Source organism: Neorhizobium phenanthreniclasticum (genome assembly GCF_040066075.1).
Taxonomy (GTDB): domain Bacteria; phylum Pseudomonadota; class Alphaproteobacteria; order Rhizobiales; family Rhizobiaceae; genus Neorhizobium; species Neorhizobium petrolearium.
Genome location: NZ_JBEAAL010000037.1, coordinates 1 through 49,792 on the forward strand (window position 1 = coordinate 1; position 49,792 = coordinate 49,792).

At 60.9% G+C, this 49,792-nt stretch carries 50 protein-coding genes and 1 tRNA gene; 14 read left to right on the forward strand and 37 right to left on the reverse strand.

Annotation, left to right across the window (positions count from 1 at the left end; all coding sequences use genetic code 11):
- Window positions 1–160: 160 nt before the first annotated feature.
- The 5 genes from ABK249_RS30075 to ABK249_RS30095 all read right to left on the reverse strand — a co-directional run bounded on the left by ABK249_RS30075 (window position 161) and on the right by ABK249_RS30095 (window position 3,502).
- On the reverse strand, window positions 161–604 hold the full coding sequence (locus tag ABK249_RS30075; protein WP_037154809.1) for a GNAT family N-acetyltransferase: 444 nt from the start codon (window positions 602–604) through the stop codon (window positions 161–163).
- 61 nt (window positions 605–665) lie between these two features.
- Window positions 666–902 carry a DUF1127 domain-containing protein gene (locus ABK249_RS30080; RefSeq protein WP_037154807.1) on the reverse strand — a complete coding sequence of 79 codons (237 nt, stop codon included), beginning with the start codon at window positions 900–902 and terminating at the stop codon, window positions 666–668.
- A 369-nt stretch (window positions 903–1,271) separates the two neighbouring features.
- Entirely contained in the window at window positions 1,272–2,072 is an 801-nt protein-coding gene (gene murI / locus ABK249_RS30085) for a glutamate racemase (RefSeq protein WP_227702687.1), read from the reverse strand.
- Window positions 2,053–2,883 (reverse strand): RNA methyltransferase, encoded by an 831-nt coding sequence (locus ABK249_RS30090; protein WP_348864729.1) that lies wholly within the window; start codon window positions 2,881–2,883, stop codon window positions 2,053–2,055. The genes murI and ABK249_RS30090 overlap by 20 nt, the downstream gene beginning before the upstream one ends.
- 88 nt (window positions 2,884–2,971) lie before the next feature.
- Window positions 2,972–3,502 (reverse strand): hypothetical protein, encoded by a 531-nt coding sequence (locus ABK249_RS30095; protein ID WP_037154797.1) that lies wholly within the window; start codon window positions 3,500–3,502, stop codon window positions 2,972–2,974.
- A 227-nt stretch (window positions 3,503–3,729) separates the two neighbouring features.
- On the opposite strand from ABK249_RS30095, the gene ABK249_RS30100 reads away from it, so the two are divergent.
- The 3 genes from ABK249_RS30100 (at window position 3,730) to ABK249_RS30110 (ending at window position 6,154) form a co-directional block, all read left to right on the forward strand.
- Window positions 3,730–4,944 (forward strand): NADP-dependent isocitrate dehydrogenase, encoded by a 1,215-nt coding sequence (locus tag ABK249_RS30100; RefSeq protein WP_227702685.1) that lies wholly within the window; start codon window positions 3,730–3,732, stop codon window positions 4,942–4,944.
- Between the two features lie 69 nt (window positions 4,945–5,013).
- Window positions 5,014–5,457, forward strand: a complete 444-nt coding sequence (locus ABK249_RS30105) for a GNAT family N-acetyltransferase (RefSeq protein WP_348864730.1) — start codon at window positions 5,014–5,016, stop codon at window positions 5,455–5,457.
- Between the two features lie 67 nt (window positions 5,458–5,524).
- Window positions 5,525–6,154, forward strand: coding sequence for a glutathione S-transferase family protein (locus ABK249_RS30110; protein ID WP_348864731.1), 630 nt, complete (start codon window positions 5,525–5,527; stop codon window positions 6,152–6,154).
- A 62-nt stretch (window positions 6,155–6,216) separates the two neighbouring features.
- On the opposite strand, the gene ABK249_RS30115 is transcribed toward ABK249_RS30110, so the two are convergent.
- Window positions 6,217–6,615 (reverse strand): hypothetical protein, encoded by a 399-nt coding sequence (locus tag ABK249_RS30115; RefSeq protein ID WP_348864732.1) that lies wholly within the window; start codon window positions 6,613–6,615, stop codon window positions 6,217–6,219.
- 374 nt (window positions 6,616–6,989) lie between these two features.
- On the opposite strand from ABK249_RS30115, the gene ABK249_RS30120 reads away from it, so the two are divergent.
- Window positions 6,990–7,331: a hypothetical protein gene (locus ABK249_RS30120; protein WP_037154783.1), complete on the forward strand. Its 342-nt coding sequence runs from the start codon at window positions 6,990–6,992 to the stop codon at window positions 7,329–7,331.
- A 78-nt stretch (window positions 7,332–7,409) separates the two neighbouring features.
- Here the strand turns inward: ABK249_RS30120 and ABK249_RS30125 are convergent, their stop codons facing one another.
- The 7 genes from ABK249_RS30125 to ABK249_RS30155 all read right to left on the reverse strand — a co-directional run bounded on the left by ABK249_RS30125 (window position 7,410) and on the right by ABK249_RS30155 (window position 14,412).
- Window positions 7,410–7,619, reverse strand: coding sequence for a hypothetical protein (locus ABK249_RS30125; protein WP_037154781.1), 210 nt, complete (start codon window positions 7,617–7,619; stop codon window positions 7,410–7,412).
- A gap of 259 nt (window positions 7,620–7,878) precedes the next feature.
- The gene (locus ABK249_RS30130) at window positions 7,879–8,040 is read right to left on the reverse strand and encodes a hypothetical protein (protein ID WP_200883984.1); all 162 of its coding nucleotides are present in this window, start codon (window positions 8,038–8,040) and stop codon (window positions 7,879–7,881) included.
- 258 nt (window positions 8,041–8,298) lie between these two features.
- A complete protein-coding gene (locus ABK249_RS30135; protein WP_037154776.1) occupies window positions 8,299–8,484 on the reverse strand; it encodes a hypothetical protein in 186 nt (61 codons plus the stop codon).
- A gap of 56 nt (window positions 8,485–8,540) precedes the next feature.
- A complete protein-coding gene (locus ABK249_RS30140; RefSeq protein ID WP_348864733.1) occupies window positions 8,541–10,040 on the reverse strand; it encodes an FAD-dependent oxidoreductase in 1,500 nt (499 codons plus the stop codon).
- Between the two features lie 932 nt (window positions 10,041–10,972).
- Window positions 10,973–12,595 carry an ABC-F family ATP-binding cassette domain-containing protein gene (locus tag ABK249_RS30145; protein ID WP_348864734.1) on the reverse strand — a complete coding sequence of 541 codons (1,623 nt, stop codon included), beginning with the start codon at window positions 12,593–12,595 and terminating at the stop codon, window positions 10,973–10,975.
- Between the two features lie 79 nt (window positions 12,596–12,674).
- Window positions 12,675–14,168 (reverse strand): trigger factor, encoded by a 1,494-nt coding sequence (gene tig / locus ABK249_RS30150; RefSeq protein ID WP_227702678.1) that lies wholly within the window; start codon window positions 14,166–14,168, stop codon window positions 12,675–12,677.
- A gap of 159 nt (window positions 14,169–14,327) precedes the next feature.
- Window positions 14,328–14,412, reverse strand: a tRNA-Leu gene (locus ABK249_RS30155).
- Window positions 14,413–15,132: 720 nt separating this feature from the next.
- Between ABK249_RS30155 and ABK249_RS30160 the strand changes: the two genes are divergently transcribed.
- The 3 genes from ABK249_RS30160 to trmFO all read left to right on the forward strand — a co-directional run bounded on the left by ABK249_RS30160 (window position 15,133) and on the right by trmFO (window position 17,257).
- Window positions 15,133–15,279, forward strand: a complete 147-nt coding sequence (locus ABK249_RS30160; RefSeq protein ID WP_081952842.1) for a DUF1127 domain-containing protein — start codon at window positions 15,133–15,135, stop codon at window positions 15,277–15,279.
- A 260-nt stretch (window positions 15,280–15,539) separates the two neighbouring features.
- Window positions 15,540–15,683 (forward strand): DUF1127 domain-containing protein, encoded by a 144-nt coding sequence (locus ABK249_RS30165; RefSeq protein ID WP_081952840.1) that lies wholly within the window; start codon window positions 15,540–15,542, stop codon window positions 15,681–15,683.
- 164 nt (window positions 15,684–15,847) lie between these two features.
- Complete coding sequence (gene trmFO / locus ABK249_RS30170) at window positions 15,848–17,257, forward strand: methylenetetrahydrofolate--tRNA-(uracil(54)-C(5))-methyltransferase (FADH(2)-oxidizing) TrmFO (protein WP_348864735.1); 1,410 nt, start codon at window positions 15,848–15,850, stop codon at window positions 17,255–17,257.
- Here trmFO and ABK249_RS30175 read toward each other — a convergent pair.
- From ABK249_RS30175 to yajC, 4 genes are all read right to left on the reverse strand, one after another.
- The gene (locus ABK249_RS30175; RefSeq protein WP_348864756.1) at window positions 17,235–17,702 is read right to left on the reverse strand and encodes a hypothetical protein; all 468 of its coding nucleotides are present in this window, start codon (window positions 17,700–17,702) and stop codon (window positions 17,235–17,237) included. The genes trmFO and ABK249_RS30175 overlap by 23 nt on opposite strands.
- A gap of 118 nt (window positions 17,703–17,820) precedes the next feature.
- Entirely contained in the window at window positions 17,821–18,675 is an 855-nt protein-coding gene (locus ABK249_RS30180) for a phytoene/squalene synthase family protein (protein ID WP_348864736.1), read from the reverse strand.
- Between the two features lies 1 nt (window position 18,676).
- Complete coding sequence (locus ABK249_RS30185) at window positions 18,677–19,063, reverse strand: Mth938-like domain-containing protein (RefSeq protein ID WP_037151364.1); 387 nt, start codon at window positions 19,061–19,063, stop codon at window positions 18,677–18,679.
- 92 nt (window positions 19,064–19,155) lie between these two features.
- Entirely contained in the window at window positions 19,156–19,503 is a 348-nt protein-coding gene (gene yajC, locus ABK249_RS30190) for a preprotein translocase subunit YajC (RefSeq protein ID WP_037151367.1), read from the reverse strand.
- A gap of 197 nt (window positions 19,504–19,700) precedes the next feature.
- Between yajC and ABK249_RS30195 the strand changes: the two genes are divergently transcribed.
- From ABK249_RS30195 to ABK249_RS30205, 3 genes are all read left to right on the forward strand, one after another.
- Window positions 19,701–20,573, forward strand: coding sequence for an ATP-binding protein (locus tag ABK249_RS30195; RefSeq protein ID WP_227702673.1), 873 nt, complete (start codon window positions 19,701–19,703; stop codon window positions 20,571–20,573).
- A 250-nt stretch (window positions 20,574–20,823) separates the two neighbouring features.
- On the forward strand, window positions 20,824–21,408 hold the full coding sequence (locus ABK249_RS30200) for a TetR/AcrR family transcriptional regulator (protein ID WP_348864737.1): 585 nt from the start codon (window positions 20,824–20,826) through the stop codon (window positions 21,406–21,408).
- A 36-nt stretch (window positions 21,409–21,444) separates the two neighbouring features.
- On the forward strand, window positions 21,445–21,732 hold the full coding sequence (locus tag ABK249_RS30205; RefSeq protein WP_348864738.1) for a YciI family protein: 288 nt from the start codon (window positions 21,445–21,447) through the stop codon (window positions 21,730–21,732).
- A gap of 86 nt (window positions 21,733–21,818) precedes the next feature.
- On the opposite strand, the gene ABK249_RS30210 is transcribed toward ABK249_RS30205, so the two are convergent.
- The 14 genes from ABK249_RS30210 to ABK249_RS30275 form a co-directional block, all read right to left on the reverse strand.
- Window positions 21,819–23,396 (reverse strand): peptidoglycan DD-metalloendopeptidase family protein, encoded by a 1,578-nt coding sequence (locus tag ABK249_RS30210; protein ID WP_348864739.1) that lies wholly within the window; start codon window positions 23,394–23,396, stop codon window positions 21,819–21,821.
- Window positions 23,397–23,555: 159 nt separating this feature from the next.
- Window positions 23,556–24,197, reverse strand: coding sequence for a protein-L-isoaspartate(D-aspartate) O-methyltransferase (locus ABK249_RS30215; RefSeq protein ID WP_407721040.1), 642 nt, complete (start codon window positions 24,195–24,197; stop codon window positions 23,556–23,558).
- An 8-nt stretch (window positions 24,198–24,205) separates the two neighbouring features.
- Window positions 24,206–24,976 (reverse strand): 5'/3'-nucleotidase SurE, encoded by a 771-nt coding sequence (gene surE, locus ABK249_RS30220; protein WP_037151380.1) that lies wholly within the window; start codon window positions 24,974–24,976, stop codon window positions 24,206–24,208.
- On the reverse strand, window positions 24,976–26,256 hold the full coding sequence (gene serS / locus ABK249_RS30225; RefSeq protein WP_348864740.1) for a serine--tRNA ligase: 1,281 nt from the start codon (window positions 26,254–26,256) through the stop codon (window positions 24,976–24,978). Before serS ends, surE begins: the two co-directional genes overlap by 1 nt.
- A 51-nt stretch (window positions 26,257–26,307) precedes the next feature.
- Window positions 26,308–27,132 carry a twin-arginine translocase subunit TatC gene (tatC, locus tag ABK249_RS30230; protein ID WP_037151386.1) on the reverse strand — a complete coding sequence of 275 codons (825 nt, stop codon included), beginning with the start codon at window positions 27,130–27,132 and terminating at the stop codon, window positions 26,308–26,310.
- On the reverse strand, window positions 27,129–27,848 hold the full coding sequence (gene tatB, locus ABK249_RS30235) for a Sec-independent protein translocase protein TatB (RefSeq protein ID WP_348864741.1): 720 nt from the start codon (window positions 27,846–27,848) through the stop codon (window positions 27,129–27,131). Before tatB ends, tatC begins: the two co-directional genes overlap by 4 nt.
- Window positions 27,849–27,881: 33 nt before the next feature.
- Window positions 27,882–28,094 (reverse strand): twin-arginine translocase TatA/TatE family subunit, encoded by a 213-nt coding sequence (locus tag ABK249_RS30240; protein ID WP_348864742.1) that lies wholly within the window; start codon window positions 28,092–28,094, stop codon window positions 27,882–27,884.
- 40 nt (window positions 28,095–28,134) lie between these two features.
- A complete protein-coding gene (locus tag ABK249_RS30245; RefSeq protein ID WP_348864743.1) occupies window positions 28,135–29,235 on the reverse strand; it encodes an ABC transporter ATP-binding protein in 1,101 nt (366 codons plus the stop codon).
- Between the two features lie 50 nt (window positions 29,236–29,285).
- The gene (scpB, locus tag ABK249_RS30250; RefSeq protein WP_348864744.1) at window positions 29,286–29,999 is read right to left on the reverse strand and encodes an SMC-Scp complex subunit ScpB; all 714 of its coding nucleotides are present in this window, start codon (window positions 29,997–29,999) and stop codon (window positions 29,286–29,288) included.
- Window positions 29,999–30,844 carry a segregation and condensation protein A gene (locus ABK249_RS30255; protein WP_348864745.1) on the reverse strand — a complete coding sequence of 282 codons (846 nt, stop codon included), beginning with the start codon at window positions 30,842–30,844 and terminating at the stop codon, window positions 29,999–30,001. Before ABK249_RS30255 ends, scpB begins: the two co-directional genes overlap by 1 nt.
- A gap of 18 nt (window positions 30,845–30,862) precedes the next feature.
- The gene (nagZ, locus tag ABK249_RS30260; RefSeq protein WP_348864746.1) at window positions 30,863–31,879 is read right to left on the reverse strand and encodes a beta-N-acetylhexosaminidase; all 1,017 of its coding nucleotides are present in this window, start codon (window positions 31,877–31,879) and stop codon (window positions 30,863–30,865) included.
- A gap of 79 nt (window positions 31,880–31,958) precedes the next feature.
- Entirely contained in the window at window positions 31,959–34,955 is a 2,997-nt protein-coding gene (locus ABK249_RS30265) for an SPOR domain-containing protein (protein WP_348864747.1), read from the reverse strand.
- 66 nt (window positions 34,956–35,021) lie between these two features.
- Complete coding sequence (argS, locus tag ABK249_RS30270; RefSeq protein ID WP_037151403.1) at window positions 35,022–36,779, reverse strand: arginine--tRNA ligase; 1,758 nt, start codon at window positions 36,777–36,779, stop codon at window positions 35,022–35,024.
- 63 nt (window positions 36,780–36,842) lie between these two features.
- Window positions 36,843–38,060 carry a deoxyguanosinetriphosphate triphosphohydrolase gene (locus ABK249_RS30275; RefSeq protein ID WP_348864748.1) on the reverse strand — a complete coding sequence of 406 codons (1,218 nt, stop codon included), beginning with the start codon at window positions 38,058–38,060 and terminating at the stop codon, window positions 36,843–36,845.
- Window positions 38,061–38,192: 132 nt separating this feature from the next.
- Here ABK249_RS30275 and erpA point away from each other — a divergent pair, with 132 nt between their 5' ends.
- Together erpA and xth are read left to right on the forward strand one after the other, a co-directional pair.
- On the forward strand, window positions 38,193–38,522 hold the full coding sequence (gene erpA / locus ABK249_RS30280; RefSeq protein WP_227702663.1) for an iron-sulfur cluster insertion protein ErpA: 330 nt from the start codon (window positions 38,193–38,195) through the stop codon (window positions 38,520–38,522).
- Window positions 38,523–38,593: 71 nt separating this feature from the next.
- Window positions 38,594–39,382, forward strand: coding sequence for an exodeoxyribonuclease III (xth, locus tag ABK249_RS30285; RefSeq protein ID WP_348864749.1), 789 nt, complete (start codon window positions 38,594–38,596; stop codon window positions 39,380–39,382).
- Between the two features lie 39 nt (window positions 39,383–39,421).
- Here the strand turns inward: xth and exoR are convergent, their stop codons facing one another.
- The 6 genes from exoR to ABK249_RS30315 form a co-directional block, all read right to left on the reverse strand.
- Window positions 39,422–40,192, reverse strand: coding sequence for an exopolysaccharide production regulator ExoR (gene exoR / locus ABK249_RS30290; RefSeq protein WP_415926495.1), 771 nt, complete (start codon window positions 40,190–40,192; stop codon window positions 39,422–39,424).
- 477 nt (window positions 40,193–40,669) lie between these two features.
- Window positions 40,670–41,899 carry an OmpP1/FadL family transporter gene (locus tag ABK249_RS30295; protein ID WP_037151416.1) on the reverse strand — a complete coding sequence of 410 codons (1,230 nt, stop codon included), beginning with the start codon at window positions 41,897–41,899 and terminating at the stop codon, window positions 40,670–40,672.
- 358 nt (window positions 41,900–42,257) lie between these two features.
- Window positions 42,258–45,089, reverse strand: coding sequence for a valine--tRNA ligase (locus tag ABK249_RS30300; RefSeq protein ID WP_348864751.1), 2,832 nt, complete (start codon window positions 45,087–45,089; stop codon window positions 42,258–42,260).
- A 121-nt stretch (window positions 45,090–45,210) separates the two neighbouring features.
- The gene (locus ABK249_RS30305; protein ID WP_348864752.1) at window positions 45,211–46,080 is read right to left on the reverse strand and encodes a PopZ family protein; all 870 of its coding nucleotides are present in this window, start codon (window positions 46,078–46,080) and stop codon (window positions 45,211–45,213) included.
- Between the two features lie 253 nt (window positions 46,081–46,333).
- A complete protein-coding gene (locus ABK249_RS30310; RefSeq protein ID WP_348864753.1) occupies window positions 46,334–46,987 on the reverse strand; it encodes a protein-L-isoaspartate O-methyltransferase family protein in 654 nt (217 codons plus the stop codon).
- A 178-nt stretch (window positions 46,988–47,165) separates the two neighbouring features.
- Window positions 47,166–47,363: a hypothetical protein gene (locus ABK249_RS30315; protein ID WP_210058355.1), complete on the reverse strand. Its 198-nt coding sequence runs from the start codon at window positions 47,361–47,363 to the stop codon at window positions 47,166–47,168.
- A 248-nt stretch (window positions 47,364–47,611) separates the two neighbouring features.
- Here ABK249_RS30315 and ABK249_RS30320 point away from each other — a divergent pair, with 248 nt between their 5' ends.
- Window positions 47,612–48,016 carry a hypothetical protein gene (locus tag ABK249_RS30320; RefSeq protein ID WP_348864754.1) on the forward strand — a complete coding sequence of 135 codons (405 nt, stop codon included), beginning with the start codon at window positions 47,612–47,614 and terminating at the stop codon, window positions 48,014–48,016.
- 1,098 nt (window positions 48,017–49,114) lie between these two features.
- Window positions 49,115–49,669: a hypothetical protein gene (locus ABK249_RS30325; protein WP_348864755.1), complete on the forward strand. Its 555-nt coding sequence runs from the start codon at window positions 49,115–49,117 to the stop codon at window positions 49,667–49,669.
- Window positions 49,670–49,792: the final 123 nt, after the last annotated feature.

Sequence of the window (49,792 nt, forward strand, 5' to 3'; positions counted from 1 at the left end):
AACGTAAAGTGCGATATCATCGACCACGGCTCGTCTCCTATGTTTGAGGCTCTGGCTCTGCAGCTAACCCTCGTTCTGAACATAATGCGAGACGAGCCACCCTGTCGGCCAAGGACATGGGGTCTCAATGTATCGTGTATCTTAACGCGATACAAGCCTTCTAGCGTACCCACCGATAGAGCACGTCCGGCTCCTTCTCCTCGTTCGCCGCACCGTCGGTTTCCTTCACGGCCACAAAGCCGTGCCGCTCATAGAAGCGGCGGGCAAGCGTGTTGCGCTGAAAAGTCCAGAGGAAAAGCTCGGGACAGGCTCCCTTGGCGATCTCCAGAAGCGCCGAGCCGATCCCCTGCCCCTGCGCTTCCGGCAGAATATAAAGCTGGTCGATCCAATCCTCGCGAAAAGCGTTGACGCCGAGCAAGGTTCCGTCCCGCTCGGCGCCCCATATTTCGCAGGCCGGAAGAAGATGGCCAGTCCAATAGTCGCGATCTTCCTCGGGCGTATGCAGGCCGGCGAGCCAGGGCAGCCGCTCGTCGAAGGCGGCACGATGCACACGCGCGGCGGCCGGCATGTCGGCAAGGGTGAGCTTGCGAATGATTAGCGTCATTGTACCTCCAGCCGAAAGCAGCTTCGGCGGGCACACCGCCGAAGCTGAACGACAGTTTCTCTCAAAGCCGGACATCCCAGAAGGAACGCCTGGCTTCCCCGGGCGCGTCTTCGCTTTCAGGCACGCCGATATCGCGGCGCATGCGGTTCGACAGATCGGAGATATGATTCTTCATCCGGCGACGCCTCCAGGCGGCCATCACCAGCGCATGCGCCGTCTTCCAGACGCCATGTTCCCGGTACAGTTCATCGACCGTCGCCGACAGCGCATCAGCAACTAAAGATTGTGATTTATACATAGGTTTTCCGTCCCGGCGCAGTCACGCAGCCAGGTCCTCTCGAAGGGAAAGACGCAGTCGGGCAGACGCGGAAACCCCGTCGGCCGGTCACGTCAGTTCATTTGGGAAACGCCGAAAGGCGGATTACGGGCGTATTATCAGGCCCGGAAGCAGATTCCGGCCGGCATGGACACGCCAAGGCTCGACCCCGCGAGGGTCGCTCCGCCGAACAGGCGTACAAACACGGTAATCGATTTCATTGCACGCCTCCTAGTTCGAATTGCGGATGGCGTCCATGATACACGAGCGCCGGCGCTCGGCAAGCATACAATCGCGAATTGCAAAAATCTCGCAAATTTGTTGCGAGAAAGCAACACCAACCGGGCACGTTTACGCCCGCAAGCCGAACCCCTGCATCAGCCGCCGGGTCGCGAAATCCGGATTGCCGGAAGTGAAGACGGCGAAGTCGGAATTGTCCGGATGCTCGGCGCCATCAATGAGCGGTACTTTCCGTCGCGCCTGTCTTGCGATCGCCTCTGCCGGATCGAGCCAGTCGACCGGCCAGGGAGCCAGCCGCCGGAAGACATTGGCCATGAAGGGATAGTGGGTGCAGGCGAGCACGACGATATCGGTCTTCCTGCCGTCCTTTTCGATGAAGCAGGGAGCGATTTCCGCCATCACCGCTTCGTCGGAGATCGTCTCGCCGCGGATATAGGCTTCCGCCATGCGGGCCAGGTTTTCAGAACCCACGAGCCGGACGTGGCATTGCGTCGCGAAGGACTGGATGAGGTCGCGCGTATAGGCGCGCTTGACCGTACCCGGCGTGGCGAGCACCGAGACAAGCCCGGAACGGGTACGTTCCGCCGCCGGCTTGATCGCCGGCACCGTGCCGACGAACGTCATGTCCGGGAATTTTTCGCGAAGGTCCGCGCCGGCCAGCGTAAACGCCGTGTTGCAGGCGATGACGCAGACTTCGGGATCATAGTCCTTCAGGAGCTTTTCGAAGAGGGTGAGAATGCGCTCCTTCAGCGCCGGCTCCTCCCAGCCCCCATAGGGAAAGCCCGCATCGTCGGCCACGTAGATGAAGCCGCGCTCCGGCATCAGCACACGCGCCTCACGCAGCACGGTCAGCCCGCCGATGCCCGAATCGAACATCAGCACCGGCTTCAATTCATTCCGCGTCCCCGTCATTCCCCGTCTGCTCCCCCGGCGCGTCGGCCTTCGTCTGCTGTTTCGGCCATCTGCGCGGAAAGCGGTCGAGCGAATTGATGACGCCCCGGAACACGCTGATCTCCTGTTCCGTGAAATCCCGCCGCGAGATGACGGCGCGGAGATTGTCGATCATTTTGGGCTTTTTCGCGGGCGGATGAAAATAGTTGCGGGCGTCGAGCGCCTCTTCCAGATGTTCGAACAGGCCGAAGATCTGTTCCTTTGTGGAAGGCCGCTGTTCGACCGGCTGGAAGAGAGTTTCGGACAGGTCCTCCATGCCCGACTTCATCCACTCATAGGACATCAGCAGCACGGCCTGCGCGATGTTGAGCGACGCAAAGGCTGGATTGACCGGAAAGGTGACGATCTCGTCGGCCAGCGCCACCTCCTCGTTGGTAAGGCCCCAGCGCTCGCGGCCGAAAAGGATGCCGGTCTTTTCGCCGGCCCGGAATTTCGCCCGCAATGTCTCGGCCGCGACCACCGGCGAGCGTACCGGCTTGAAGCCGTAGCGCTCCCGCGCGGTCGTGGCATAGACGAAATTCAGGTCGCCGATCGCCTCCTCAAGCGTCTCATAGACCTTGGTTCCGTCGATGACATGGTCGGCCTTCGATGCGGCGGAACGGGCCTTCTCGTTCGGCCAGCCGTCGCGCGGGTTGACAAGGCGCAGTTCGGCGAGCCCGAAATTGGCCATGGCGCGCGCCACCATGCCGATATTTTCGCCAAGCTGTGGCTCCACCAGGACAACCGCCGGCCCCTCGGCAATCAGTTCGCGCTCGCTGTTCGTGCCTGACATGGTCCCTTTCCGATGATTGTCCGCGCGGAAATAACCAGCGCAGCCCGGATCGGCAAGGGGTTGAAAGCTGTTAGCCGCTGTCGAAGCCTCATTCGCCCTTGGCGATCGACTGCATTTCCTCGATGAGAGAATCCCGCTCGCCGTCAGCGACGCGATGGATATCGTCGATGACCGGCTTGCCATCCTCCTCGACCACGTCGAAATGCACTTCGCTGACGCTGTCCTTCACCTCCGGTTCGTCGACACAGGTCCACATCTTGAAGGTGACCGTCACGTCCGTTGATCCGTTGGCGCCCGGCGCGGAGTTCATGGTGATATCCTTGAGCGGACAGCCGTCCTGCGAACTGGTGATGACGTCGTAGCCGAAGGGATCGCCCGGCTGGTTGTTCTCGGTCTCATAGGCCGGATGCTTGGCGGCTTCCGCATAGGCGCCCTGAAATTTCCTGCTGAACAGCCGCGCCAGCGGGTCCGGATCGAAGATGTATTTCCATTCGCTGTCGACGGTGTTCCAGTTGTCCTCGGTGACCTTCATCACCTCCTTGATCGGATCGGCGGCGTCGGTCGCCATGGCGAAGGTGGAGGTCAGCGAAAAGACGATGGCGAGCGGCAAGGTCCGCATGGCGATGATCCGATTTGTTCGAGAGGGATTCGGGCGGACATTAAACCGGGTTTGTGGTTTGGCAAGGGCAATCCTTCGCGAACGCGAAGACACGGCGATTTCTCGCGCGAAAAGCCGCGCGCGGCGAGCCGAATGCCTTTGCGTTCCGGCCCGGCGATGCTATAGCGCACCCCACTGGTGTCCACCCGTCGGGATCAACGGTCCCCCTTAGTCTCAAGAGGAATTCCATGCAAAAGATCAAGGTAGCAAACCCTGTCGTCGATCTCGACGGCGACGAGATGACCCGCATCATCTGGCAGCTCATCAAGGACAAGCTGATCCTGCCCTATCTCGATCTCGACATCGAATATTACGACCTCTCGGTTGAGAACCGCGACGCTACCAACGACCAGGTCACGATCGACGCCGCCAACGCCATCAAGAAGCACGGCGTCGGCATCAAGTGCGCCACGATCACGCCCGACGAAGCCCGCGTGAAGGAATTCAACCTCAAGGAAATGTGGAAGAGCCCGAACGGCACGATCCGCAACATTCTCGGCGGCGTCATCTTCCGCGAGCCGATCATCTGCAAGAACGTGCCGCGCCTCGTTCCGGGCTGGACCAAGCCGATCGTCGTCGGCCGCCACGCCTTCGGCGACCAGTATCGCGCCACCGACTTCAAGTTCCCCGGCAAGGGCAAGCTGACCATCAAGTTCGTCGGCGAGGACGGCCAGGTCATCGAGAAGGAAGTCTTCAACGCGCCGGGTGCCGGCGTGGCCATGGCCATGTACAACCTCGACGAATCGATCCGCGAATTCGCCCGCGCCTCTATGATGTACGGCCTGATGCGCAAGTGGCCGGTCTATCTCTCCACAAAGAACACCATCCTGAAAGCCTATGACGGCCGCTTCAAGGATATTTTCGAAGAAGTCTACCAGACCGAGTTCAAGGCTGAGTTCGACAAGGTCGGCATCACCTACGAGCACCGCCTGATCGATGACATGGTCGCCTCGGCGCTCAAGTGGTCCGGCGGCTATGTCTGGGCCTGCAAGAACTATGACGGCGACGTCCAGTCCGACACGGTCGCGCAGGGCTTCGGCTCGCTTGGCCTGATGACCTCGGTGCTGCTCACCCCGGACGGCAAGACGGTCGAAGCCGAAGCCGCCCACGGCACGGTCACCCGCCACTACCGCCAGCACCAGAAGGGCCAGGAAACCTCGACGAACTCGATCGCCTCGATCTTCGCCTGGACCCGCGGCCTCGCACACCGCGCCAAGCTGGACGACAATGCCGAACTCGCCAGGTTCGCCCAGACGCTCGAAGAAGTCTGCGTCGCAACCGTCGAGTCGGGCTTCATGACCAAGGATCTCGCGCTCCTCATCGGGCCGGACCAGCCGTGGCTCTCCACCACCGCCTTCCTCGACAAGATCGACGAGAACCTCCAGAAAGCCATGGCTGCGTAAGCCCAAAAAATCGGCTAGACATCGAACGGCAGGACGCAAGTTCTGCCGTTTTCTTTTGGGGAATCAGCCATGACAACCGTCCGCCCGCTTGAACCCTCCGACCGCGCCCAATGGGAGCCGCTCTGGGAGGCTTACCTTCGCTTCTACGAAACCGTGCTGCCGAAGCAACAATACGACCTCACCTGGAGCCGGCTGCTTGACCCCGCCGAGCCGATGCATGGTTTCGGCGCCTTCGACGAGAGCGGAAAAATGGTCGGCATCGCGCACGTGATCTTCCACCGCTCCTGCTGGCTGCCGGACTGGACGTGTTATCTGCAGGACCTCTATGTTGCGATGAGCGAGCGCGGCAAAGGCACCGGCGAAGCGCTGATCGACGCTGCTGCCGAGCTGGCGCGGCAGAACAAGGCCGGCCGGCTTTACTGGCTGACCCATGAGAGCAACGCCACCGCCCGCAGGCTTTACGACCGCGTCGCGCAGAATTCCGGTTTCATCCAGTATCGCAAGCCGCTGTGAGCGCATCTGTCTTGATTCCGCAACATCCGGATTTTAGCACTGAGGGAAAGAGCAAGAGGAGGACGTCATGACGGATGAGCTGATACTTTACACCAACCCGATGTCGCGCGGCCGCATCGCCCGCTGGATGCTGGAGGAAGTCGGCGCTCCCTACCGCACCGAGATCCTTCAATTCGGCACGACGATGAAGGGCGACGCCTACAAGACCGTCAACCCGATGGGCAAGGTGCCGACGATCGTTCACAACGGCAAGGTCGTGACAGAATGTGCCGCAATCTGCCCCTATCTCGCCGATGCCTTTCCCGAAGCGGGCCTTGCGCCCCCGACCGACCGGCGCGCCGATTATTACCGCTGGCTCTTCTTCGGGGCAGGCCCGCTGGAAGCAGCCGTCAGCAACAGGGCGCTCGGCTTCGAGGTGCCGCCCGAACGCGAGCGCATGATCGGTTATGGCAGCTATGCCGACGTGATGGACACGCTCGAAAAGGCAGTGCAGGCGAACCCCTATATCGCTGGAGATGTGTTCAGCGCCGCCGACGTGTATGTCGGTGCCCAGATCGGATGGGGCCTGCAGTTCGGTACGATCGAAAAACGTCCGGCCTTCGAGGAGTATTTCGGGCGGCTCGCTTCGAGAGAAGCTTGCCGGCGCGCCAATGAAAAAGACAATGCCGCGGCGGCCGAACTGCAAAATGCAGGGTGATACTGCCGGAATACCCGATTTCAATCGGATCTCCGACAAGCAAGGGCTGCCTTGGCACCTTTCTAAGGCCTGGAGCGCTCGCAATCAGGGGCGGTAGAGATACGGACGCCGTCAGGACGGCCACGATTACCGCCCCTCTTGCCGTACCCGTCGATTTCATAATATCGGCGGTGCACCGACCTGATACGCGGATCGTCCAGATATCTCGAAGCCGCGGCCAAAGCCTGACGGGGGCTGCAGCCTGGCCGACCATATTCGCCATATCTGCGCTCGTACCGCCGGTTGTCGCGCCACTCATCACGGCGGTAATATCGCCTGTCGTCGTCCGGTCTGATGATGCGGACGTCGCCATCGCCGAAGTCGAATTGCACGACCTGGGCGACTGCCGGTCCGGGCAGGACGCCCAAACCTACAAGCAGGACGGACATGCCCGCCAGCAAAGTCAATTGTTTCGCTTTCATGTGTTCCTCCCAAGCTGGGCTCAAAACCGAGTTCCAATTTAGTGTCGGCAAAATGAACGGGAGCATAACAAAGTTCCATCCCACCCTCCCGGCCGCCAGATTGCTGCACAAGCGGTATAGAAGGCTCCATTCCGGGAAGCGCGCCGGATCTTCTGCCAATATGGCGAATGCTTTTCGGGAAGCGGACCTCGCGTGGCCGACAAAACAACACGCCGATTACTACCGCTGGCGCTGCTTCGCGGCCGGTCTGCCTTTAAACGCAGGTAATCCGCGAATACACATTTAAGATTCATGATTAATCCGGCCACGCATTGCCGCCTGAATAGATTATGTTAGGAAGACCTCGCCCGATTCCGGGCTGAGGGGATTTATCCGTGACAAAGTTTATCTATGCCACTGCGGGCGCTCTCGCAGCTATCTTCATATCGGCCAGTGCTTCGCAGGCCGAGGACCTCGTCTTCACGCTGACGAACAAGACGAAAGGGACGCTCGAGCGCTTCTATACATCGCCAGTCGGCATCGACGAGTGGGAAGAGGATGTTTTTGGCGATGATGTACTCGGCCCGGGCGAGAGCATCGAGATCACTATCGCCGATGGCCGCGCGGTCTGCAAATACGACATGCGTTTCGAATTCACCGAGGACTCCGATTTCGAAGACCTCGAAGACGCGCAGGACCTTTGTGAGATGGGCTCCTATACCATCACTGCCAGGTGACAAGCGTCCGCTTCGAGCTGCTCACAACCCCGCCTCGTGCGGGGTTTTTGTTGTCGGAAAAGCTCTCTTCTGTCGGCACTATTCTTCGGCATCGAACGCCAGAGATGTCGCAAGATAGCCGAGCCCGAAAACCGAGCCGAAGCCGTAGATCGTCAGCCATATCTCCAGGAGCCCGATGGAAAGGATCGAACCGGATAGCGACTGCGTCAGTACGGCGACTGCGGTGGCAGCGCCCAGCGCGAAGCCGATCGACACTCGAATGAGGATGTAACTGATCAGAGCGGGCATGTTTCTGCTCCGGCATGTCTTGGAGCAGATAACCGGAAATGCCGGCAAAAGTTCCGCCACCGGATTTCGCCGGGACGCCAGACAGCCGCCTGCCCCGGCGGCCGAAGGGGTTCGCGCTTGAGCGCGTCAACCAAGCCGGATGCAGGCGCCGGCGTGCTGCAAGCAACCGCAGGAACCGGTGCTCTTGCTCAAAAGCACCGGCTGGAACCGGCGCGGCAAGCATGGCCCCGGCTGTATTATCCGATTTACAGAAAGCCGCTCAGTTTGAGGGAGCAGGCGTCGTCGGCGCAGGCGTGGTTGGGGCTGTCTCCGTCCCCGTCCCGGTCCCCGCAGGCGGCGTGGTGGAGCTCGGCCACAGGAAAAGGGCCAGCAGGATGACGACGATGACCACGATGATGCCGATGATGGCGTTTCTGCTCATGGGTTCCTCCCCTCACGAAACGATCGGTGGAACAATCATGGCCGACTGTGGCGAGAGTGTGGACTGATGAGCGGCTTTTTGGAGGTAACGGCAGCTCCTCTTCGGATTCGCCGCCGGTATTCCGCTGTTTCGATGCTCATCTCCTCCCCCGCTTGGCTGATGTCAGCGGCAGCATGGGCCGGCTATCGGTCGTGAGCAACGTCCGAAGCCGGCGCAGAATCAGAAACGGTCGCGACACAAGCGCTGCAATGGCGACCGTCAGATCGAGATATGCGCCTGAATGTAGTCGATATTCTCCTTGATCGGGATATCGCCTGCTGCAGTCACCAGTTTGGTAAACTGACCATCCTCGTGCGGTAGGATTGCAACCACCTGATCAAAATTGACCAAAAGGTTCACGCCGTCGGACCGCGTGACTTTTAGCCATAGGCCCTGATTGTTCATCTCATCCTCCCAAGGGGCAGGGTTTCCCGTAATGCCCCATTCGTGGTGCGAGCCGTTCAATCGCTCTGCACCGGCAAGGATCTATCTTTATCTCTATTTCTGTCTTCTGAGGAATGGCAATCGGCTGCATCGCGGACAAAAGCGCCTTGAGCGCGCAGGGTCGACTGCAACTCCGCAATCTCGACATCCCGCGGCGTCACACCGCGGTTGGCCGCAATGCCGGCCGCCGCTCCTGCCGCCTGCCCCGTCAGCCAGCATTGGGGAATTTCCCGCATGAAACCATGACTGTTCGCATCGCAGGAGATGTGACGCCCGGCGGCCAGCAATCCGTTCAGCCTCAGAGGCACAAGAGCTCCGTAAGGCACGGAAAGGACCGGAAACTTCGGCGAAACCGAGGGGCTGACGCCCACCTCGTCGGGTTGGATCGCGCCGCTCCCCCACTGGCTGCGCTCGATCCGCCCGACACCCGCCAGACGCCTCGTGTGCCGGACGCCGAGTTGCGGCGCGCTCAAGAGCATGTAGGCGTCCTTGAAACCCGGCGCATGCTTCCGGAAGAATTCGCAATGCGACTGCATGAACCGATGCGAGCGGATTTCGACCTCGGTCATGTCGTCCACGTTGAGCGCCGAGAGGCCCGATTGCCGGGGGCCCAGGAAAAGCGCGATGTCGTTGCGCCAGGAAACGTAGGGCGTCTGAAAGAACCCGAGCTGCTCGCGTCCCAACGTGTTGAAATCCGCGAATGCCTGCTCTTCCGTTCCGCGGAAAGTCAGCCATGTCTCCATGTCCACGCCGCCCAGCATGAAGCCCGTATTCATCGAGTGATGGACGTCGCCTTCCTCGATGTCGGCCTCGAAGCTTGCTCCCGCGCGGGCAAAGATGTCGCCGTCACCGGTACAGTCCACCACGACCTTGGCCATGATCGCCTGGCGACCCTCCTTGCTTTCGAAGATCACGCCCTCAACGGCGCCATCCTGCACGACCGGCATCGCTGCCCAGGAATGGAAGACAATCCGCACCCCCGCCTCGATCAGCATTTCCTGTGAGGTCAGCTTCAGTCTCTCGGGATCAATGGTCGGAGCCCAGGTGACGATGCCGTGAAAGGCGGATGTTCGGAGCCGCCAATGTTTTGCAAGATCAGGGTCCCGCACGCCCCAAAGCGCCCTGTCCGGGCCGGCCACGGCCTCAGGAGGAAGCCGGCCGATCGCCTCCTCGGCAAATCCGCGAATGACCTGCCGCCCTTCCCAATCGGTCATCCGGTCGATCCAGATCACGACGCCGCCCGTGGAAAGCCCGCCGAGATGATTGTAGCGCTCCAGGACCACGACCTCCGCCCCGGTTCTGGCCGCGGCAAGCGCGGCCGCGGTTCCGGATGGTCCGCCGCCTACGACCAACACATCACAGCGATGATAGAGGGGGATGTCGCGCGCCTCTTCCCGCAGAACGCCCTCGCCGTTGCGACGGGGGAAAACATACTGCCCCGATTCAAAGATATCGGAGCTCAGGAAGCGGTTTTCGCTCTGGCGTATCTCCTTCACCGATACGTTCCGATCATCCATGGCATTCTCCCTCATCTCCGCCGGCCGCCGCTCCCGAGCGAGCCGAAGCGAAATTTAGCCAGGGAAAGGCAGCCTCGAAAAGACACCAATATGCCGATAGAGCTTTCTCGATTCACGATAGATGAAGAAGTGCCGCCCATCGTTCTAGACCCAAGCTAACTTGTGCACCAACCTCACCCCCCTCTGGCCTGCCGGCCATCTCCCCCTCAAGGGGGGAGATCGGCTGGGCGCATCAGCTTCCCCAAAACAAGCGACCATGCTGGCTGGCGGGAGGTAATGAGACGGGAAGGTCATGCCGCTTGTGATCTCCCCCCTTGAGGGGGAGATGGCCGGCAGGCCAGAGGGGGGTGAGGTGAGGCAAATCAAAGCCTTGGCGGAAATCGGCAGAAAAAATAGCCTCCGATTTTCCCCGCCCCTCCAACCCATGCCTACAATCTCTCCGCTTCCGTCGCCGGAGTGTTTCGCGAGACGTTCGCGGGCAGGCGGGAGCCGGCGCTTCCATCCGAACCGTAACGTGCGGGAAAGGTGGAAGAGGTGAAAGCCATGGAGCGCGTGCCGAAAGGCGGTTGCTCCTATCAAGCCTCCCCCTGGCCGCCGGGTCAGGTTCGGTTGAGCCGTGCAAGTGGTGAGCCTGTCCCGAAAAGACGGGCGTGAACAAGACCACGCAGCGAGGCGAGATGATCACCTGTAGGGGCCGGAAGCCCCGAGAGAACGCCGAAGGCCACGCGAATGTGGAGCCACTTTTATTACTGTAATCCGAGGTTCCGCATTCGCGTGCGCTTCTCCGGATTGCTCTTTGAAAACCACGGCAGGAAGCTGCGCGTGGGCGAAAATGTTGGAAAAGCCTCGGCGAGGCACCCTATCTCTTCCCTGTGTTCGGCAGGCCCGAAGGGGGGCGGACGCGGCACGCCCTCACCTCAGCAAACCGCCGATCAACTCCGCAACCCCGGAGCCTCATAACCCGTCCGTTCCACATATTCGGTATACCCGCCGTCATAACGGTGGATGCCGTCGGGCGTCAGTTCGAGCACGCGATTGGAAAGTTCGGCGAGAAAATGCCGGTCGTGGCTGACGAACAGCATCGTCCCCTCGTATCCCGACAGCGCCCTGATCAGCATTTCCTTGGTGTCGAGGTCCAGATGGTTGGTCGGCTCGTCGAGGACCAGGAAATTGGGCGGATCGAAGAGCATCGCAGCCATCACCAGGCGTGCCTTCTCGCCGCCGGAGAGAACCCGGCACTTCTTCTCCACGTCGTCGCCGGAAAAACCGAAACAGCCGGCGAGCGTGCGCAAAGCCCCCTGGCCCGCGCGCGGAAACTCGGCTTCCAGCCATTCGAAAACCGTGAGATCCCCATCGAGCAGGTCCATGGCATGCTGGGCGAAATAGCCCATCTTGACGCTGGCGCCCACCGTCACGCTGCCCGTGTCCGGTTCGGTGGCGCCGGCCACCAGCTTCAAAAGCGTCGACTTGCCGGCGCCGTTGATGCCCATGATGCACCAGCGTTCCTTACGGCGGACCATGAAGTCCAGCCCCTCGTAGATCGAACGACTGCCGTAAGCCTTGTGAACGTTCTTGAGGTTCACCACGTCCTCGCCGGAGCGCGGTGCCGGCTGGAATTCGAAGGCGACCGACTGTCGACGCCTGGGCGGTTCAACGCGCTCGATCTTGTCGAGCTTCTTCACCCGGCTCTGCACCTGCGCGGCGTGACTGGCGCGAGCCTTGAAGCGCTCGATGAACTTGATCTCCTTGGCAAGCATCGCCTGCTGGCGCTCGAACTGCGCCTGCTGCTGCTTTTCGTTCTGGGCCCGCTGCTGCTCGTAAAAGCCGTAGTCGCCGGAATAGCTGGTGAGCGACCCCGCATCGATTTCGATGATCTTGTTGACGATGCGGTTCATGAACTCGCGGTCGTGCGATGTCATCAGCAGCGCACCATCATAACCCTTCAGGAAATCTTCGAGCCAGATCAGGCTTTCGAGATCGAGATGGTTCGACGGTTCGTCCAGCAGCATCACGTCGGGGCGCATCAGCAGAATGCGGGCGAGCGCCACGCGCATCTTCCATCCGCCCGAAAGCTTGCCGACGTCACCGTCCATCATCTCCTCCGTGAAGCTCAACCCCGCCAGCACCTCGCGGGCGCGGCCTTCCAGCCCGTAGCCGTCGAGTTCCTCGTAACGCGCCTGCACCTCGCCGTAACGCTCGATGACGGTCTCCATCTCGTCCATGCGATCCGGATCGACCATGGCTGACTCGAGTTCGCGCAACTCGGCGGCGACGACACTCACGGGGCCGGCGCCTTCCATCACCTCGGTTACCGCGCTCACGCCCGCCATCTCGCCGACGTCCTGACTGAAGTAACCGATGGTGATGTTCTTCTCCGTCGCGATCTGCCCTTCATCCGGCAGCTCCTGCCCGGTGATCATCCGGAAAAGCGTCGTCTTGCCGGCGCCGTTCGGGCCGACGAGGCCGATCTTTTCGCCACGGTTCAGCGCCGCGGAGGCTTCGATATAGAGAATGCGGTGGCTGTTCGACTTGCTGATGTTTTCGATGCGGATCATGGGAGGACTTCAATCGTTCATGGCAACAAAAAAGCCGGATCGTCTCCGACCCGGCTTTTCTATCTCTTGTCTGCGAAATTTATTCGGCGCTGTCTTCAGCGGCCTTCTTCTTCGGCGCAGCCTTCTTCTTCGGAGCGGCAGCTTCCTCGCCTTCGGCCGCATCAGCAGCCTCGGCCTTGGCGGCAGCCTTCTTCGGAGCGGCCTTCTTCTTGGCCGGCTTCGCGGCGGTTTCGCCTTCCTCGTCTTCGGCGAGCAGTTCTTCCTTGGTCACCGTCTTGTCAGTGACGTTGATTTCGGAGAGCAGCTTGTCGACGACCTTTTCTTCGAAGATCGGCGCACGCAGCGAGGCGGAAGCACCCGGCGTCTTGCGGAAGAAGTCGAGGATTTCCTTCTGCTGGCCCGGGAACTGCTGGAGCTGAGCATAAAGGGCGCGCTGCATTTCCTCCTCGGTCACCTCGACGCCGGCCTTTTCGCCGATCTCGGAGAGAACGAGGCCGAGACGAACGCGGCGTTCGGCGAGCTTGCGGTATTCGGCGCGGGCGTCTTCCTCGGTCGTGCCTTCGTCCTCGAAGGTCTTGCCGGACTGCGAGAGATCGGTGTTGATCTGGCGCCAGATGTTTTCGAATTCCGCATCGACCAGGCTCTGCGGGGTGTCGAACTGATACATCTCGTCGAGCTGGTCGAGAATCTGGCGCTTCACCTTCTGGCGGGTGACGCTGCCATACTGGCTTTCGATCTGACCGCGGACGATCTCCTTCAGGCGATCGACGGATTCGATGCCGAGCTTCGTGGCGAGCTCATCGTTGATCTCGATGGCGGCCGGGGCTGCAACGTCCTTGACGGTAATGTCGAAGGTCGCTTCCTTGCCGGCGAGATTTGCCGCCGGATAATCGGCCGGGAAGGTCACGGTGATCTGCTTCTCGTCACCGGCCTTGACGCCAACCAGCTGATCTTCGAAGCCCGGGATGAAGCGGCCGGAGCCAAGAACCAGTTCGGCATCCTCGGCAGCGCCGCCGTCGAAGGCTTCGCCGTCGACCTTGCCGAGATAGTCCATGGTGACGCGGTCGCCTTCGGCAGCCTTGCCCTTCTTGCTCTCGTAGGTGCGGGCGCTTTCTGCGACCTTCTCGATCTGCTCGTTGACCTCGTCTTCGGTGACTTCGACGACTTCACGCACGACGGAGAGACCGCTGGTCGGCTTCAGCTCGATCTGCGGGATGACCTCGTAGGAGACCGTGAATTCGAAATCGGTCTGAGCGTTCAGGATCTTCTCGGCTTCGGCCTCATCCTCGGTCATCGTGACCGACGGCTGGGTAGCGGACTTTTCGCCGCGATCGGAGAGGATCTGGCTCGGGCGTTCGTTGACGATCTCCCTGACCAGGTCGGCCATGATCGACTTGCCGTACATCTTCTTCAGATGCCCGACCGGAACCTTGCCCGGACGGAAACCATTGATGCGGACCTTGTCCTTGGCGTCGGCGAGACGCTGGTTGAGCTGCGCTTCCATATCCCGCTTCGGGATAACGACCTTGATTTCGCGCTTCAGCCCTTCAGCGAGCGTTTCGGTAACCTGCATTTTTAAACCTTCATATCGTGGCGGCGGTGCCCAAATATCTGGCGTCTACAGCCGTAGTTTCAGTGAGCACATCGCCGGAACTTCAAAGAGACCAGCCGCGGCTTTGCGGAGCGCATGTCGTCCAGCCGAAAGCGGCTCCGACCGCACTCCCGGCGGTTCTGGTGCGGGTAGAGAGACTTGAACTCCCACGCCTTGCGGCACCAGAACCTAAATCTGGCGTGTCTACCAATTTCACCATACCCGCGCCCCAACCGCGTCGAAAATCCTCGTGGCCAGAGGCCTTCCGGAGCGCGCGTCTCTATATCACCCGTTTCAGCCCACGCAAAGGAAAAATGACGCTTTTTTGGCGCTTCCGGAAAAGCCGGGTTCCTGCAGCGGAAGCAGGCCGAAACCGGCTTGAGGAAGATCAATAACTTTTTATTAAATTCGAATATGCATACTTAGAGTCGCGAGCAATGGAAGCCATGCATCAGTCGCATGCCATCCATTCGAATATTGCACTGCACAATGACGACGCAGTCTCATAGTATGCAGATACAGAGATTGATTGGAACCGATTTCGCTCTCTCTGGCTCGGGCGGTCTGGCACCCGCCCGGAAGAAAGAAGTGCCCTCGGGATTGAACCCGTGACAGGAATTCGGGCCACGCACTCCTCCTCCCAGCGTAAGCCCGATGGGACTGGCGATCCTCCTCCTCCCAAATCGCCGGTCATTACAAATGACGCCCACCGGACCTCCTCCCCCGGTGGGCGTTATTTTTTTGCCCCGCAGCATAGAGCCTTGCAAACTTGCCTATGAATTACCCAGGAAGCCGCCTGGTTAATCGTTTCGTAATGCGCAGGACGCATAGGTGGCATACCTAATGAGCGCTGTTTCTTTTTGCGGCGCAACATATATTAGCGGTCATGAGATCGAAGTCAGCGCCGAAGGGGCTGCTGGCAAGGACCCGAGAAAAGGACATGACCATGAACATCGCACAGAAGATCAGCAGCTGGCGCAAGTACCGCGAAACCGTCAACGAGCTCGGCCGCATGAGCGACCGTGAACTCAGCGACCTCGGCATCGGCCGCGCCGACATCCGCCGCGTCGCTCGGACCGCAGTCGGCTTCTAAGCCGCTCGACATATTCGCGTCAGCGACCTTTGGAAAGCGCCTCCTCCGGGAGGCGCTTTTCGTTTGTGCCCCGAAATTTTACGCCTCAAGCACCTGCCCACTTTTCAAGCTTAGCCGGAAAATTCATCAACCCCCTGCACATTTGCATGGCAGTCGCATATTTTTTGCACTGCACTTTCTTATTATGCGGTTGTATAAGACGGTCATCGCTGATGCCGAGACAGAGCGTCAGGACAAAGATGAAATTCGAGGAAACAACCATGAACCCGATCCGCATCGCTAAGAACTGGATCAGCTACCGCCGCACGATGAACGAGCTTGGCAATCTTTCCAACCAGGCGCTCAACGACATCGGTCTGACCCGTTACGACATCCGCCACATCGCGGCCCGCTCCTTCCGTTAATCCGCTTCTCGCACGCGGGCCCGCGCGGTATCAAGCCGCTGCGACGAGAGGAATAAGTCCGGGAGAACATCCAAGGACGTATCAAAGGCACCTTCTGAGGTGCCTTTTTGATTCCGGCCCATTTTTGATTCCGGTCAAGCAAATGGCGTGATATTGAGCCGGCCATGAACACGAATTCTTTCTCCCCCATTCATGTCGTTGGCGGCGGCCTAGCCGGTTCCGAAGCCGCCTGGCAGATTGCATCGGCCGGTATCCCCGTCATTCTCCACGAAATGCGCGGCGTGCGCGGCACGGACGCCCACAAGACGGATGGACTGGCCGAGCTTGTCTGTTCGAATTCCTTCCGGTCGGACGATGCAACGTCCAACGCGGTCGGCGTCATCCACGCGGAAATGCGGCTCGCCGGTTCGCTGATCATGGCCTCGGCCGACAGGAACCAGGTGCCGGCCGGCGGCGCACTTGCCGTCGACCGCGACGGTTTTTCGGAAGCCGTCACCGAAGCAATCGAAAAGCACCCGCTGATCACCATCGTGCGCGAGGAAATCCAGGGCCTGCCGCCCCGAGAATGGGATCTCGCGATCATCGCGACCGGTCCCCTCACCTCGCCGGCCCTCGCCGCGGCGATCCAGAGCGAGACCGGCGAGGATCAGCTCGCCTTCTTCGACGCGATCGCGCCGATCGTGCATCGCGATTCGATCGACATGGACATCTGCTGGTATCAGTCGCGCTATGACAAGATCGGCCCCGGCGGCACCGGCAAGGATTACATCAATTGCCCGATGGACGAAGCTCAGTACAACGCTTTCGTCGATGCGCTGATCGCCGCCGATACGGTCGGCTTCAAGGAATGGGAGGGCACACCCTATTTCGACGGCTGCCTGCCGATCGAGGTGATGGCGGAGCGCGGCCGCGAAACCCTCAGGCACGGGCCGATGAAGCCGATGGGCCTTACCAATGCCCACAATCCGACGGTCAAGCCCTATGCAGTCGTTCAGCTCCGCCAGGACAATGCGCTCGGCACGCTTTACAATATGGTCGGTTTCCAGACGAAGCTGAAATACGGCGCGCAGGTCGACGTCTTTCGCCTGATTCCCGGTCTGCAGAACGCAGAATTCGCGCGTCTCGGCGGCCTGCACCGCAACACTTACATCCATTCGCCGGTGTTGCTCGACAGGACGCTGACGCTGAAGAGCCGGCCGGGCCTGCGTTTTGCGGGCCAGATCACCGGCTGCGAAGGTTATGTGGAAAGTGCCGCGATCGGGCTGCTCGCCGGCCGTTTCGCCGCCGCCGAACGCAAGGGTGAACCGCTTGTTGCCCCACCGGTCACAACCGCTTTCGGTTCCCTGCTCGGCCATATCACCGGCGGGCACCTGGTTTCGGAGGACGAACCGGGCAGGCGCTCCTTCCAGCCGATGAATATCAATTTCGGGCTGTTTCCCGAGCTGGAGCCGGGTTCGATCGTCAGGCCGGAAGGCGTCAAGCGCTTCCGCGGCAAGGACAAGACGGCCGTGAAGCGGCAATTGCTCTCCGCCCGCGCGCTCAGGGACTGCACTAGCTGGCTCGGTCGGGAGTGACGTCTTCGGCCGGGGCCTCCGCCTCGGCCGGCGCCTCCGCAATCTCATCGATCTCGCGATCCGTGACGCTGACGTAGTTGTCGAGCAGCCAGAGGGAGACTTCGGCTGCCTCCTTCTCTGTCGGGAAGACGAAGGTGCCGTTCTGGGTGGGCGCATCCAAGAATTCGACGCTGAAACCCTTGGCGTCCGGAAGGGGCGTGACACGCACACGTCCCGGCTCGATCAGATGGCAGGCGTAGTGGTTGCGTCGGCTGCGCATGAAGCCGGCCTTGTTGTCGTGCAGACGCACGAAGAGCGCCTCACCATCCGCCGTGACATGCAGGCTACGGATCGCTTCATTGGGAAAGGCACGGCCGAATTCCAGGATCGCCAGACCGGTATCGTGACGATTGCCTTCGGTGCGCTCCCCGCTGACGAGGCGGGTCACGTAATAGGCAAGCCCCATCAGGAGCACGAAGATGATCGACCAGACGATGATGGGGCTCACATCGCTTCTCCTTTGATGGGCCTACCTCTGCCTATGCCTCCTTTAGCCGGCGAGGCTTGTGCGAATTTGGTGTCCGTCAGAAGCGGCGGCTGACCGCTGCTTTCAAAAGGCGGAGCTGACGCCGCCATTGTGGAGATTGCAGGGACGTATCAAGCACAGCCGCGCCCGCCCGCACGGCCTGACGCAGAACAGGTCCGGCAAGCGCCACCGGCAAGAAAGCCGGCAACACGGAGGCCGGAACGGCACCTGCCTTTCGCGCCCTGGCCAAATGTTCGAGCCCCAGCCCGGCGAAAGCCTCGATGGCAGCAGAGATACGCGGCTTGTCTTCGCCATCCAAGAACGTGTCGCGGTCCAGTCCAGTCGCCGAGAGAATATCGAGCGGCAGGTAGAGCTGGCGGCGGCGGCGATGGATCGGCATCAGCAGCAGGAAGCCCGCGATCGCCTGCGCCACACCGGCATGGCCGGCCGCGTCGGGCGAACGGGCAGCATCGTCGGGGCTGAGGATCAGGCTCGCGAGCTGGATCAGCGCCGAAGCCGTCTCACCGGCATATCCTTCAAGCGCGAGCCTGTCGGTCAGCGGGTCGTCGTAGAGATCGAAGATACGCGCTTCGATCATATCGACAAAGGTCTGGCGCGGCAGACGGTACTTCTCGATTGCGCCGAGCAATTCGACGGCCACCGGATTGCCGCCACTGTCGCCCTGGGCATTGCCTTCCAGAAGGTCGCGCCACCATTGCAGGCGGATCTCGCCCGGCAGCGGTTCCCGCACCACGTCGCGCACGCGAGCAATCTCGGCATTGAACGCATAGAGCGCGGCCAGTGCGCCGCGCTTGTCTTCCGGCGAGAGGAGGCAGGCAAGATAGCGGTCACGATCCGTCTCGCGGAGCATGGCGAGGCAGGGATCGGAGGCCTGTTTCAGACTTTCAGCCATATCAGACTGCAATCAGCGCAGCCGCCACGGCGCGCGATTCGGCCAGCATGATATTGAAGGTGCGGACAGCGGCCCCCGTGCTCATGGGATCGGACGCGATGCCCCTCTCCTTCAGCGCGGCTTTCAGATCGGCGGGGATCGGCTTCAAATTCTGGCCGGAGCCAACCAGCAGGACTTCGATTTCGCCGGATTCGGCAAGCACCTTGGAAAAGGCCTCAACCGTCAGCGGATCGCCCTCCTTCATATCCCAGCCATAGATGCCGGACGGCAAGCAGAGCAATGAGCCGCGATGCGACATATCGGCAAAGCGAAACCCGCCGTTGCCATAAGCATCGATGGGAGCGCGACCGGGAAAATGGGCTTCGCGAATTTCGATGCCTTTCGCCATGGTCGAGAGCTTTCTTGAGAAAGTTTCGGGCCGGACGATCCGGCCCTCGGGAAGTTCAACGGACTTGCGGCAACCGCGTTCCGATTGTCCGATCAGGCTTCGGTCTTGACCGGCTCGCCCTTGACGCGGACTTCCGCAATATAGGCGCGCATGGCGCGGATCTTCACACCGTCGGCGATTTCGACTTCCAGTTCGGCGTCGTCAATGACCTTCGTGACCTTGCCGGTAATACCGCCACCAAGCACGACCTGATCGCCGCGGCGGATGTTGGAAAGCGTCTCGGCACGCTTCTTCTGCTGGGCGCGCTGCGGCCGGATCAGGAAGAAGTACCAGACCACCATCAGCGGCGCGAAGAGGAAAAGCATTTCAAGGCCGGAGCCGAATGCCGAGCCTCCGGGTGCGGCGCCTTCGGCCTGGGCGAATGCTTCGGTAATGAACATCAACAACTCCTAAGATTACCGGAGACGTCGAAGCCCCCGTTTCAAGCCGCCGGAATATAGTTGTGACAGACTGGAATGCAACAGAAACACGCCTTTCCCGTACCAAATCCACGGCTCTCAGGCTTTTGATCCACAAACGAGCGTGTTACCGCACCGTAAAACGGCTCCGAGCGGGTCGACAGGACCGGAGAAACACCATGAGCGACGATTTCAACACCCTGATCCTGGCCGAGGTCCGCAGGCTGGCGGATGCGCTGGAGCGACTTGCCGGCCCGCCGCCCGCGGTCAACGACTGGAATGCAGCCGAGTGCTTCGTGTGGGTGCCGGCGAACCAGCGCCTCCAACCGGTCCCGCGTCCGAACCGCGTGGCGCTGAAACTGATCCGCGGCGTGGACCACGTGCGCGATATCCTGCACGAGAACACCCTGCGCTTCGCCGAAGGTTTCCCGGCCAACAACGTGCTTCTCTGGGGCGCGCGCGGCATGGGTAAATCCTCGCTCGTCAAGGCGGTCCACGAAGACGTGCGGGTGGCGACCGGCATTTCGCTGAAGCTCGTCGAGGTGCATCGTGAGGATATCTCCTCGCTGCCGGACCTCCTCGATATCCTGAAAACCTCCGGACATCGGGTCATCGTCTTCTGCGACGACCTGTCCTTCGACCATGACGACACGGCCTACAAGTCGCTCAAAGCAGCACTCGACGGCGGCATCGAAGGCCGCCCCGACAACGTGCTCTTCTACGCCACGTCCAACCGGCGCCATCTCCTGCCGCGCAACATGATCGAGAACGAGCAGTCGACAGCGATCAACCCTTCCGAAGCCGTCGAGGAAAAGGTGTCGCTTTCCGATCGATTCGGGCTCTGGCTCGGCTTCCACAAATGCAGCCAGGACGATTATCTGACGATGATCGACGGCTATGCCGACCATTTCGATCTCGGCCTCGACCGCGAAACGCTGCACGCGCAGGCACTTGAATGGGCGACGACGCGCGGGGGCCGCTCCGGCCGCGTCGCCTGGCAATATATCCAGGATCTCGCCGGCCGGCTCAGGAAGTCCCTGAACCGGAACTAAGCCGGGATTTCCACAGTTCGCCAAGACGGGAGAGCTCCTGCCAAGCGGGAAACCCTCTCCGGTCATTGCCGACCGCTTCGTCGATCGCCTATGCTCCAAGCCGTTCGGACGGTCTTTCCATATGCGGCTTGACTCCATTAGGTCAATCGTCCTAAATCGCCTAGGACAATTGACCTATAGCACTCACGGCAGTTCTCCCAGCGATGCGGGGCCGAAGTGAGTCAATGGAAGCCGGAGGAGAACGGGCCGCATGAGCGCAGCGGATACACGCCAGCAGATTGTGGACGCCGCCGACCAGCTCTTCTACGAGCAGGGTTTCGAAGCCACGTCGTTTGCAGACATCGCGTCGGCCGTGAACCTCTCGCGCGGCAATTTCTATTATCACTTCAAGACGAAGGACGAGATTCTCGGTGCCGTGATCGCCCTGCGGCTGGCCAATACGCGACAGATGCTCGAGACATGGGAGGCCGAGGGCAGAGAGCCGGCGGACCGCATCCGCTCATTCATCCACATCCTGATCATGAACCGGGTGAAGATCATGGCTTACGGCTGCCCGGTCGGCACGCTCTGCAGTGAACTCGCCAAGCTCGACCATATCGCCAAGGAAGAGGCGGCCAAGCTCTTCATCCTGTTCCGCGACTGGCTGGCGCGCCAGTTCGCCGCTTTCAGCCGGGAAAAAGACGCCGAAGCGCTCGCCATGCACATCCTCATGCGGAGCCAGGGGGTTGCGTCGCTCGCAACGGCTTTCCACGACGAGAGCTTCATCCGGCGCGAAGTCGACGGCATGTGCGACTGGCTGGAGGCACTGCGCCCAGACGAAACCATTCAATCCTAAACCACATGGCACCATCAAGCCTGAAAGGGGCTCAGCATGTTCATCGTCACGCTCAGATTTTCCGATAGCAAAGCGAAAGCTCCGCAATTCATGGAGGGCCACAATGACTGGATCAGACGCGGCTTCGAGGATGGTATTTTCCTGTTGACCGGAGGCCTTCAGCCAAGCCTGGGAGGAGCGATCCTTGCGCACCGGATATCACGCAGCGAACTCGACGCAAGGGTTCTGGATGACCCGTTTGTGGCCGAGGGTATCGTGAGCGCCGAAATTCTCGAAATCGCACCGGGCCGCACCGACGAACGGCTGGCTTTCCTGAAGGCATGAACGACCGCCTGCGGCTTCACGCCCCCAAGACGAAAAAAAGCCCGGCACTGCCGGGCTTTTCTTCATCCCCCTTGAGACGCACTACTCTATTCAAGGTAGGTGACAGGGTTGACCGGGGTGGCGTCCTTGCGCACTTCGAAATGGACCTGCGGTCGCTTGGCGTCGCCGCTCATGCCGGAGGCGGCGATCGTCTGGCCGCGGGTGACCTTCTGACCGCGGGCGACGTTGATGCTGCCGGCATGGCCATAGACCGTGACCTTGCCATCGTCGTGGCGAACGAGAACCGTGTTGCCGAGCTGTTTCAGGCCGTTGCCGGCATAGATGACGACGCCGTTCTCCGCAGCCTTGATCGGCGTGCCTTCCGGTACCGAGATGTCGATGCCGTCATTGCGGTTGCCGTCGACATTCTGGCCGTAACCGGCGATGACTGCGCCATTGACCGGCCAGCGATACTTGCCGATGCCGGTGGACTGGGGAGCCACGGCGGCGACGTCCGCCTTCTTCTCGACCTCGGAAACGGAAGCCGTTTCGACTGGCGGCTTTGCAGCAGCCGGAGCGGATGCCTGGACAACCGGGGCGACGGCGGGAGCCGCAGGCTTCGGCTGAGCGACGGGCTTTTCCACCGGTTGCTGCGGAATGGACGCCGTCTTTAGCGTATCGGCGGAGCGGGCAGGTGCACCCTTCGCCACCTTCAGCGTCTGGCCGACACGAATATTTCCGGTCGTCAGGTTATTGACCGCCTTGAGCTGGTCGACCGACGTGCCGGTCTCGCGAGCGATTTTTGTAAGGGTGTCGCCCGGCTTGACCGTGTAGGTATCGCCAAGCGGCTTGCCGCCCGCAGGAGGCGTCAGCTTGGCGGGCTCGGCAAGCGCCTTGTCCCGTGACGGCGTCGGCAGAACGGCAACCTTCTGTTCAGGTTCACGCGCGGGGGCAGGAGCCTTGTTCCGCAAGTCGATATCGCCGGCTGCGGTCTTGGCGGAGTTGGGAGCCGTTCCGAACGTCGGGATGATGACGGCCTGGCCCGGAGCGATCGACCCGCCATTCGCCTTCAGGATTTCCTTTTCCGGCACACCATAGCGCCCGGAGAGCGTCGAGACGGTTTCACCGGGCCTCAATGTCACTCTTGGCGCATTGACGGTGGACCAACCCGACATGGGCTTCACGGTGCCGGTCGTGAGATTGTCCGCTTTCGAGGCAGCCGCAGACGGAGCAGCCAGTCTCGGCGCGCTCGACCGATCACCCGGGAACGGCTGTGCCAGCGCTTCCTGACGGTTCACAGGATCGCGGACGGCGGACGGAGCGGAAAGCTCGGAACGCTGGACGGAAACAGGAGCGGAGGCGACGCGGGCAGGAGAAGAGTAACCGCCGGAATTACCCGGATAGGGTTGAGCCATCGCAGCGCCACGCGAACCATAATCGTTCTGCGGGATCGGCGGCAGGTTCTGGCCGGAACCAAGGTCGGCCTGCGGTGTCGGCGCTTGACCGTAGGCCCCTCCCCCCTGGCGCTGCGGAATGGACGCCGTCGTGATATTGTCGGAATTCGAGAAGAGGCCCGAGAAGCGTGTCGCATCCGAGCTGCACCCTGTCGCGGCGCTGGCGAGAAGCACTGCCACAGTAAGCTTGACAGTGGATTTTCCGAATTTCGGAGAACTCTTGAAACGCATGACTCGACCTACAGATACGCAACCATCGTGTAGGTGATTAAAACCCGTTAGTCTTACCGTCGGGTTAAAGCCCGCGTCCTGCTCCAAGATTTTTGTCAAATTGATAACCATGACTCCCGGAAGGCTTCCGCGTCACGGCGAACATGGCTGTCTTTGGCATCAAAGCGCCGCCGCGATATGCGGCACGATCGGCAGATACGGGACGGTAAAGAGGTCTTCCCGTTCGAATCGGCTGCCGGTCTTGGTCAGCCTCAGCATCATGCAGGTGTCGTCATCGATCATCAGCGGCGCAATCATCGAACCGCCGTGGGTCAATTGCTCCGCATAGAATCGCGGCAGCGATGGAAAGGCGGCGGTGACGAATATGCGGTCGAAGGTCCCCTCGCCGGGCATGCCGTTACTGCCGTCTGCCTGGCGCACCACGACATTGCGCAGCCCCAGTGCATCCATGCGGCCCTGGGCGGCGGCCACCAGCGTGCGGTAACGTTCGACAGTCAGCACCCGCTCGGCAATACGCGCCATGACCGCAGCGGTGAAGCCGCTACCCGTGCCGATTTCGAGCACGCGATGGCCGGGCTTCACCTGCAGGCGGTGGAGCAGCCGAACCGCCAGATCGGCTCCCTCCATGAAGGAACCGCAATCGATCGGCACTGTCCGGCTGGAATAGGCTTCGTCTGCGAACGGAGCCGGGACGAATTGCGAGCGAGGCGTCTGCTCAACGGCCGTCAGAAGGTCCAGGTCGGAAATACCTTCCGACCGAAGGCGCAGCACGAGCGCCGCAAATCCTTCTTTTTCGACCATGCCCGATTTCAATCGGTCGCTCCGAATCCCAATGCTTCTGCCAGTCGATCCTGAACCGAATGATCGGTCAGGTCCAGTTTCAGCGGCGTCACGGAAATCTTGTTTTCCTTCAGCGCCTGAATATCGGTTCCGTCGCGGAAGTGTCCCTTCCGGTCGCCGAAGCGCAGCCAGTAATAAGGCAGGCCGCGTCCGTCCTGACGGGCATCGATCGTCAGGCCGAAATCGAGCTTGCCCTGGGACGTTACCTCGACACCCTGGACATCCTTCGGCTCGCAGTTCGGAAAGTTGAGGTTGAGGAACGTGCCGTCAGGCAATTCCACATCGGCGAGCTTGCGGATGAGATCGGGCGCATAAAACTCGGCCACGTCCCAAGGAGCAAAACGGCCGTTGTCCCGGCGTACGGCCTGGCTGAGTGCGAGCGAACGGACACCCTGCAAGGTACCTTCGATCGCGCCCGCGATCGTGCCCGAATAGGTGACGTCATCTGCCATGTTGGAACCGTCATTGACGCCCGAAAGCACGAGATCCGGTTTTTCCGGCAGAATTTCGCGGATGCCCATGATCACGCAATCCGTCGGCGTGCCCCGCAGCGCAAAATGCTTTTCGCCAACTTTTCGGAGCCTGAGCGGTTCGGACAGTGTCAGTGAATGGGCAAGGCCGCTCTGGTCGGTCTCCGGCGCAACGATCCAGACGTCGTCCGAAAGCTGCCTTGCGATGCGCTCCAGCACCGCCAGGCCTTCGGCATGGATGCCGTCATCGTTCGTCAGCAGGATCCGCATCAGGCGCGCTCGATCTTCTTGATTCCGCCCATATACGGCAAAAGAGCGTCCGGAATTGTGACCGAACCATCCTCGTTCAGGTAGTTTTCCATGACCGCGATCAGGCAACGGCCGACAGCGACACCCGAACCGTTCAGCGTATGGACGAATTTCAGATTCTTGTCGTCCTTCACCCGATAACGGGCATTCATGCGGCGCGCCTGGAAATCACCGCAGACGGAGCAGGACGAGATTTCGCGATAGGTGTCCTGGCCCGGCAGCCAGACTTCGATGTCGTAGGTCTTGCGCGCGCCGAACCCCATGTCGCCGGTGCAAAGCGTCACGGTGCGGAAATGCAGGCCGAGACGTTTCAGGACGTTCTCGGCGCATTCGGTCATCCGCTCATGCTCGGCGATCGAGCTTTCGGCATCGGTGATCGAAACGAGCTCGCATTTCCAGAACTGGTGCTGGCGCAGCATGCCGCGCGTGTCGCGGCCGGCCGAACCCGCTTCCGAACGGAAAGACGGCGTGAGCGCGGTAAAGCGCAGCGGCAGCTTCTCCTGCTCCAGCACTTCGCCGGAAACGAGGTTGGTGAGCGTCACCTCGGCGGTCGGTATCAGCCAGCGGCCGTCAGTCGTGCGGAACAGGTCCTCGGCGAATTTCGGCAGCTGGCCGGTGCCGTACATGGCTTCGTCGCGCACCATCAGCGGCGAGGAGACCTCCGTATAGCCATGCTCGGTCGTGTGCATGTCGAGCATGAACTGGCCGAGTGCGCGCTCCAGCTTGGCGAGCTGGCCGGTCAGCACCGTGAAACGGGCACCGGAGAGTTTTGCGGCACGCTCGAAATCCATGAGCCCGAGCGCTTCGCCGATCTCGAAATGCTCCTTTGCGGCATGGTTCCAGCGCGGCTTTTCGCCGACGAGGTGCTTGACCACGTTGTCGTGCTCGTCCTTGCCGACCGGCACGTCATCGAGCGGAATGTTCGGGACACGCGACAGGGCATCATCGAGGGCGGCGATGGCGGCGCGCTCCTCCTGCTCGGCAGCCGGCATCATGTCCTTGATCTCGGCGACCTCGGCCTTCAGCTTTTCGGCAAGCTCGGTGTTCTTCTGTGCCATGGCCGCGCCGATCTCCTTGGAGGCGGCGTTGCGGCGGGACTGCATGTCCTGAAGCGTCTGGATGACGGAGCGGCGCTTGTCGTCCAGCGCCAAAAGAGTTGCCGCCATGGGCTCGGCGCCGCGCTTCTTCAGCGCTTCATCGAGAGCCCCTTCGTTTTCACGGATCCACTTGATATCGAGCATCGTCCCTTGCCTTCAAAGCGAAACGCCGCGTGCCCGGCGAGAGACGGAAGCTCAAGCCTTTTCCGTCTCGGCAACGTTCGAAGAAGCCTGCTCCTGAAGAGCATCTTCAGCACGTTTGCGCTCCACGAGTCGTGCGGCGTAGATGGAAATCTCGTAGAGAAGGATGGTCGGCAGCGCAAGGCCGATCTGGGACATCGGATCGGGCGGGGTGAGTACCGCAGCGACCACAAAGGCGATGACGATCGCGAACTTGCGTTTTTGCCTTAGCCAATCGCTCGTCAACAGACCGACACGGGCAAGCAGCGTGGTGACGACCGGAAGCTGGAAAACCAACCCGAAGGAAAGTACCAGCGTCATGATCAGGCTGAGATATTCCGACACGCGCGGCAGGAGTGAGATGCCGATCTCGCCTTCGCTCGGCGCCTGCTGCATGGCCAGGAAGAACCACATGACCATGGGCGTGAAGAAGAAGTAGACGAGCGCGCCGCCCATCAGGAACAGGATCGGCGAAGCAATCAGAAAAGGCAGGAAGGCCCGTCGCTCGTTCTTGTAGAGACCGGGAGCGACGAACTTGTAGAGCTGTGAAGCAATGACGGGAAAAGCGATCACCAGCGCACCGAACATCGCCACCTTCACCTGAGTGAAGAAGAATTCCTGCGGCGCGGTGTAGATCAGTTCCGACTTCGCGAGGTCAAGTCCGGCCCAGACGACCGCCCATTTGTATGGGATGACCAGCAGGTTGAAGAGCTGCTTGGCAAAGTAGAAGCAGACCACGAAGGCAATGAAAAATGCGCCGATCGACCAGATCAGCCGGGTGCGCAGCTCCATCAGGTGCTCGATGAGTGGCTGCGGCTTGTCTTCGTAATCACCGCTCATGCGTCGCCCTTCTGGGTATCGGTCTTTTTCGGTGCACGCTTGCGGACCGATGTCTTCGCGGCCGCCTTTTCCATGGCCTGAGTAACCGGGGCCTGGGTGACCGGGGCCTCAGTGACCGGCGCGGACTTCGCCGAGCGGCTGCGTTTCGGTTTTTCAATCGCAGCCGCCGCCGGAGCCGAGACATCGGCAGCGGATTTCGCCCTGGTCACGGTCTTGCGCCCAGCCTTCGGCTTCTCGGCGATGGCGGCAGGCGCCACGGCCTCCGGCGCGGCCGGAACGGGGGTCAGCGGCTGACTTGTCGCGGGCGCAGGCGCCGATGATGGCTCGCTTGCCGTCACGGCTTCACCAGCGGAGGAGCCCTCAACAGCCTGCTGTGCCTCGGTATCGACCTTGGCCGCAGCAGCATCCGTCACTTGCGTCGCCTTCTGCAGATCGGCCTTGATCTCCTGCCCCATCTGCCGGAGCGGATTGATCGCGTCGCGCAGGGCATTCGTCGGATTCAGACGCTGTGCGTCCGAGATTGTCTTGCGGACATCGTCAAGTTCCGATTCCCGCAAGGCCTCATCGAACTGCGTCCGGAATTCGCCAGCCATCTTGCGCAGGTTGGCCGTCATCTTGCCGAACGCCCTCAACATGGGCGGCAAGTCTTTCGGACCAACAACGACGATCAAGACAATCGCGATGACGAGTAGCTCGGTCCAGCCGATATCAAGCATGCTAATGAGGCTCCTGAAACCCTAAACCCGATCTTAGGACCGGCCGGTTTCCTTGACCTCGTCAGGCTTGTGATCGACGGTCTTTGCTGTTGTCGCGTCCGCGGCCTCGTCGTCAGTCATGCCCTTCTTGAAGCTCTTGATGCCTTTTGCGACGTCGCCCATCAGCTCCGGAATCTTGCCGCGGCCAAAGAGGACGAGCACGATGACCAGAACGATCAGCCAATGCCACACACTGAAAGAACCCATAGTTCAACTCCATTAGATCTGTTTAATCGATGTAAGCTCTTTATGATGCTTTTTCAAACACCAAAATGTCCTCGATAAGTACCGTTATCGAGACATCATTTGCCCCGTGCGGTAAACGGTCGGCGCGGATGCGCGCGCGGATCGGTTCCTCGATGCCGGGGACCGCAAGCGTGAGGAATTCCACCACCCCCAGAAACCGCCTTGAAAGGACACGTGCCGGGATCGCCCCACCTGCCGGCACCACATCGACGTCGGACAGGCGAACGGCAACGGAGACCTCTCTGCCCTCACCGATGTCGCCGGCGGATACGTTTCCGAGCGGCGTCGCCACCCTACCGTTCCTGACCACGCCGTCGAACTCATTGATTTCCGAGAAGAAACCGGCGGAAAACAAGCTGGAAGGCCGACGATAGAGGTCATCCGGCGTACCCACCTGCACCAATCGACCATCCTTCAGAAGCGCGATCCGATCGGCCATCCGCATCGCCTCTTCGGCGTCATGCGTGACGACGATAGCGGTCGCGCGGCTTTCCTTAAGGATCGTCAGCGTATCGGCACGTATGGCATCCTTTAACCTGGAATCGAGGCCGGAAAAGGGCTCATCCATCAAAAGCACGCCCGGTCGTGGAGCAAGTGCACGGGCAAGCGCGACGCGTTGCTGCTCGCCACCGGAGAGCGCATGGGGGTATTTTTCCGCATAGTGCGACAAGCCGACGCGCCGCAAAGCCGCCCCGGCCTCCGCAATCGCCTCCCTGGCTGTAAGCGCCGTCAGGCCGAAGCGGATATTCTCCAGAACCGTCATATGCGGAAAGAGCGCAAAATCCTGGAACATCAGCCCGACGCCCCGCTTTTCCGGCGGAAGAAACACGTCCGGACCAGCCACTTCCCGATTGTCGATGGTAACCCGGCCATGGCTCTGCGCTTCGAGGCCGGCAGCAATCCTGAGCAGCGTCGTCTTGCCCGAACCGGAGGGACCGAGCAGGCACAGGACCTCGCCGGGCTCAGCCGTCAGCGAAATGCCGCGGATCGTCTCCTTGCCGTGATAGGCATGGCGGATGTCCTCAAAGGTCAACCGCGAGGCGAACGTGACGCTGACTTTCTGTCTGGTCTCCTTGGTGGCCGACTGTGCCGATTTCATCATATTCCTGCCCGCTCGCACCCGCCAAGCCGGGCCTTCAAAGAAATCTGACGCTATTCCTCCGCTTCACCGCCCGGTGTCAAGAGGCCGAGTTCTTCAAGGTCGAGTTGCGTAATCGGGTCCTCATCCTCCGCAAGCTCCTCAACATCCTGCGGGATCGGAATCGCAAAGCCCGGCGGGATGCGGCCGGACAGGAGACCCGCACCCTTCAATTCTTCGAGACCGGGAAGGTCGCGCAGTTCTTCCAGGCCGAAATGATCGAGGAAGTCCGTCGTCGTACCGAGCGTCACCGGTCGGCCCGGAGTACGGCGACGACCACGGAAACGCACCCAGCCCGCCTCCATCAGCACGTCGAGCGTTCCCCTGGAGGTCTGCACGCCGCGGATTTCCTCGATCTCGGCGCGTGTCACAGGCTGGTGATAGGCGATGATGGCGAGCACTTCGAGCGCTGCACGCGACAGTTTCTTCGCCTCGTTTTCGTCCTTGCGGATGACGAAGGAGAGATCGGCCGCCGTGCGGAAGGCCCAGCGGTCGCCCGTCCTGATGAGATTGACGCCGCGCGGCGCATAAGCGTCCGCCAGCCGCCGCATCACGCCCCCGATATCCGTGCCGCGCGGCAAGCGTTCGGCGAGAAAGGCCTCCGAAACCGGCTCTGCGGAGGCGAAGACCAGTGCTTCCGCGATCCGCTCGACATCCGTCAACGGAAGATATTCGGGCTCGGCCCCATCCCCCGCCGCAACCGGCAGATCGTCGTCGTCTTCAGGCATCAATCTGCGTCTCCCGTGACAGACTGCGGCATAGGCCGCCTGCCGGACGCCTGCCCCTTGCGCAGATAGATCGGTTGGAAAGCGCCCTCCTGGCGGATTTCGAGCTTGCCCTCACGCACCAGTTCCAGCGAAGCGGCGAAGGCACTGGCTGTCGCAGTCACCCGGTCCTCCGGGGGAAGGTAAGGCAGGAGATAGTGCTGCAGCGCCATCCAGTCGGCGACCTCCCCGAGCATGCGGGTGAGCAGTTCGCGGGCATCGACCAACGACCAGACCTTGCGCCTCTCGATCGTGACCTGCGTGACCGCGTTGCGCTGCCGGAGGTTCGCGTAAGCCGACAGCAGATCGTAGAGCGACGCGTCGTAGGCGGACTGGACGCGCTGCGGGATATGTTCGGGCGCGCCGCGGGCGAAAACATCGCGGCCAAGCCGGTTGCGGTTGATGAGGCGGGTCGCGGCTTCCCGCATCGCCTCCAGGCGCTTCAGGCGAAAGGCGAGCGTCGCCGCCATTTCCTCGCCGCTCGGGCCATCGTCGCCCTTGGCCTGCTGCGGAATGAGAAGCTTGGACTTGAGGTAGGCAAGCCAGGCCGCCATGACGAGATAATCGGCGGCAAGCTCGATGCGTACCCTCCGGACGCTTTCGATGAACTGCAGATATTGTTCGGCCAGCGCCAGGACGGAAATGCGGGAAAGATCGACCTTCTGGTTTCGGGCAAGATGCAAAAGCAGGTCAAGCGGGCCTTCGAAACCACCGACATCTATCACCAGGGCCGGCTCGTCCGTCGCCCTTTCGACGCCCTGCCAGAGCTTGTCCATCGGAATGGCATTCTGCGATGTAACCATAGCCATTGCCCTATCCCTTCCGCTTCAGGAGGTGGCGAGCAATCCATGAAACTCTGCCCGGATCACGTCCTCGTCGGCGCCGTCGCCCGGTCCGAAGGCGGCCTCCACCGCCTTTGTGCGCCTCAGCGCCTCGCCGGCAAGCGGGATCGCCTCTTCTACCACCGCCTTCATTTCCTCCATGACGCCGTTGCAATGCAAGACGATATCGCAGCCACCCCCAACTATCCTCGCGGCACGCTCGCCGATCGTGCCTTTCAAAGCGTTCATCGACGTGTCGTCGGACATCAGGAGGCCGTCGAAGCCGATATGGCCGCGAATGATCTCCTCGATCACCTTGCCGGAAATCGTGGCCGGTTCGCTCGGGTCGATCGCCGTGAAGACGATATGGGCGCTCATCGCCATCAGTTCGTCCTTCATCGCAATGAAAGGCAGGAAATCGTGCGCTTCAAGCTCGGCACGCGAGGCGGTGACGACCGGAAGCTCATGATGAGAATCCGCCATGCCGCGGCCGTGGCCAGGCATATGTTTCATGACCGGCAGCATGCCGCCGGCCTTCAGCCCTCCGGCCGCCGCCTTGCCCATCTCGGCCACCGCCTGGGGATCATAGCCGTAGGCGCGGTCGCCGATGACGTTGCTCGCCCCTTCGACCGGTACATCGAGAACCGGCAGGCAGTCGACATTGATCCCGAATTTCATGAGATCGAAGGCATGCAGGCGCGACATCAGCCAGGCTGCGCGCAGGCCGTTGTCACGATCCTGCCGGTAGAGTTCGCCGAGTACGGCGGCGGACGGATAACGTTCGATCATCGGCGGGCGGATACGCTGCACGCGGCCGCCCTCCTGATCGATCAGCACCGGCGCATCCGGCCGGCCGACGCTGTCGCGCATCGCCGCCACGAGATCGGTGATCTGTGCCGGCTCGATGCAATTGCGAGCGAAGAGGATGAAGCCCCAAGGCCGCTCGTCCCTGTAAAGCGCGATTTCGTCCGGAGTGAGGGTCGGGCCGCTCGAGCCCAGGATCATTGCTTTTGATTCGCTCATGGTCCGATCTTAGATGATTGGCTTGAAACGAAAAACGGGGCGCTGGACGCCCCGTTCGATCTCTTTCAATGGCAGGTTCCTAACGGGCAACCAGGCAGTTCCCGCCCGCTGCGCGATATTTTTCGCAGAGCGCCACGGCATCACTCTTGCTGCCGGCCGGAATACGGACACGGTAGAAGGTCCCCTTGCCGGCAATTTCGGCTGCCTTGATGTCGACGCCGCGGCCACCGATCACACCGGCATATCTAGCCGACAGGTTCTGATAAGACTTCTGGGCCTCGGCCTCTGAGGGCAGCGAGGCGATCTGGATCAGATACCCGCCCGCGCCGACCGAAGCACCCTGGGCCGACGTGGAAGCCGGTGCTGCCGCTTGCTGGTTCGAAGCGCGGACATTGCCCTGATCCGTCACGGCGGCGACCACATTGACCGGCTGTTCCGCCGGGCGCGCGATCGGAACCGGAGCACGGATCACCGGTGCGGGATCCGAAGCCTCGACCGGAACTTCCGGCGCTGCAGCAGGCTCGACCGGAGCTGCTTCGACCGGAGCCGGTGTGCCGGCCGGCGCTACCGGGTCCACCTTTGCGACCTCGACCGGCTCGGCTGCACGAGCCTGCGTGGAGACAGGAACGATGCCGGCCGCACCGGCGCTAGAAGCAGCGGGGACCTGAGCGGGAGCTGCGGGAATCGAGGCCGCCGCGGGCTGAGAAGCGGCGGCAACATCCACCGGCTTGGTGCCGGCTGCCGGCATCTTTTCAGGCGCAGCGAGCGCCGGCGCCGCGACTTCCTGTTCCACCAATTTGCCATCCGGACGGACGATCATCGTCTTTACCTTCCGCGGCATGACCGTTACCGGCTGCTGCTCGGCAGGTGCGGCCGCCTGTTCGAGCTGCTGCGGCAGAAGGCGCGGGTCTTCGGTCTCGCCGATCTCCGTCGGTTCGATCTCGTTTTCCCCTTCAAGCGGCAACGTATCAGGCATCAGGGTCTTCTGGACGACATCGACAGGCTCTTCGTTCGAAGAAATCAATGTCTCCTGCTTCGGTTCCTGCGATGCGACGCCCGCCACCCGGTCGTAGACGGCCTTGTCCTGGTTGGGAACGGTCTTGCCGCCCGGATTTTCCGGGGCGACCTTCACCGGATCGGTGTCGGCGGCGATGACGACCGGCTCACCGCCTGAGACGGCGTCCGATATGCCGCTACCGAGCCAGGCATAGGCCCCGACGCCGCCAAGAACGACGACACCGGCAACAACCAGCGGAACGGCCCATTTCTGCATGACGGAGCGACGCGCATTTTCCACCGTCGCAAGATAATCGGTTTCAGCGTATTGCAGCTCTTCATGCTCTGCCGGCGGCAAAGGAGTAGCAAGGCTGCGCCGGAAATCCTCCTCCAGCGCGCGCTCGAAATCATCGAGATCGCCGCTCGACGGACGATTGGCTTGAGCCCTGCGCTCTCCTCCCGCCTGCACCGAAGCCGCTATGTCGATTTCAGGCTTCCGGTGTTGCGCGGCATCTGCCTTGTCCGGCGTCATCAGAAGCGTCGCCAGCTCGGCATCGATATCGAGGTCGTAGTCCGGACGATAGACTGGCGGCTGCTCCGGTTCTTCAGCCGGCAGCGAGGGCACGTCAAGCTCAGCGATCGCCTCAACCTGATCTTCGGAATCAGCAATCTGGGCAGGGTCAAACGGCAAGTCGGCGAACAGCTCGACCTCTTCGGCAGTCTCCACAGGCGCTGTTGCGGCAGCCGGCGCGGCGACAGGTGCAATCCGCGCGGCGGGGATTTCGAGCCTGGCAGGTGCCGTGTCGGCGGCTTTCGCAGCGGGCTCCGCCACCGTCTCGGGCTGCCTGTTCGCTTCCTCCGTGACGATGTCAGCGAGATCGAGTTCGAGATCATCGAGGGCAAGCTCGAATTCCTCGTCGGAGAAAGGATCCGTCTCTTCGACGATCGGTATCCTGGCCGCCGGAGCTTCGGCAGCCGGAACGACCGGCTCGACAACCGCCGAGGTCATAACGAACGCTTCCGGCACCTTGTCTGCGACAGGGGGCGCCAGCGGTCTGGCCTCGGACGGCAGTTCATACCGCTGGACGTCGTAGATCAATTCATCAAGCTCAGAGAACCGATCCGGCGCGGATGCTGATTCAGCCGTGGCGACGGGAGCTGGAGGGGCCGAAGGAACAGAAGTTGCAGGAACCTCTTCGGTCTCGGCCGTCAGATCAGAAATCGGGGAGCCTGCGGCAACCTCGGCAACCGGAGCTTGCTCTCGTGCCGCAGCCGGAAAGTTCTCAGGAGCTTGTGCATCGGAGGCATGCCCGTCCGGCACCGGCGCGGCCGGCTCTTGCCTGGGAGCAGGTGCTGTTGCGCGGGCGACATTGAAATTGACGAGCGGCATGCGGAAACCCGGAGTATACCCCTTGGCTTTCGGTTCCGGCTTCACCTCCGGCTCAGTTTCGACAACCGGCTCGCCGATCGAGCTTTCCAGCTCCGCAGCAAGATCGAATTCCTCGATGGGCTGCTCTGCCGGTTCTGCGAACGAGGCAGACACCGCAACCGTCTCGTCGGACACATCGGGAATCGGCTCGACGGAATTGGCATCCAGATCCGGCTTGCCGACGGACTGAGAGGCATCCACCGTTTCGACCGCGAGCGGCGGCTCCTCGTCGCCGAAACCGAAATCGTCACGGTCGCGCATGTCGTCCCTTGATGGCGGGAAATCCGGCGACAGTTCCGCAACACTCGGCTCTGCCGGGACGAAGTCCGGCTCCTCAAGTTCCACCGGCGGGCCGGAAATGGAAACAGCGGGGGCAGGTTCGACCGAAGCATATGGCGCGTCGTCCAGCGTGATATCCTGGACAGGATCGAGACGGGGCGCATCATAACGCTCGAACTCGCGAAGAAGCTCGTCTTCGAGGTTGAGCGTCGTTTCGTCCTGCGGCGCGGGCGCCACAGCAACCGGCGCCTCCGGTTTCGGGACGGGCCGATCCTCGTAACCTACGATGCGGGCGAGTTCTGCCAGCGGGTCGTCATCGGCAAAGAAATCCGGGAAATCATTCCGGCTACGCACAAGGTTGTTATCTGCCATTACCTCGTCCACTCACCTACATTGCTACGCATATGCCAGTGCAATGTGGGGAAATGGTGGCGTTTCTTACCGCATTTCTTCCGGTGCTGCTGTGCCCGTAATTGCAAGTCCTGACTTCAAAACGGAGGCGACAGCATGCACCAGCCCAAGCCTGGCAACGCTCAATTCTCGGTTTTTATCGTTAACAAAACGTAATTCCGGTTGTTCTTTGCCCTTGTTCCAATGAGCGTGGAAGAAACTTGCCAGATCATAGAGGTAAAAAGCAAGGCGATGCGGCTCTTGTGCGAGCGCCGCCGCCTCAACAATCCGGGGATATTCAGCAAGCTTGGCAATCAGCTGCAACTCATTGGGATCAGTGATCAGTCCGGTCGAGGACGACAGGTCCAGCGAATCAATGTCAAGATCCGGAAATGCTTCCTTCGCCTGACGGAAAACTGAAGCACAGCGGGCATGCGCATACTGCACGTAGAAGACCGGATTGTCCTTCGACTGTTCCGTCACCTTGGCGAAATCGAAGTCGAGAGGCTCGGAATTCTTGCGATAGAGCATCATGAAGCGCACGGCGTCGCGGCCAACTTCATCGACCACGTCACGCAGGGTGACGAAGTTGCCCAAGCGCTTGCCCATCTTCACGGCTTCGCCATTGCGGAACAGCTTGACGAGCTGGCAAAGCAGGACAGTCAGCTTTGCCTTGCCGCCCGAGACGGCACGCGCGACGGCTTCCAACCGCTTAACATAGCCACCGTGATCGGCGCCGAGGATGTAGATCATCTCGTCGTAGCCGCGGTCGTACTTGTCCTTGAAGTATGCAACGTCGGCGGCGAAATAGGTATAGCTGCCGTCGGACTTGATCAGTGGGCGATCCATGTCGTCGCCTACTTCGGTCGAACGGAACAGGGTCTGCTCGCGGTCTTCCCAATCTTCGGGCAACTGACCCTTCGGAGGCGGCAGTGTGCCCTTGTAGACATGTCCCTTGAAGGTCAGGTCATTGATCGCCTGACGGATGCGCTGGGCACCATTGGCATGCAGGGTGCGCTCGGAGAAGAAGACGTCGTGATGAACGTTGAGGGCATCGAGGTCGTCGCGGATCAGCGCCATCATGGCGTCAATCGCCTTGTCCTTGACGATCGCCATCCAGTCTTCTTCCGGCATGTTGTGCAAACGCGGGCCGTATTCGGCGGCCAATTCCTGGCCGACCGGCACGAGATAGTCGCCCGGATAGAGGCCTTCCGGGATCGCGCCGATGTTTTCACCCAGCGCCTCGCGATAGCGCAGGAAGACGGACCGGGCGAGCACGTCGATCTGCCCGCCGGCATCGTTGATGTAGTATTCCTTGGTCACGTCGTAGCCGGCGAACGCCATGAGGTTCGCAAGCGCATCACCCACCACCGCCCCGCGGCAATGACCGACATGCATCGGGCCGGTCGGGTTGGCGGAAACGTATTCAACATTCGCCTTCCTGCCTTGCCCGAGCGTCGAGCGGCCGTAGCCCAGCCCGTCCACAATCACCGAAGAAAGCAGCCGCTGCCAATAGCCGGTCGCGAGGCGGATATTGATGAATCCGGGGCCGGCGACGGAAACTTCGCTGACATCGGAATCATTGCGTAGCGCCGCGGCGATGATATCGGCAAGCGCGCGTGGATTGGTGCCGAGCGGCTTTGCCAGCACCATGGCCGCATTGGTGGCGACGTCGCCGTGACTCGGGTCACGCGGCGGCTCGATGGCGATACGTCCAAAATCGACTTCGCTTCGCTTTTCCTTGATGATATCAAGAGCTTCCAAAGCGTTCTTAATTCTAGTCTCGAAGTCGGCGAACAGATTCATATCACTCATCCGCGTGGAAAACCCGCGCGGGCCCTTGGAAAGCCGTTGTTGTTGGCCGGGTGCCTAGCGCAAATCGGGTGTGTGGTCAAACAGCGCGGCATGCGCCTTTATGGCATAGGTATCGGTCATGCCGGCCAGATAATCCCCGACATGACGCGCCCTTGCTGCTTGGCCGAGCCCCGCGATATGATCGACCCAGTAGTGGCTGCGCATCAATGTCGGATCGTCCATGTAGGCCTTGAAAAGGTCCTGGACGATCTGCGTGGCGCCGGCGCGGATGCGCATGATGTCCGGATGGCGGTAGATGTGCGAAAAGAGAAGCTTCTTGATGCGGCGGTCGGTCTCCGCCATTTCTTCGGAAAAGGTGGCGATCACGTGGTTTGCAGCGCGCACATCGTCGGCGCTTTGCGGTTTCAGCTTCTTGAGATTGTCCTGCGCCACGCCGATCACATCCTCCACCATGTGAGTGATCTGCCGGCGCGTGACCTCGTAGGCAAAACGGCTGGGCTCGAGATGCGGATAACGCCCCCTCACCTCCGCCATCAGGCCGGCCAGGAACGGGACCTCCTCCAGCATCTCGAAGGTCAGGAGTCCGGAACGCAGCCCGTCGTCGATATCATGGGTATTGTAGGCGATGTCGTCGGCAATCGCCGCGACCTGCGCTTCGAGGCTTGCATAGCTTGCGAGTTCCAGGTCGTGCAGTTCGCAATAGTCCCGGATCGGCTGCGGCACCGGTCCGTGTATCCCCTTGCGATCCTTCGTCAGGAGCGGGCCGTTGTGCTTGACGAGCCCTTCGAGGCTTTCCCATGTGAGGTTCAGCCCGTCGAACTCCGCGTAACGGCGCTCGAGCTTGGTGACGACCCTGAGCGACTGGGCATTGTGGTCAAAGCCGCCATAAGGCTTCAGCATCTCGTCCAGCGCGTCCTCGCCCGTGTGACCAAAGGGCGTGTGACCGAAATCATGCACGAGCGCCACCCCCTCGGCGAGGTCCTCGTCGAGCTTCAGCGCGCGCGCCAGGGCACGGGCGATCTGCGCCACCTCAATCGTATGGGTAAGCCGGGTGCGATAATGGTCACCATCCGGGCTGATGAAGACCTGCGTCTTGTGCTTCAGCCTCCGGAAGGCCGTCGTGTGAACGATACGGTCGCGATCACGCTGGAATTCCGAGCGCGTCAGGCTCTCTTCCTCGGGGAACATGCGGCCGCGCGACGCCCAGGGGTTGGCGGCGTAAACCGCACGCTCGCCGCTGCCAAACCCCAGCGTCCCGGTATCGATCATCATGCCTTCACCTGTTTCTTCACCAACGCCCTGCCGCCCATTGACGCGCCGTTCACGTCTTCATACCTATAGTAGAGCCGTGCGCAATGCCGGTGACAGTTATTCCCCGGGCCTTGAACCCGGCAGGAGACGGATATGGATGCAAATGTAACTCTCTCGGATGCAGCGGCAAAGCGGATTGCCGAAATCGTCAGCGCGGAAAACGGCAAGCAAGCCCTTCGCGTTTCCGTCGAAGGCGGCGGCTGTTCCGGTTTTTCCTACAAGTTCGACCTCGCCGACGCGCCGCAGGACGACGATGTCGTGGTCGCAAACGGTAATGCCAAGGTGCTGATCGACAGCCTCTCGCTCGTCTATATGGCGGGTTCGGAGATCGATTTCGTCGACAACCTGCTCGGCCAGTCCTTCCAGATCAAGAATCCGAATGCAGTCGCAAGCTGCGGCTGCGGCACCAGCTTCTCCGTCTGACATCCATCTTCTCCCTTCCCAACGCTTCCTCTTTCGCTAAAAGAGGAAGCGGAAAACGGAGGGACGGCCCCATGAAGATCGCCACTTGGAACATCAACGGCGTCAAGGCACGCCTCGACAACCTGCGCCAGTGGCTCACCGATTCCCAGCCTGACATCGTCTGCCTGCAGGAAATCAAATCCGTCGACGAGGGCTTCCCGCGGCTGGAGATCGAAGCGCTCGGCTATCACGTCGAAACCCACGGCCAGAAGGGCTTCAACGGCGTGGCCCTGCTTTCCAAGATCCGTCCGGATGAAATCCTGCGCGGGCTTCCAGGCGACGACGGCGACGAGCAGTCGCGCTATATCGAGGGTGTCTTTTCCGTACCGCGGGGCGCCATACGCGTCGCTTCCATCTATCTGCCGAACGGCAACCCGCCCGAAGATCCGGTAAAATATCCCTACAAGCTATCCTGGATGGAGCGGCTGCGGCAACATGCGCGGAACTGCCTCCTCCTTGAGGAACCGCTCATCCTTGCGGGCGACTACAATGTCATCCCCGAGCCGCATGACTGCTTCGATCCGGCCGTCTGGGCGACGGATGCGCTCTTCCTGCCCGAGACGCGCGCCGCCTTCAGGCGCCTTGAAAATCTCGGTCTCGTCGACGCGGTCCGCGCGACGACGGACGCGACCAAGCTCTATTCCTTCTGGGATTATCAGGCCGGCGCCTGGCAGAAGAACAACGGCATCCGCATCGATCATCTGCTCCTTGCACCGGAAGCAGCCGATCGCCTGAAAGCAACCGCGATCGAAAAGCACGTGCGCGCCTGGGAAAAGCCGTCCGATCACGTGCCCGTGGTCGGGTTGTTCGATTTCAACTGAGCCGCGGGCGCCGCCGGTCCAAGCCTCTATTCGGCGCGCCTATTCAACGCCCCTGGCGAACTCCTGGGACAGCGCGATCGCGCCCCGGCGATCCTTTTCGTCGGCGACCGAGAAGGCTTGCTCCTGCAACTGCTGCATCCAGGAACAATCCTTCACGGTGCATTTGTCGAGCGCCGCCGTCATGAAGGCAAGCCCGCGCACCGTCTGGCCTTCCTGGAACAGCACGTTGCCGAATACGGCCATGGCGCCGGCGTGCCCGTTCCGACGCGCCTGATTGAGCCATTTCTTCGCCTGCTGGATGTTGGCGCCTCCGCCTTCGCCCGCGAGCATCATCTTCGCAAGCTGGAACTGCGCTTCCGCCACACCAAAGGTCGAAGCAACCTGGAAATAGAGCTGGCGCGCCTGCGACATGTCGGCCTTGACCGGGCTGCCCGGGATGCCGCGGCGATAATAATTGGCGAGCGACAGAAGCGCGTTGATGAAGAAGCCGGTATCTTCCGAACCGGGCTCGATGCCCTGGGCAGCGATCTCGTTGTAGATCTTGAACGCCTCGAAATCGTCTTTCGCGACGCCGTCGCCATAGGCATACATGTTGGCCAGCGCCCAGCGCGAGCCCGTATGGCCTTTCTCGGCAGCATAACGATAAGCTTCGACCGCGTCTTCCTTCTGCCCGTTCTTGTAAGCCTTGAAGCCGAACTTGAAGAGATCGAAAGGCCCCGACTCCTTGGTGATCCCCGACTTGATATCGAAAGCCGCAGCCGACCCCGCCATAACCGAGGCGAGCGACACTCCAAGAAGCAATACTCTCATGGATCCGATGCCAGACTTCGACATGTTTCAGTTTCTTTCACTTCGCGCGCAGCTTACAGCCGCAGCCCGAGCTTTGCTCGCCGCCAGAAAAGAGGTCGTCCGGGGATATCCCGTGCCTGCTCCTCCCGAGAGGCGAATGAAACTGTAGGTGCCGTTTCCGGCAAGACTTGGACCCGATACCGCGACTTCCGCGAGAAAACAGAACGGCGCCAAGATCCGCCTGCCAGAGCGCAAAAAGCCCGGCTTTTCACTCATAAACCCGCCCATGATGCTCCAATTGCGCGCCCCGCCCCCGCGGTCAGCGACTGTTACCCTTCTACCGCTGCGCCCCGTTTGTGGCGGGAAATGGACAGAAACCTCCCTCTCAAGGCGCCTGATAATAGTCCCTCAAAAGTGTTGCCAAATCGTCACAACGAAAGTCGCCAAAAAAAGAGCCCGGGTTCGCATCCGGGCTCCTGTAACAATCGATGTCGAAACTCAGAATTTCACCTTGAGCGAAGTCGACAGTGCCGCCACCAGGTCGTCGTCGAACTCGTAGGTGGCCTCGTCGCCTACATCAACGCCGCCGATCGTGGTCGGACCGGAATCCCCGCCCGTCAGGATGCCAATCACGCCTCCAAGACGGATCTCCACATTCTGGTTCGGAGAATAGGAAACGCCGGCACCAAAGAGCCAAGTGTCGGTCTGCGTACCGTATTCCTGAGATGTGCCGCGATCCCAGGTGACGCTAACGGCACCACTCCACTGATCATTGAACTTGTGACCAATACCGCCGGTGACCGTCCAACCGTCACGATAGCCCAGATCAAGAGAGGTGATCTCGACGCCGCTGTTGTAGAACGGAATGCGCTGCAACTGGCTCCAATCCGTCCATTTGACGGAGCCAAAGGCAAGCCAGTCCGGCGCAATGCCCGACTGGAGCTTCAGCTCGATCGCTTCCGGCATCGACGTCGATCCCTCAACCGGAATGATCAGCCCGCCGAGAGGATGAACAAAAGCCGGCACCTGTGTCAGATCAACCGTGCCGGTAACTTCGTTGAGTTTGACTTCGCTGTAGTACATCAGGCTCGCGCGAAGTGCATATTCCGGGATCTCGTAGGCCACGCCGGCACGCCAACCCCAGCCGTCGCCTTCGAGCTCCAGCCGGCCGATGCCTGTTGCTGCGAAACCTATCGCTTCCGGCGGAACCAGCAGACGTTCCTTGAAGCCATCCATTTTCAGATAGTTAACACCACCGATGACGCGGAATTGTCCGGGCCCCATGTCGAATTTGTAGGAGCAGGTCACTGCGTAATTGTCGCTGTTGACCTTCGTTTCGACGTTATCACTCGCACCGGCCCAATGGGCACCCGGATTGGTATGAGCACCATAGGGCTGAGAGTAATCGAACATGCAGTCCGCGGCATCGCCTATTGCGGCTTTCACGCCGACACGAGGAGAGAAATAGCTCTCGCTGTCATCCGCAGACGTGGAATATCCCGGGATCGTATTGAGGTTCCCGTTCAGAGGATTGGTATCAGTCACATTCTTCGCCTTGCGCTGCGGCATGACGAAAGTGGCTGTGGATTCAGCCGCAAAGCGCGACGGATCAAAAAGCAGATCGATATTATAGCCGCCGCGCTCAAGGCCTCCCGCCAAAGCCGACGACTGAAGGACCCACCCCGCCCCAAGAGCCAGAAGTCCCCTCGTTATGTGTCTACTTATCATAATTGTTCCCACTCCCTGGTAAGTGACGGGAATCACTGTAGATGGCGACTTCCAAAAGACAACTTTCGGTGATCGGAACCGTCGCAGCGCAAAAGCCTGCCAAATTTACGTAAACAACTGTGGAACCGGATGCTTGGGGGTAATTCCCGCACAAAATTACTACTTTCCCGTATCCAACACGCAGGTCGGTAGAATTTTCTCACGTGAACAAATTGATCCGTGTCAATTTTGCAACACCCTTGCTTTTCCCCTGTGTGCAGTTGCACAAAGGAACGCACGGAATGGGCGACCGGGCGTTACAAACAAAAAGCCGCGCCCATGGCTGGACGCGGCATTCGTTCCGACGCCGTGGAGAGGATCAGCCGGCTTCGGTGATTCTCTTTAAAGCCGTCTTGAGATTGGCCATCTGAACCTGCAGTTCGGCAAAGCGTTCGCGTTCGGCCGCCACCACTTCCGGATCGGCGTTGGTGACGAATTTCTCGTTCGCCAGCTTCTTGCCGATGCGGTCCAGTTCGCTCTCTGTCTTGGCAACCGCCTTCTCGACGCGCACCTTCTCCGCCGCAAGATCGATCAGATTGCCAAGCGGCAGGCAGGCGGTCGCCTCACCCACCACGATCTGGGCCGCTCCCTTGGGCGCAATGTCCGCAAGTTCGATGGTTTCGACACGTGCGAGACGCCGGATCGCCGCCTCGTGGCGTATCAGGCGCGACTGGCTGGTCTCATTTGCTCCAACCACGATCAGCGGTGCCACGGCCGAAGGCGGCACGTTCATCTCGGCGCGGGCCGAACGCAGGCCCGAGACGAGATCGACCAGCCAGTTGATCTCCTCTGCGGCCGCCCGGTCGAAGAATTCCGGGGCCGGCCAGTCGGCGTGGCAGAGCAGGCTGTCGCGCGGCGCCGTATGGGCCCAGAGCTCTTCGGTCATAAAAGGCATGAAGGGGTGGAGGAGCTTGTAGGTCTCCTCCAGGACATAGGCCGCGCAAGCTTGGGACTCCGCCTTCGCCTTCTCGTCGTCACCTGCAAAGACCGGCTTCAGGAATTCGAGATACCAGTCGCAGACCTGGTTCCAGACGAAGCGATAGAGCGCGCCCGCCGCCTCGTTGAAACGCTGCGTCTCGATTGCCTCGGTCACATCGCGGATCGCCGCGGAAAGTTCCGTCAGGATCCAGCGGTTGATGGTGAGCGTCGCAGTCTCCGGAATGAACGCCGGATCGCGCTTGACGCCGTTCATCTCCGCAAACCGTGTGGCGTTCCAAAGCTTGGTGCCGAAGTTGCGGTAACCGGCGATGCGGGCCGGATCGAGCTTCACATCACGGCCCTGCGCCGCCATGATGGCCAGCGTGAAGCGCAGCGCATCGGCGCCGTATTCGTCGATCAGTTCCAAGGGGTCGATAACGTTGCCCTTCGACTTCGACATCTTCTGACCGTTCTTGTCGCGCACCAGAGCATGGACGTAAACGGTATGGAACGGCTCGATCCCGTTGCCCTCCTCGTCCTTCATGAAGTGCAGTCCCATCTGCATCATGCGGACGACCCAGAAGGGGATGATGTCGAAACCCGTGACCAGAACGCTGGTCGGGTAATATTTTTCGAGCTCCTTCGTCTTGTCCGGCCAGCCGAGTGTCGAGAACGGCCAGAGCGCAGACGAGAACCAGGTGTCGAGCACGTCCTCGTCGCGGGTCAGGATCTCGCCGGGCTTGAAGTTCTCCAGGAGGTCCTCGACATAGGCCTTCATCGGCCCTTCATGTGCAAGATAGTGCTGGATGGCGGCCTGAAGCGCTTCTTCCTCCGTCCTTTCGACGAAAACCTGGCCGTCCGGACCGTACCAGGCGGGTATCTGGTGGCCCCACCAGAGCTGGCGGGAAATGCACCAGGGCTGTATGTTTTCCATCCATTGGAAGTAGGTATTCTCCCAATTTTTCGGAACGAATTTGGTGCGTCCCTCGCGAACCGAGGCGATCGCCGGCTGGGCGAGCGTCTTGTTGTCGACGAACCACTGTTCGGTCAGCCGCGGCTCGATCGGCACACCGCCACGGTCCCCATGCGGCACCGTGTGCTTATGCGGCTCGATCCTGTCGAGCAGTCCGGCTTCCTCGAATATCTCGACAATGATCTTGCGGGCCGTGAAACGATCCTGCCCTTCCAGCCGATCCCAGGCACCGTGAAGCGCTGCGGGATGATCCAGGCCTTCCAGGAAATCCTCGTTGTCCTTGACGGTGATGGTCGCATCAACATTCATGACGTTGATGGCGCGCAGCCCTGCGCGCTTGCCGACCTCGAAGTCGTTGAAGTCATGCGCCGGCGTGATCTTGACGGCGCCGGTTCCGGCGGTCGGATCGGCATAGTCATCCGCTACGATCGGAATTTTCCGGCCGACGATCGGCAGAATGACATGCTTGCCGACGATCGATTTGTAACGCTCGTCCTCCGGGTTTACCGCAACGCCGGTATCGCCCAGCATGGTTTCGGGGCGAGTCGTGGCGACGACCAGATAATCACGCGTCTCGAATTCGGTCGGCTTGCCCTCTTCGTCGAACGCAATCGGATACTGGTAGGTGACGCCCGGCTCCAGCGGATAACGGAGATACCAGAGATTGCCGCTGACCTCATGCTGTTCCACTTCCATGTCGGAGATGGCGGTCAATAGCTTCGGATCCCAGTTGACGAGGCGCTTGTCCTTGTAGATCAGGCCCTGCTTGTAGAGCGTGACAAAGACTTCGAGGACGGCCTGGGAAAGCCCCTCGTCCATGGTGAAGCGCTCGCGCGACCAGTCGCAGGAAGCCCCAAGACGCCGCAACTGGTTGAAGATCAGGCCGCCGGATTCCTCTTTCCATTCCCAGACCTTCTCGATGAAGGCCTCACGACCCATTTCGCGGCGGCCTGGGAGCTGGCGCTCCATCAATTGGCGTTCAACGACCATCTGGGTTGCGATGCCCGCGTGATCCATGCCCGGCTGCCACAGCACGTCCTTGCCGCGCATGCGCTCGAAGCGGATCATGATGTCCTGCAGCGTGTTGTTGAGCGCATGGCCCATGTGCAGAGAACCGGTCACGTTCGGCGGCGGGATCACGATCGTGAAGCTTTCCGCTCCGGGCTTGGCATTGGCGCCGGCGCGGAAGGCATCCGCCTCGTCCCAGGCTTTGGCGATCTTCGGTTCTACGGTTGCGGAATCATAGGTCTTTTCGAGCATTTCCTGACCCGGTTCTGTTCTTGGGAAGATATCGCGGTGTAAATAGGATGGGCTGATCCAAGTCAATAAAAAAGCCGCCCCGTCGCCGGAGCGGCCGTTTCAATCGGTCTCGGCTATGCAATCAGCGGCGCGGGCCGCGGGCCACACGTTCGATCTCCTCGCGCACCAGGCGCTCGACCAGCGTCGGAAGATTGTCGTCCAGCCATTCCTGCAGCATCGGGCGCAGCATGTCCTGCGCCATCTCTTCCAGCGAGCGATGCTCAAGCCCATTGAACACCGCAGCCAGTTCGCTGAAGGATCTCGCGACCTGCGCCCCCGCTTCGGCTGACAGGAGATTGGCGGCTTCCTCGATCCTGGCCGGCAGGCTCTCAGGAGCGGGTTCGGACATGAATTGCGGCGCCGGCCGAAGGGGCATCTCCGCCTCCGGGCTCTGCTCGGGCGTTTCGAGAACCGGGGACGGCGCCTGGTGAACGGCTTCCGGCGCTTCTGTGACGGATGCAGCCTGCGGGACGAGAGCAGCGGGGGCTACCGCCGGCCCCGGCTCGCCGAAGTCAGACATGCGCGTCGTCCGAGGCCGCGCCTCCTCCTCCTCACGGTAGGCTGGAGCAGGGGCGGGCGCAACCGGTTCGGGAGCAACCGGGGCCGTGGAAAGGCGAACGCTGCCCGTTTCCTGCTGGCGCGCGGAGGCGGCACGTACCCTTGCAGCGACATCGGCAAGCGAAAGCGTACGCTCCGGCTGGGCCGGCTCGCCCGACGGTCTTTGCACCGAATTCAGCGGCTCGTTGCGCGAGGGGATACCGGGATCATTGGCAACTCTATCCGGAATAAAGCCCGTCTCTTCCGAATCCTCCATTCCCTCTTCGTCATAGGCCGAAGACAGCGGGCGGGAGAGCACGTTTTCGGCGTTCGGCTCATTGCTTTCAATGATCCGGCGAATGGACGCCAGGATTTCTTCCATGGAGGGTTCACGCGCTACATTTGGCTGAGCCATTTTCATCCCCGCTGTTACCGGCACTCGATTCGGCTCCAAGCAGGAAACCCTGAATCGCAGACACTGTAAGGTGTCGGGGGGGCTGGAAACAACGACAACTGCCCCAGGCGTCCTACCGATACACAGTTTTATTGGCGATGTGAATCCCGGATGTCACACACTTGCCCGGGACGCGAAAGGCAATACGTTTCCAAACGGGAAAGAGGCCCCGCAGAGGCCCCTTCTCGTCCCCGCCTTCAGACTGCAGACGCGATCAGAAAACGAATTCTCTCATTTTGCGGAAGCCCGGAAGAGGTTTTACCGAGGCGTTGAAATAGGCGCTTTCGGAAATCACGCCCTGCTCCCGCACGAACATCTTCGCCTGGGCAGCATTTCCATAGCCCACGACGGCGATGAGGCGGCCGCCATCGCGAAGCTGGTCCAGCAAGGCGGTCGGCACTTCCTCGACTGCGCCGTTGATGAAGATCAGGTCGAAGGGCGCTTCGCTGGCATATCCCTTTTCCAGCTCGCCCGCCACGATCGCGACATTGTCGCAGCCAAGCAAAGAGAGCGTCTGGGTTGCCTGAGCTGCCAGCGCCTCGTCTGACTCGACCGACACGGCGGAACCGGCAAGCTGGGACAGAATGGCCGTCGCATAGCCGGTGCCGGTTCCGACTTCGAGCACGACGTCATCCTTGATGATCGTGGCGAGCTGAAGGAGCTTGGCCAGCGGCGAAGCCTCCATCAGGTAGCGCCCCGGCGCCACCTCGATGTCCGTATCGACATAGGCGAGCGACTTGGCCTCGGCCGGCACGAAAGCCTCGCGCGGTACTGTATAGAAGGCCCGCAGGACCGAGTGCGACGTGACATCGGTGGTGCGGATCTGATTCTCGACCATCTTTGCCCGTGCTGCTTCGAAATCCATCATCTCAGTCGTCCCAAATCACCCGGCCCGAATCACCCCGGCCCAAATCACCCAGCCACACGCCGGGCTCACGCAAGTCCGTCTTACTGACGGCGAGGCGTGCTTTCAAGACATCGCCCGGCTTCAGAGCAAAAAACTGGAGGAGATCGCCAAAGCGCCGCAGGCCGCGGACAGGTGAGGATCAGGCAAAGGCCGGCGGCGCCTCTTCCAACCTGCGAACGATCGTATAATCCCGGCGGTAGGACGTGCGCAGGCCATGATCCTTGTCGAAAGCAGACTGTTCGGCGGAGGTCAGCGGGAAAATGCCATCGGCGAAAGTGCCAGTGCCTTCACACTCATTGGCGGACTGACGATGGACGGTGATAATCCTGGTGATCATGTCGCTTTCCCTCCGTTCTGCCCATAAAGCAGCAAACAGGCCTTTCTGTTCCCGAGACTAAGAGAAGAAAGTTAAAAATTAACCATATTGCGGCGCACACAAATCCGCATGGTAAATGCCTGATTGAAAGGGAAAATCAGATTTGAGGAGACGGTTGAGGAGCAAGGAAGTTTTGGAGGCCTCGCCCGGAACTGCGAATCCATAAAGCGGCAACTGAAGGACATCGCCAGGATGATCGGGGGGCGGGGATGAGCCGCCGCGAATTCACGAAGACAGTCAAAGCCCAGATCGTCAAACGCGCCATGCTCGCGAGTGGTGAAATCGCCTGCGAGGGGTGCGGGCTCATTCTGGGGAAGAAAGCCTACGAGATTGACCACACAGTTGCTGACGCACTGCAGGTCGATAAGAACGCAAAGCTCACGGCCGACGACGGCAAGCTCTTGGGTCTCGACTGCTGCCATAAGCCGAAGACGGCCGGCGACAAAGGGAAAATCGCCAAGGCTAAACGCAATGAGGCGAACCACCTCGGCATCAGAACAGCGCCTGCCAAGCCGCTCCGCAGCGCCGGCTTCCCCAAAACAGAGAAAGCCGCCAAGCGGCAGCCGAAACTGTCCCTGCCATACAGGCCGCTCTATCGCGAGGACCAGCAATGATTCCCTTTTTCCATAGTCTGGACATTTCCTTCGGGTGGGGCCTTACCCAGCCGAGACTTCAATCAGCGTTTCGCTGGTTTCCCCTCTTGGGGCTCAGTCGATGCATCAACGGCCGCGTCGTCGCCCGGGTGTTTCTTGTCTTTGCCGGGGTTTTGATACGGCTGTTGATCTGGCTTAGACGTGGTCTGCTGGTCAGGCGTTGGGGTGTTCGGCATCTATCTGGTCCTTGTGCGGATTGCGACTAACACCCAATCCGCCAGACCAAGGTTGGTTCCTGAAATTTGCCACCGCTACGGAGCACGTCTGATGAGGAAGCCAACCTACGAACTTGATGCGCTGTTTCGCTGTGATCAAGGGCACCTAACGGTTCGACACGGCCAGTGTCGAACCCGCAGAGAGAGCTTGGGAGCCCCCGCTGCCTTGCACAGGAGATCGTCAGGACGAGGTGTCACCGGCAGGCGGGAAAGCCAGCCATCACCCCCTGCACTTATGGAGCCGCATCCCGACGATCGCGCGGTCAATCGATTTGCCGTCGCCATGAGGGCAAATCTCGTTGAGAAGAGAGTACAGGGTTACGGCAGCTGGGATCGACCGGACGAATGCACCATAGAGCATTTGTCCCGGCTGCCATCATTCGTCAGAGCAGGTAACCCCAGACGCCTTCAGGCGTATTTTCTGGCCATCCGCCCAAGATCTCGCATGGTCTTCACAGTCGAATTTTTGATCCTCAGACAAGTCATCCTCTGTGAGGCGGACAGTCCACTTGCCGAGTTTAGAGATGAGCTGAACAGAATTCTGTTGCATTGTTTTCGTCCTCGTGGGGGTGGACGCTCTCAAACTCTCGGTGGCACGGCCCTTAGCCATTACCACCGCAAAAATAAAACTGCGCCTCATCGAGATGGTTGTCGAGTCAATACTACTGCAGGTTTCCTCCGGTCGTGCCCACCTCCCAGGATGAAGGAGTGGCCGGAAGCCTCCACACATCCCGGCCACCCGCATACCGCTGGACCCCTTCCCCCAGAGAGATGCGGGATCAGTAGACAGGTTGAGGATGGGGGTTGCAAGCTCGCGCATGCCCCACCGCCCGGATCACATTTGGTGGGCAATCTACAACTGCTTAATGAAATAGACTGCACTGCCTCCGATAGCGGAGAAAGCCAAGATAAACAGGATCGCGCGGACGGTCCCCGTGATCATATTTGCCTCGTAGATGAAATCGAAGAAGCTCCGTCTCCGGTTGGACATGCGGCACCTTTGTCTGCGTCGATTCACAATGCCGTGGCTAGCGGTGCAGTCAAACTTAGTCAATCAAGTTTCCGTACTGCCACCCCCGCCCCGCAGACGTATATGCGCCCCATTTCGATTAAAGGCGATGAGGCGGAAGGGTATCGCGAGGCTCGTGGTCCTGAGTGGCGCAAAGCCTTCTACGTGCTGCGCGACTATCGCCTGACCAACCTCATGCACGTGGAAGGTGACGGGAATTGCTTGGTTGATTTGATGACCCGCGAGGGCGTTCCGATCAGTGATGGCGAAATGGAAATGGTCTACCTAACGGATGAGATCATGCTCGCGCTCGCCCCACCGGCGCAATCGAGGGCCACCCCTTCATCGCCGTCACCGTCCACCCACTCCCAGCGAAAGGGTGAGATATGAGCGACCTTCTCATGAAACGCCGCGTCGTCTTCTCGGAATGCGGCCTTTACCGATACCTGCTTGAGCACGATTTTGGCGGCACCGGTCCGGTGATCTCACTTGGGATGGTCAATCCGTCCAAGG

What these genes read in the sequence shown, in the direction of transcription:
- ABK249_RS30075 (WP_037154809.1), bottom strand. Translation starts at nt 604, where the DNA reads ATGACGCTAATCATTCGCAAGCTCACCCTTGCCGACATGCCGGCCGCC.
- ABK249_RS30080 (WP_037154807.1), bottom strand. Translation starts at nt 902, where the DNA reads ATGTATAAATCACAATCTTTAGTTGCTGATGCGCTGTCGGCGACGGTC.
- murI (WP_227702687.1), bottom strand. Translation starts at nt 2,072, where the DNA reads ATGACGGGGACGCGGAATGAATTGAAGCCGGTGCTGATGTTCGATTCG.
- ABK249_RS30090 (WP_348864729.1), bottom strand. Translation starts at nt 2,883, where the DNA reads ATGTCAGGCACGAACAGCGAGCGCGAACTGATTGCCGAGGGGCCGGCG.
- ABK249_RS30095 (WP_037154797.1), bottom strand. Translation starts at nt 3,502, where the DNA reads ATGCGGACCTTGCCGCTCGCCATCGTCTTTTCGCTGACCTCCACCTTC.
- ABK249_RS30100 (WP_227702685.1), top strand. Translation starts at nt 3,730, where the DNA reads ATGCAAAAGATCAAGGTAGCAAACCCTGTCGTCGATCTCGACGGCGAC.
- ABK249_RS30105 (WP_348864730.1), top strand. Translation starts at nt 5,014, where the DNA reads ATGACAACCGTCCGCCCGCTTGAACCCTCCGACCGCGCCCAATGGGAG.
- ABK249_RS30110 (WP_348864731.1), top strand. Translation starts at nt 5,525, where the DNA reads ATGACGGATGAGCTGATACTTTACACCAACCCGATGTCGCGCGGCCGC.
- ABK249_RS30115 (WP_348864732.1), bottom strand. Translation starts at nt 6,615, where the DNA reads ATGAAAGCGAAACAATTGACTTTGCTGGCGGGCATGTCCGTCCTGCTT.
- ABK249_RS30125 (WP_037154781.1), bottom strand. Translation starts at nt 7,619, where the DNA reads ATGCCCGCTCTGATCAGTTACATCCTCATTCGAGTGTCGATCGGCTTC.
- ABK249_RS30130 (WP_200883984.1), bottom strand. Translation starts at nt 8,040, where the DNA reads ATGAGCAGAAACGCCATCATCGGCATCATCGTGGTCATCGTCGTCATC.
- ABK249_RS30135 (WP_037154776.1), bottom strand. Translation starts at nt 8,484, where the DNA reads ATGAACAATCAGGGCCTATGGCTAAAAGTCACGCGGTCCGACGGCGTG.
- ABK249_RS30140 (WP_348864733.1), bottom strand. Translation starts at nt 10,040, where the DNA reads ATGGATGATCGGAACGTATCGGTGAAGGAGATACGCCAGAGCGAAAAC.
- ABK249_RS30145 (WP_348864734.1), bottom strand. Translation starts at nt 12,595, where the DNA reads ATGATCCGCATCGAAAACATCAGCAAGTCGAACAGCCACCGCATTCTC.
- tig (WP_227702678.1), bottom strand. Translation starts at nt 14,168, where the DNA reads ATGCAGGTTACCGAAACGCTCGCTGAAGGGCTGAAGCGCGAAATCAAG.
- ABK249_RS30160 (WP_081952842.1), top strand. Translation starts at nt 15,133, where the DNA reads ATGAACATCGCACAGAAGATCAGCAGCTGGCGCAAGTACCGCGAAACC.
- ABK249_RS30165 (WP_081952840.1), top strand. Translation starts at nt 15,540, where the DNA reads ATGAACCCGATCCGCATCGCTAAGAACTGGATCAGCTACCGCCGCACG.
- trmFO (WP_348864735.1), top strand. Translation starts at nt 15,848, where the DNA reads ATGAACACGAATTCTTTCTCCCCCATTCATGTCGTTGGCGGCGGCCTA.
- ABK249_RS30175 (WP_348864756.1), bottom strand. Translation starts at nt 17,702, where the DNA reads ATGGGGCTTGCCTATTACGTGACCCGCCTCGTCAGCGGGGAGCGCACC.
- ABK249_RS30180 (WP_348864736.1), bottom strand. Translation starts at nt 18,675, where the DNA reads ATGGCTGAAAGTCTGAAACAGGCCTCCGATCCCTGCCTCGCCATGCTC.
- ABK249_RS30185 (WP_037151364.1), bottom strand. Translation starts at nt 19,063, where the DNA reads ATGGCGAAAGGCATCGAAATTCGCGAAGCCCATTTTCCCGGTCGCGCT.
- yajC (WP_037151367.1), bottom strand. Translation starts at nt 19,503, where the DNA reads ATGTTCATTACCGAAGCATTCGCCCAGGCCGAAGGCGCCGCACCCGGA.
- ABK249_RS30195 (WP_227702673.1), top strand. Translation starts at nt 19,701, where the DNA reads ATGAGCGACGATTTCAACACCCTGATCCTGGCCGAGGTCCGCAGGCTG.
- ABK249_RS30200 (WP_348864737.1), top strand. Translation starts at nt 20,824, where the DNA reads ATGAGCGCAGCGGATACACGCCAGCAGATTGTGGACGCCGCCGACCAG.
- ABK249_RS30205 (WP_348864738.1), top strand. Translation starts at nt 21,445, where the DNA reads ATGTTCATCGTCACGCTCAGATTTTCCGATAGCAAAGCGAAAGCTCCG.
- ABK249_RS30210 (WP_348864739.1), bottom strand. Translation starts at nt 23,396, where the DNA reads ATGCGTTTCAAGAGTTCTCCGAAATTCGGAAAATCCACTGTCAAGCTT.
- ABK249_RS30215 (WP_407721040.1), bottom strand. Translation starts at nt 24,197, where the DNA reads ATGGTCGAAAAAGAAGGATTTGCGGCGCTCGTGCTGCGCCTTCGGTCG.
- surE (WP_037151380.1), bottom strand. Translation starts at nt 24,976, where the DNA reads ATGCGGATCCTGCTGACGAACGATGACGGCATCCATGCCGAAGGCCTG.
- serS (WP_348864740.1), bottom strand. Translation starts at nt 26,256, where the DNA reads ATGCTCGATATCAAGTGGATCCGTGAAAACGAAGGGGCTCTCGATGAA.
- tatC (WP_037151386.1), bottom strand. Translation starts at nt 27,132, where the DNA reads ATGAGCGGTGATTACGAAGACAAGCCGCAGCCACTCATCGAGCACCTG.
- tatB (WP_348864741.1), bottom strand. Translation starts at nt 27,848, where the DNA reads ATGCTTGATATCGGCTGGACCGAGCTACTCGTCATCGCGATTGTCTTG.
- ABK249_RS30240 (WP_348864742.1), bottom strand. Translation starts at nt 28,094, where the DNA reads ATGGGTTCTTTCAGTGTGTGGCATTGGCTGATCGTTCTGGTCATCGTG.
- ABK249_RS30245 (WP_348864743.1), bottom strand. Translation starts at nt 29,235, where the DNA reads ATGATGAAATCGGCACAGTCGGCCACCAAGGAGACCAGACAGAAAGTC.
- scpB (WP_348864744.1), bottom strand. Translation starts at nt 29,999, where the DNA reads ATGCCTGAAGACGACGACGATCTGCCGGTTGCGGCGGGGGATGGGGCC.
- ABK249_RS30255 (WP_348864745.1), bottom strand. Translation starts at nt 30,844, where the DNA reads ATGGCTATGGTTACATCGCAGAATGCCATTCCGATGGACAAGCTCTGG.
- nagZ (WP_348864746.1), bottom strand. Translation starts at nt 31,879, where the DNA reads ATGAGCGAATCAAAAGCAATGATCCTGGGCTCGAGCGGCCCGACCCTC.
- ABK249_RS30265 (WP_348864747.1), bottom strand. Translation starts at nt 34,955, where the DNA reads ATGGCAGATAACAACCTTGTGCGTAGCCGGAATGATTTCCCGGATTTC.
- argS (WP_037151403.1), bottom strand. Translation starts at nt 36,779, where the DNA reads ATGAATCTGTTCGCCGACTTCGAGACTAGAATTAAGAACGCTTTGGAA.
- ABK249_RS30275 (WP_348864748.1), bottom strand. Translation starts at nt 38,060, where the DNA reads ATGATGATCGATACCGGGACGCTGGGGTTTGGCAGCGGCGAGCGTGCG.
- erpA (WP_227702663.1), top strand. Translation starts at nt 38,193, where the DNA reads ATGGATGCAAATGTAACTCTCTCGGATGCAGCGGCAAAGCGGATTGCC.
- xth (WP_348864749.1), top strand. Translation starts at nt 38,594, where the DNA reads ATGAAGATCGCCACTTGGAACATCAACGGCGTCAAGGCACGCCTCGAC.
- exoR (WP_415926495.1), bottom strand. Translation starts at nt 40,192, where the DNA reads ATGAGAGTATTGCTTCTTGGAGTGTCGCTCGCCTCGGTTATGGCGGGG.
- ABK249_RS30295 (WP_037151416.1), bottom strand. Translation starts at nt 41,899, where the DNA reads ATGATAAGTAGACACATAACGAGGGGACTTCTGGCTCTTGGGGCGGGG.
- ABK249_RS30300 (WP_348864751.1), bottom strand. Translation starts at nt 45,089, where the DNA reads ATGCTCGAAAAGACCTATGATTCCGCAACCGTAGAACCGAAGATCGCC.
- ABK249_RS30305 (WP_348864752.1), bottom strand. Translation starts at nt 46,080, where the DNA reads ATGGCTCAGCCAAATGTAGCGCGTGAACCCTCCATGGAAGAAATCCTG.
- ABK249_RS30310 (WP_348864753.1), bottom strand. Translation starts at nt 46,987, where the DNA reads ATGATGGATTTCGAAGCAGCACGGGCAAAGATGGTCGAGAATCAGATC.
- ABK249_RS30315 (WP_210058355.1), bottom strand. Translation starts at nt 47,363, where the DNA reads ATGATCACCAGGATTATCACCGTCCATCGTCAGTCCGCCAATGAGTGT.
- ABK249_RS30320 (WP_348864754.1), top strand. Translation starts at nt 47,612, where the DNA reads ATGAGCCGCCGCGAATTCACGAAGACAGTCAAAGCCCAGATCGTCAAA.